The 57,671-nt window shown below is 64.0% G+C and carries 35 protein-coding genes, 1 tRNA gene and 2 pseudogenes (1 of these 38 running past the window's edge); 19 read left to right on the top strand and 19 right to left on the bottom strand.

Annotated elements, in window-relative coordinates:
- Nucleotides 1–99, top strand: a 99-nt coding sequence (locus DSM100685_RS05090) for an IS3 family transposase (RefSeq protein WP_152350281.1), incomplete at its 5' end; no start/stop codon positions are given.
- A 112-nt stretch (nucleotides 100–211) separates the two neighbouring features.
- Here the strand turns inward: DSM100685_RS05090 and DSM100685_RS05095 are convergent.
- Nucleotides 212–3,148, bottom strand: a complete 2,937-nt coding sequence (locus DSM100685_RS05095; protein ID WP_152350282.1) for a cation-translocating P-type ATPase — start codon at nucleotides 3,146–3,148, stop codon at nucleotides 212–214.
- A 305-nt stretch (nucleotides 3,149–3,453) separates the two neighbouring features.
- Between DSM100685_RS05095 and DSM100685_RS05100 the strand changes: the two genes are divergently transcribed.
- Together DSM100685_RS05100 and rlmB are read left to right on the top strand one after the other, a co-directional pair.
- Entirely contained in the window at nucleotides 3,454–6,192 is a 2,739-nt protein-coding gene (locus DSM100685_RS05100) for a transglutaminase domain-containing protein (RefSeq protein WP_152350283.1), read from the top strand.
- A gap of 87 nt (nucleotides 6,193–6,279) precedes the next feature.
- Nucleotides 6,280–7,269 (top strand): 23S rRNA (guanosine(2251)-2'-O)-methyltransferase RlmB, encoded by a 990-nt coding sequence (gene rlmB, locus DSM100685_RS05105; RefSeq protein ID WP_152350284.1) that lies wholly within the window; start codon nucleotides 6,280–6,282, stop codon nucleotides 7,267–7,269.
- 421 nt (nucleotides 7,270–7,690) lie between these two features.
- Here the strand turns inward: rlmB and DSM100685_RS05110 are convergent, their stop codons facing one another.
- From DSM100685_RS05110 to DSM100685_RS05120, 3 genes are all read right to left on the bottom strand, one after another.
- On the bottom strand, nucleotides 7,691–9,100 hold the full coding sequence (locus DSM100685_RS05110; protein WP_152350361.1) for a DUF4032 domain-containing protein: 1,410 nt from the start codon (nucleotides 9,098–9,100) through the stop codon (nucleotides 7,691–7,693).
- 98 nt (nucleotides 9,101–9,198) lie between these two features.
- Nucleotides 9,199–10,326: an ABC transporter ATP-binding protein gene (locus DSM100685_RS05115; protein WP_152350285.1), complete on the bottom strand. Its 1,128-nt coding sequence runs from the start codon at nucleotides 10,324–10,326 to the stop codon at nucleotides 9,199–9,201.
- A gap of 284 nt (nucleotides 10,327–10,610) precedes the next feature.
- Nucleotides 10,611–13,415, bottom strand: coding sequence for a glycoside hydrolase family 3 C-terminal domain-containing protein (locus tag DSM100685_RS05120; protein ID WP_152350286.1), 2,805 nt, complete (start codon nucleotides 13,413–13,415; stop codon nucleotides 10,611–10,613).
- Between the two features lie 72 nt (nucleotides 13,416–13,487).
- Here DSM100685_RS05120 and DSM100685_RS10955 point away from each other — a divergent pair.
- The 7 genes and pseudogenes from DSM100685_RS10955 to DSM100685_RS05155 form a co-directional block, all read left to right on the top strand.
- Nucleotides 13,488–14,777 (top strand): annotated as a pseudogene (locus DSM100685_RS10955) (serine/threonine-protein kinase); the annotation flags it as partial.
- 235 nt (nucleotides 14,778–15,012) lie between these two features.
- Nucleotides 15,013–15,945 (top strand): DsbA family protein, encoded by a 933-nt coding sequence (locus DSM100685_RS05130; RefSeq protein ID WP_152350288.1) that lies wholly within the window; start codon nucleotides 15,013–15,015, stop codon nucleotides 15,943–15,945.
- A 251-nt stretch (nucleotides 15,946–16,196) separates the two neighbouring features.
- A tRNA-Thr gene (locus DSM100685_RS05135) sits at nucleotides 16,197–16,270 on the top strand.
- A 561-nt stretch (nucleotides 16,271–16,831) separates the two neighbouring features.
- Complete coding sequence (locus DSM100685_RS05140; RefSeq protein ID WP_152350289.1) at nucleotides 16,832–18,472, top strand: aggregation-promoting factor C-terminal-like domain-containing protein; 1,641 nt, start codon at nucleotides 16,832–16,834, stop codon at nucleotides 18,470–18,472.
- 172 nt (nucleotides 18,473–18,644) lie between these two features.
- Nucleotides 18,645–19,646, top strand: a complete 1,002-nt coding sequence (gene rsmA, locus DSM100685_RS05145) for a 16S rRNA (adenine(1518)-N(6)/adenine(1519)-N(6))-dimethyltransferase RsmA (RefSeq protein ID WP_152350290.1) — start codon at nucleotides 18,645–18,647, stop codon at nucleotides 19,644–19,646.
- Complete coding sequence (locus DSM100685_RS05150) at nucleotides 19,636–20,622, top strand: 4-(cytidine 5'-diphospho)-2-C-methyl-D-erythritol kinase (RefSeq protein ID WP_152350291.1); 987 nt, start codon at nucleotides 19,636–19,638, stop codon at nucleotides 20,620–20,622. Before rsmA ends, DSM100685_RS05150 begins: the two co-directional genes overlap by 11 nt.
- 31 nt (nucleotides 20,623–20,653) lie before the next feature.
- Nucleotides 20,654–21,280 carry a LytR C-terminal domain-containing protein gene (locus tag DSM100685_RS05155; RefSeq protein WP_152350292.1) on the top strand — a complete coding sequence of 209 codons (627 nt, stop codon included), beginning with the start codon at nucleotides 20,654–20,656 and terminating at the stop codon, nucleotides 21,278–21,280.
- Nucleotides 21,281–21,534: 254 nt separating this feature from the next.
- Here the strand turns inward: DSM100685_RS05155 and DSM100685_RS05160 are convergent, their stop codons facing one another.
- The 7 genes from DSM100685_RS05160 to DSM100685_RS05190 all read right to left on the bottom strand — a co-directional run bounded on the left by DSM100685_RS05160 (nucleotide 21,535) and on the right by DSM100685_RS05190 (nucleotide 37,444).
- Nucleotides 21,535–22,488, bottom strand: a complete 954-nt coding sequence (locus tag DSM100685_RS05160; RefSeq protein WP_420837377.1) for a class C sortase — start codon at nucleotides 22,486–22,488, stop codon at nucleotides 21,535–21,537.
- A 104-nt stretch (nucleotides 22,489–22,592) separates the two neighbouring features.
- A complete protein-coding gene (locus DSM100685_RS05165; protein WP_239512664.1) occupies nucleotides 22,593–23,042 on the bottom strand; it encodes a transposase in 450 nt (149 codons plus the stop codon).
- A 148-nt stretch (nucleotides 23,043–23,190) separates the two neighbouring features.
- Nucleotides 23,191–24,828, bottom strand: a complete 1,638-nt coding sequence (locus tag DSM100685_RS05170) for a SpaH/EbpB family LPXTG-anchored major pilin (protein WP_152350294.1) — start codon at nucleotides 24,826–24,828, stop codon at nucleotides 23,191–23,193.
- 208 nt (nucleotides 24,829–25,036) lie between these two features.
- Nucleotides 25,037–31,549, bottom strand: a complete 6,513-nt coding sequence (locus DSM100685_RS05175) for a SpaA isopeptide-forming pilin-related protein (protein WP_152350295.1) — start codon at nucleotides 31,547–31,549, stop codon at nucleotides 25,037–25,039.
- 48 nt (nucleotides 31,550–31,597) lie between these two features.
- On the bottom strand, nucleotides 31,598–33,076 hold the full coding sequence (locus DSM100685_RS05180) for a hypothetical protein (protein WP_152350296.1): 1,479 nt from the start codon (nucleotides 33,074–33,076) through the stop codon (nucleotides 31,598–31,600).
- Between the two features lie 895 nt (nucleotides 33,077–33,971).
- Entirely contained in the window at nucleotides 33,972–35,285 is a 1,314-nt protein-coding gene (locus DSM100685_RS05185; RefSeq protein ID WP_152350297.1) for an ATP-binding protein, read from the bottom strand.
- A 734-nt stretch (nucleotides 35,286–36,019) separates the two neighbouring features.
- The gene (locus DSM100685_RS05190) at nucleotides 36,020–37,444 is read right to left on the bottom strand and encodes a CCA tRNA nucleotidyltransferase (RefSeq protein WP_152350298.1); all 1,425 of its coding nucleotides are present in this window, start codon (nucleotides 37,442–37,444) and stop codon (nucleotides 36,020–36,022) included.
- A gap of 85 nt (nucleotides 37,445–37,529) precedes the next feature.
- On the opposite strand from DSM100685_RS05190, the gene DSM100685_RS05195 reads away from it, so the two are divergent.
- From DSM100685_RS05195 to DSM100685_RS05215, 5 genes are all read left to right on the top strand, one after another.
- On the top strand, nucleotides 37,530–38,273 hold the full coding sequence (locus DSM100685_RS05195; RefSeq protein ID WP_152350299.1) for an NUDIX hydrolase: 744 nt from the start codon (nucleotides 37,530–37,532) through the stop codon (nucleotides 38,271–38,273).
- Nucleotides 38,270–40,495 (top strand): DUF6049 family protein, encoded by a 2,226-nt coding sequence (locus DSM100685_RS05200; RefSeq protein ID WP_152350300.1) that lies wholly within the window; start codon nucleotides 38,270–38,272, stop codon nucleotides 40,493–40,495. The genes DSM100685_RS05195 and DSM100685_RS05200 overlap by 4 nt, the downstream gene beginning before the upstream one ends.
- On the top strand, nucleotides 40,492–42,390 hold the full coding sequence (murJ, locus tag DSM100685_RS05205) for a murein biosynthesis integral membrane protein MurJ (protein ID WP_152350301.1): 1,899 nt from the start codon (nucleotides 40,492–40,494) through the stop codon (nucleotides 42,388–42,390). Before DSM100685_RS05200 ends, murJ begins: the two co-directional genes overlap by 4 nt.
- Nucleotides 42,387–44,600, top strand: a complete 2,214-nt coding sequence (locus DSM100685_RS05210) for a protein kinase family protein (RefSeq protein ID WP_152350302.1) — start codon at nucleotides 42,387–42,389, stop codon at nucleotides 44,598–44,600. The genes murJ and DSM100685_RS05210 overlap by 4 nt, the downstream gene beginning before the upstream one ends.
- Nucleotides 44,601–44,799: 199 nt before the next feature.
- The gene (locus DSM100685_RS05215) at nucleotides 44,800–46,017 is read left to right on the top strand and encodes an NAD(P)/FAD-dependent oxidoreductase (RefSeq protein WP_152350303.1); all 1,218 of its coding nucleotides are present in this window, start codon (nucleotides 44,800–44,802) and stop codon (nucleotides 46,015–46,017) included.
- Nucleotides 46,018–46,765: 748 nt separating this feature from the next.
- Here the strand turns inward: DSM100685_RS05215 and DSM100685_RS05220 are convergent.
- The gene (locus DSM100685_RS05220) at nucleotides 46,766–47,500 is read right to left on the bottom strand and encodes a nucleotidyl transferase AbiEii/AbiGii toxin family protein (RefSeq protein WP_152350304.1); all 735 of its coding nucleotides are present in this window, start codon (nucleotides 47,498–47,500) and stop codon (nucleotides 46,766–46,768) included.
- Nucleotides 47,501–47,559: 59 nt separating this feature from the next.
- Nucleotides 47,560–48,273 (bottom strand): helix-turn-helix domain-containing protein, encoded by a 714-nt coding sequence (locus tag DSM100685_RS05225; RefSeq protein WP_152350305.1) that lies wholly within the window; start codon nucleotides 48,271–48,273, stop codon nucleotides 47,560–47,562.
- Between the two features lie 247 nt (nucleotides 48,274–48,520).
- Between DSM100685_RS05225 and DSM100685_RS05230 the strand changes: the two genes are divergently transcribed.
- The 4 genes from DSM100685_RS05230 (at nucleotide 48,521) to DSM100685_RS05245 (ending at nucleotide 51,374) form a co-directional block, all read left to right on the top strand.
- The gene (locus DSM100685_RS05230) at nucleotides 48,521–48,979 is read left to right on the top strand and encodes an Hsp20/alpha crystallin family protein (protein ID WP_152350306.1); all 459 of its coding nucleotides are present in this window, start codon (nucleotides 48,521–48,523) and stop codon (nucleotides 48,977–48,979) included.
- 375 nt (nucleotides 48,980–49,354) lie between these two features.
- Nucleotides 49,355–49,960 carry a hypothetical protein gene (locus tag DSM100685_RS05235; protein ID WP_152350307.1) on the top strand — a complete coding sequence of 202 codons (606 nt, stop codon included), beginning with the start codon at nucleotides 49,355–49,357 and terminating at the stop codon, nucleotides 49,958–49,960.
- 101 nt (nucleotides 49,961–50,061) lie between these two features.
- On the top strand, nucleotides 50,062–50,673 hold the full coding sequence (locus DSM100685_RS05240) for a hypothetical protein (RefSeq protein WP_152350308.1): 612 nt from the start codon (nucleotides 50,062–50,064) through the stop codon (nucleotides 50,671–50,673).
- 56 nt (nucleotides 50,674–50,729) lie between these two features.
- Nucleotides 50,730–51,374 carry a hypothetical protein gene (locus DSM100685_RS05245; RefSeq protein WP_152350309.1) on the top strand — a complete coding sequence of 215 codons (645 nt, stop codon included), beginning with the start codon at nucleotides 50,730–50,732 and terminating at the stop codon, nucleotides 51,372–51,374.
- 57 nt (nucleotides 51,375–51,431) lie between these two features.
- Here DSM100685_RS05245 and DSM100685_RS05250 read toward each other — a convergent pair whose 3' ends face one another.
- The 6 genes and pseudogenes from DSM100685_RS05250 to DSM100685_RS05275 all read right to left on the bottom strand — a co-directional run.
- On the bottom strand, nucleotides 51,432–52,190 hold the full coding sequence (locus DSM100685_RS05250) for an ABC transporter permease (protein WP_152350310.1): 759 nt from the start codon (nucleotides 52,188–52,190) through the stop codon (nucleotides 51,432–51,434).
- Between the two features lie 6 nt (nucleotides 52,191–52,196).
- A pseudogene (locus DSM100685_RS05255) lies at nucleotides 52,197–52,883 on the bottom strand (ABC transporter ATP-binding protein); the annotation flags it as partial.
- A gap of 383 nt (nucleotides 52,884–53,266) precedes the next feature.
- Nucleotides 53,267–54,700: a ParB/RepB/Spo0J family partition protein gene (locus DSM100685_RS05260; protein ID WP_152350312.1), complete on the bottom strand. Its 1,434-nt coding sequence runs from the start codon at nucleotides 54,698–54,700 to the stop codon at nucleotides 53,267–53,269.
- Between the two features lie 10 nt (nucleotides 54,701–54,710).
- Nucleotides 54,711–55,751 carry a ParA family protein gene (locus DSM100685_RS05265; RefSeq protein WP_152350313.1) on the bottom strand — a complete coding sequence of 347 codons (1,041 nt, stop codon included), beginning with the start codon at nucleotides 55,749–55,751 and terminating at the stop codon, nucleotides 54,711–54,713.
- 727 nt (nucleotides 55,752–56,478) lie between these two features.
- The gene (locus DSM100685_RS05270; RefSeq protein ID WP_152350314.1) at nucleotides 56,479–57,279 is read right to left on the bottom strand and encodes a 16S rRNA (guanine(527)-N(7))-methyltransferase RsmG; all 801 of its coding nucleotides are present in this window, start codon (nucleotides 57,277–57,279) and stop codon (nucleotides 56,479–56,481) included.
- A gap of 77 nt (nucleotides 57,280–57,356) precedes the next feature.
- Nucleotides 57,357–57,671 carry the 3' portion of a Jag family protein gene (locus tag DSM100685_RS05275; RefSeq protein ID WP_152350315.1) on the bottom strand. 264 nt of this gene lie beyond the right edge of the window, so 315 of the gene's 579 nt are visible here — the last part of the coding sequence; the start codon falls outside the window, past its right edge — the gene reads right to left on this strand; it ends in the stop codon at nucleotides 57,357–57,359.

Here is a 57,671-nt window from a genome sequence, read left to right on the forward strand (position 1 = left end):
GCCGCCTACCTGTCCCATTACAATGGGACCCGTATCAAGAAGTCGCTGGGCTGGATGAGCCCGGTGCAATACCGCAGACACCTTGGGCTGGCGGTGTAGCCGTCCAAGAAAAAGTCCGCACCCCCAACAGGCCAGTCACGCACTGGATCCGCTCAATCCGCGTTAAACGGCGGCGTTAAACGGCCGGCATTAAGCGACGGCGTCACGCGGCTCAGACTGCGAGGCCGCGCTTCTTGTCGATCGCGCGCAGCACGAGCTTGCGCAGCTCGGTGGCGACGAGCACGAAGGCCGCAAGACCAATGCACTCCAGCCACGCCGTGGCGCCGAGCGGGGTGGTGCCGAACGCGGCGTTGAGGAACGGCACGTAGATCACGAGCAGCTGCAGGGCGATGGAGATGCCGATCGCGCCCCACAGGTACTTGTTGGCGAACAGGCCCACGAAGGCGCTCTGCTTGGCGGAACGGGAGGCCAGCGCGTTGAACAGCTGCGCGAACACGAGGATCGTGAAGCCCATGGTGCGGGCCTCGACCATCTGGGCCTCGTGGCCGAGCGCGTCCACCGAACGGTCGGTGAACAGGCCGCCGGCGAGGTGCATGTCCATGCCGATCAGCGTCACGGCCGCCATGATGAGGCCCACGAAGATGATGTCGCCCCACATCTCGCCGTCGATCACGCGGTCGGTGAGCTTGCGCGGACGGCGGTTCATGACGTCCTCGGTCTGCGGATCCACGCCCATGGCGAGCGCAGGGGCGGCGTCGGTGAGCAGGTTGATCCACAGCAGCTGGGTGGCGAGCAGCGGCACGGTCACGCCCTCCACGCCGGGCTGCGTGATGCCCAGGAAGCCGGCGAAGATCACGCCGCCGAACACGGTGAGCACCTCGCCCACGTTGGAGCTGAGCAGGTAGCGCAGGAACTTGCGGATGTTGTCGAAGATGCCGCGGCCCTCGCGCACGGCGGCCACGATGGTGCTGAAGTTGTCGTCCGCCAGGATCATCTTGGCGGATTCCTTGGTGACCTCGGTGCCGGTGATGCCCATGGCCACGCCGATGTCCGCGGTCTTGACGGCCGGGGCGTCGTTCACGCCGTCGCCGGTCATGGCCACGATGTTGCCCTGCCGCTGCAGTGAGGAGACGATCTTGAGCTTGTGCTCGGGCGCCACGCGGGCGTAGACGGACACCTCGGACGTGGCCTTGTCGAACGCGGCGTCGCCCTGCGCGGCGAGTTCGTCGAGCTGGTCGCCGGTGAGGGCCTTGCCGCCCTTGTCGATGATGCCCAGATCGGAGGCGATGCGCGCCGCGGTGAGCGGGTGGTCGCCGGTGATCATGACCGTGCGGATGCCGGCGCGGTGCGCCTCGGCCACGGAGTCGCGGACCTCGGTGCGCGGCGGGTCGATGATGCCGACCATGCCGGCCCAGATGAGGTCGGACTCGACCACGTCGGACTGCTCGGCGATGTCCGTCACCTGACCGGCGGCGTTCACCCGGATGCCCGGCACGTCGGCCAGCGAGTCGGTCTCCAGCGGACGGTACGCCTCGCCGAGCGTGCGGTACGCCTCGCGGGAGAGACGCTCCACGGTGGCGAGGATGGTCTGGCGGTCGCCCTCGGTGAGCGGACGGACCTGACCGCCCACGGCGATGCGCGAGCAGTAGCCCAGCAGCACGTCCGGGGCGCCCTTGGCGAACACGGTCAGGCGGTCGCCGTCGGCGCCGTCCTTCGCGATGACGGACATGCGCTTGCGCTCCGAGGTGAACGGCACCTCGGCCACTCGCTCGAAGCGGGCGTAGTCCTTGAGCGCCTTGATCTTGCGCGCGGCGACCACGAGCGCCACTTCGGTGGGGTCGCCCACGATCTCCCACTTGCCGTTCTCCTCGCGCAGGTCGCCGTCATTCGCGAGCGCGCCCGCGGCGATGGTGGCCACGGCCTCCACGCGCAGCGGCGAATCGGCGGGCAAGTCGTTGCCGTCGAGACCGACCATTTGGCCCTTGGGCGCGTAGCCGGTGCCGGTCACCTGCACCTCGCCGGACGGGGTGACGATGCGCTCCACGGTCATCTCGTTGCGGGTGAGCGTGCCGGTCTTGTCCGAGCAGATCACGGACGCGGAGCCGAGCGTCTCCACGGAATGCAGCTTCTTGACGATCGCGTGGTGCTTGGCCATGCGCTGCACGCCAAGCGCGAGCACCACGGTGAGGATGGCGGCCAGGCCCTCCGGCACGGCGGCCACGGCGAGGGACACGGCGAGCAGCAGGGAGTCGATCACGTCCTGCAGCGAGTGGAAGCCGCTCATCACGGCGAGCGCCACGAGCACGAGCACGGCGATGATGCACACCGCGATGCCGAGGATCTTGGCCACGTGGTCCATTTCCTTCTGCAGCGGGCTGTCGTCGTCCTCGGTCTTGGAGAGCATGTCCGCGATCTTGCCGACCTGCGTGTTCATGCCGGTGCCGGTCACGATCGCGCGGCCGGTGCCCTGCGTGACGGACGTGCCGTTGAAGATCATGTTGGCGCGGTCGCCCAGCGCCTTGGCCTGCTCAAGCGTGTCCGGCTTCTTGCCCACGGGCACGGATTCGCCGGTCAGCGACGCCTCGGCGATGCGCAGGGACGCGGCGGCGAACAGACGGCCGTCGGCGGAGACGCTGTCGCCCTCGGCCAGCACGAGCACGTCGCCCGGCACCACGTCGGCGGTGTTGATGCGCACGATCTTGCCGTCGCGCAGCACGCTCGTCTGCGGCGCGGCCATCTTGCTCAGCGCGTCCACGGCCTGCTCAGCCTTCGCCTCCTGGATGTAGCCGAGCACGGCGTTCAGGATAAGGATGAGCACGATGACGATCGCGTCGAACGGCAGCGCCTCGCCACCTTCGCCATGGGCGCGCTCGATGAACCATGCGACCAGCGAGATGGCGGTCGCGACGAGCAGCAGGTAGACCAGCGGGTCCTGGAACTGCTGCAGGAACTTCTTCCATTTGGGCACGGGCGGCGCGCCGGCCAGCTGATTGGGGCCGAACTCCTCCAGTCGCCGCTTCGCCTCGGCCGCGCTCAGGCCCACGTTCGGGTCGACGTTGAGCGCCTTGGCCACGTCCGCCGCATCGGTCAGCGACGGGTCGGTCGGGGTTGTGGGGATGGATTGCTGATCATTCAAGGCCTGGGCCATGATCTGTATTCATTGCTCCTCGGTACGCCGCGGAGTAGTCAACGTCGTGCGGTGTCATTGCCGCTCGCGTTGCGCGGTTGTGGTTCCCGGAGCGTCTGCGCCGGGACTTTCCTCATTATTGCATACCGGGTTTATCTTTCAGGTGAACGACGGGGCCGCGGCCTGTCGGGCGTCGATCGTTTGCCGTTGCGGGCGGCGAATGCACGGCGGCGCGGTGAACGGCCGAAGCCTTGCGCGGCGTTTCATGCAGGCGATAGGATGACCGCAATAGCCAACGCACAGCGTCGTAGGGAGAGAAAGAACACATGGACCAGCCAAACCCTCACCAGTCCGACTCCGAATCGAACGACCAGACAGGCGGCGCGCCGCAGCAGCCCACGCAGCAGCCGCAGCCGTACGCACCGCCGACGCAGGCGCCGTACGGGCCGTACGGACAACCTCCGCAGACGTACGCGCCACCGCAGTACGCACCGCCGACCTCGCAGCCATACCCGGCACCGGCGTCGGCGCAGCAGCAGACGCAGTGGGCACCGCCGCAGCAGCAACAGCCCGCCTACCCGTCCCAACCCTCCTATCAGCAGCAATATCAGACGCATCCCGCCGCCCCAACCGGTCCGGCATACCCCGGCGCTCCCGGTGCCCCCACCGCGCCCGGCGGCCCCGGCGCCACGGCCGCGCGCCGCCACTCCCCCGCGCGCACCGTGCTCATCACGCTGACCGCCGTCATCGCCGTGTTCGCCATCGTCTTTACCTACTTCTTCTTCGCCGAACGCCCGTCCGGCGGGCGCGTCAGCGACGACATGTCGGTGTACGGCGACAACTTCGACACCTCGAAGTACGACCTGCAGAAGCCGATCCTCGACGTGGATTCCACGTACACGTTCCGCGAGAAGGTCGGCTCCGTGGCAAGCAGGCTCGACAGCTACTGGTCGATGAGCGGCTACGGCGCCACGCAGGACGGCGATCTGGTCGCCGGCGTCTACGCCGACCCCGCGTTCAAGAACCAGATGAACGTCTCCGTCGCGCAGGACGAGAAGGATCCGGACACCATCACGATCACGGCCAACCAGGGCCTCGTGCTGGTGAACTACTTCGACCCGAACACGCAGCAGCTGCACGCCGAATCGTTCGACACCATCAAGGCGAACAAATACTACTTCAACGAGGAACCCGTCGAGGCCGGCGACCTCGACCACTACTTCGACACCAAGCAGCACGCGTACGCCCGGTTCACCGGATTCGGCTCGTACTACCTCGTCGTCTACTACGGCGAGGACGGGCAGAAACTCGCCAAGCCCAAGGTCACGTACTTCACCGTCAAGGACGACAAGCACCAGCTCGCCACGCCCCAGAACCTGCAGGCGCGCGTGGACGATCAGGGCCACGTCAACGTGAGCTGGGACCCGGTGGAGGGCGCCACGCACTACAAGGTGTATCTGCGCGTCGGCGGCGCGGTGCTCGGCGAGAACGCCACCGACGCCGAAAAGCAGAAGGACGATCTGGGCCTACAGAGCACGTACATCCTCGCCGCGCCCACCGGCACGTCCGTGAACCTCAAGGACTGGGACCCGTCCGCAGCGCCCGAGTTCAAGGACTTCCTCAAGGGCATGATCAGCCAGTACACCGCGGACCGCAAGGTCTCCACGTTCGCGAAGACGCCGTACTACCAGAACCTCCAGTTCATCAACCTGTACGATCAGGAGTCCGAGGACGAGCAGTACGACCCGGACACGAACCTCTCGCTGGAGGAAAACCACAACAAGTACCAGCGCAACGCCAGCAACGTCCAGCTGTACGTGATCGCCTACGGCGACAACGAGGTCACGACGAACTCGCCCATCGCGACGATCAACATCAACCCGCTGCTCTCGCAGATCCCGATCGCGCCGGCGTTCAACGCGATCACCGACGGCAACCGCGCCGGCAAGAAGTACGTCAGCTACATCACCGTGGCGGACGGCCTGACGCGCATCGTGCCCAAGGAGTTCGACTGGAGCACCGCGCAGACGGACGGCGGAGGCGTGAAGGTCTCGTACTATCTGGGCGCCACGGCCATGCACTCCACCGAGACGTTCTCGGACAAGGGGACGAACGTCAACGACGTCAAGACGCGCGTCGAGCAGGAATCCTCGGAACTGCAGAAGTCCGACACCCAGGCCGGCCTCGCGGAGCCCGAAGGCCAGGTCGGCACCGTGGAGTGGAACGACTCCACCGGCGACGTCGGAGGGGACGTCGATCTCAACAGCGCCAACGGCTCGGTCGAGTTCGTGAAGTTCGTCGCCGCGAATCTGCTGCAGGAGCGCACGACCATGGAGATCACGAAATACGTCAAGGAGGCGGGAGCGCCCACGGTGAGCGACGTGCTCGACGAGGCGCTGGCGCAGAACCCGCTGATCCTGCACTCGCACGCCTACTCAGGCGTCAAGCAGGAGGGCAGCCGCACATTCCTCAAAGTGGAATACTACGACAACAGCTACGGCGACGACACCGCCAACGTGCGTCAGCAGCTGAGCCAGAAGGCCGACCAGATCGTGTCGCAAATCGTCAAGCCCGGCATGGACGACCGAGCCAAGGCAACCGCCATCAACGACTATCTCGTGCGCACGTTTGCGTACGACTACCCGACGTACGAAAGCGAGCTGAAGGGCGGCAAGAGCGTCGACCAGAGCTTCTACACGCGTCACAAGAGCAACCAGAACGCGTCCGGCCTGCTCGGCAGCTACAACGGCGAGGATCTCACCAAGACCGTGTGCGCCGGTTACGCCCGCTCGTTCAAGCTGCTGGCGGACAAGGCCGGCCTGAACTCGATCTACGTCTCCGGCACCGTGAACGCGTCCACGCAGAACGCGCGCCACGCGTGGAATCAGGTGAAGATCGGCGACCAGTGGCTGACCGAGGACGCGACGTGGAACGACACGGGCGGCGGTTCATCGGACCAATACCTGCTGGTGAGCCCGTCCAGTTCGGCGATCAAAAAGCGCAGCCAGGTCATCGACAACGCGGCGATCGTCGACGCGTACTTGTCGGCCTACGGTCTGGACTGACGCGCGAAGCCCGCGTCAAAGCCGCCCGTTTGCCGTTCGTTCGGCATCCGTTTGGCTTTGGCGCGGGGTGCTGGGACAATGGACCCCATGGCATTGAAGAAAGGACCGACCAAAGGGTCGGGTGGCAAGCATCGCAACAAACTCAAGGGATACGGCCCCACCCCCAAGGCGGAGGACCGCGTCTACCACAAGGCGTTCAAGGCGAAGAAGATCGCCGACCGCCGCAAGGCCGCTGATCCGCGTCTGGCCGCGCGCCGCAGGGCGGCCAAGTTCACCTCGGACTCCGACGAGCTGGTGTACGGCCGCAACGCCGTGCTCGAGGCGCTGCGCGTGGGCGTGCCCAGCCTGCAGCTGTACCTCGCCGCGCGCATCGAGCACGACGACCGCACGCGCGAGATCGTGAAGATCGCCGGCGCGAACGGCCTGCACATCCTCGAGGCCGACCGTCTGGAGATGGACCGCATCGCGCGCTCGGGCAACCATCAGGGCGTGGTGCTCAAGGTGCGTCCGTACGAGTACACGCCGCTGAGCCAGCTCGTCGATCAGGCCGACCGCAAGGCCAAGGCCATGGACGGCGTGGGCGGCCTCGCGCGCATGCAGGCGCGCCCGCTGTTCATCGCGCTGGACGGCGTGACCGATCCGCAGAACCTCGGCGCGGTGATCCGCTCCGCGGCGGCATTCGGCGCGAACGGCGTGATTCTGCCGGAGCGCAGGTCCGCCTCCGTGACCGCGGCCGCGTGGAAGGTCTCCGCCGGCGCCGCGGCGCATCTGCCCGTCTCCCGCGTGGTGAACCTCACCAAGGCGATCCAGTCGCTGCACGAGCGCGGCTACTACGCGGTCGGCCTCGACGGCGGCGGCAACTCGCTGGTGGGCGAGACCGGCTTCGAGACCGATCCGCTCGTGGTTGTGCTCGGTTCGGAGGGCAAGGGCCTGAGCCGCTTGGTGCGCGAGGAGTGCGACGCGATCGCCGGCATTCCGATCAGCTCCATGGTCGAATCGCTCAACGCGTCCGTGGCGGCCGGCATCAGCCTGTACGCCGTGGCCAACGCCCGTCGTAAGGCGGCCCAGAAGGGCTGATCGCCGCATAGCGCACATCGCATGGAGGGGCGGCTTCCCGGTATTCGCGGGAAGCCGCCCCTCCATCGTCATAAGGATCCTTCGACTTTCGACTCCGGCCTGACGGCCTGACGGCCTGCGGCGAGGCAACCGGAGAGAGCACTCCCTCCGCCCGACGGCACTGGATTCGCTCAATTCGCGAGGCTTGATATGCGGATTGAGCGAATCCAGTGCGCAACGGGCATATTTGCCCCACTCGCGCATCGGATCCGCTCATTCTGCGGTATACGGATGCCAGATTGAGCGAATCCAGTGTGTAGCGGGCCGTGTTTGCCTGCCGATATGGAAAAGTGCCGCGCAACGCATTGGTATCTGGCAAATTTATCCAGCAAAAATGCGTTGCGCAGCACTTTTCCGTATTGAACGATTGAACGGTCAGCACTCAGTGGGCCCATACCGCCGCGTCGGGATCGTCGTCGGGGTTGTAGCCGTCGTCGGGATCGTCGTAGGTGGACTCGTCGTCGATCACGCCGGCGTCGGCCTCGGCGTTGAGCTGCTCCATGGTCTTGGCGTCGATCTTGTAGTTCGGCAGCACGGTGGCGATGTAGCTCTCCACGGCCTCGGCCATGGGGACGTCGTGGCCGGCCTTCTCCGCGAGGAACCAGCGGTGGTCGAGCACCTCGTGGAAGAACTGCGCGGGCTCGATCTGCGAACGGTACTCCTTGGGGATCATGCGCACGGTGGGCTCGAACACCTCGCGCATCCAGTCGGTGGCCACGATCTCCAGATCCTCGCCCTCGCGCCACGTGGACGCGCGGTAGGCGTCCAGATCGTTGAGCAGGCGGCGGGCCTGGTTCTCCTGCACGTCGAGGCCGGTGAGGCGCAGCAGCTTGCGGGAGGCGTAGCCGGCGTCCACCACGCGCGGGCGCACGAGCACGCGCTTGCCGTCCTCGGCGGTCTTCATCTCGAGCTCGTCCACGTCGAAGCCCAGATCGTTGAGCTTGTTGACGCGCTTCTCGATCTTCCACATCTCGTCGGGGCTGAACTTGTCGGTGTCCGTGAGCGTGCTCCACAGCGAGTGGTAGCGGTCCACGAGGCGGTTGCCCACCTCGACCTCGTCCACTTCGTCCGGCAACAGCTTGCCGGAGCTCAGATCCATGAGTTCGCCGATGATGTTGGTGCGGGCCAGGTCGATGTCGTACTCGCGCTGGCCGTCGGTCAGGGCCGGGTGCAGATCACCGGTCTCGGCGTCCACCAGCCACGCGGAGAACGCGTAGGCGTCGCGCAGGAACAGGACGTTGGACAGCGAAACGTCGCCCCAATAGAAGCCGGCCAGGTGCAGGCGGACCATGAGCACGGCCAGCGCGTCGATGAGTCGTTCGGCAGTGTCGGTGCGCAGGTTGCGGGCGAACAGCGCGCGGTACGGCAGCGAGAACTTCAGGTGCTTGGTCACCAGAATGGCCTCCAGGCGCTCGCCCTCGCGGTTGTGGCGGCCGGTGACGACGGCCACCGGGGAGACGCACGGCAGTTCGAGCTTCTCCAGCCGGCGCAGCAGCTCGTACTCGCGCTCGGCCACCTGACGGGTGATCTCCTTCATGGCGTAGACCTCGTTGCCCACGCGCACGAAACGCACCACGTGTCGGGAGATGCCTCGCGGCAGGTTGGCCAGCAGCTCCTTGGGCCACGTGGCCAGCGGCTGCTCCCACGGCAGGGTGAACATCTTCGGGTTGGACACGGACGCGGTGATGGTCAGCGCCGTGGGCTCGCCCGCGGGGGTCGCGTCCTCGGCTTTGACGGACGTGGCCTTGGCGGCTCGCGGATCGAGTTGGTTCAAATCGATTGCAGGGGTCATCATGCTCCTCATGATAAGAAAACCCCCGCACATCAGTTGTGCGGGGGTCACTTTAACGAGGCGGATAGAGAGGAAGAGAGTCGCCTCGAAAAAGCCTATTAGTTCAGACGCAGCTCGGTCGACGGAGCGAACAGGTGCATCTTGGCCGGGTCGATCTTGATCTTGACGACGTCGCCGACCTTCGGCAGCTGACGCGGAGGAACGCGGACGGTGGTCAGCTTGTTCTGATCAGACATCAGCTGGGATTCCTCGGCGGCGGAGCCGTCGGTGATGATGTTGCCGTAGATGTAGCCGTCGGAGCCCAGATCCTCGACGTTGACGACCTTCAGGGAGAAGGCGTTCGCGTCGGTGGAGGAAGCCAGGGAGGCATCCTCGGGGCGGAAGCCGACGACGATCTCGCCGTTGTCCTCGGCGGTCAGCTTGGAGACGGCCTCGGTCGGCAGCTCGATGGTGTCCTCGCCGATCTTCGCGCGGCCGTTGACCACCGGGTGGGTGTTCAGGTTCATCGACGGGGAGCCGATGAAGCCGGCGACGAAGACGTTGGCCGGGCGATCGTACAGCTCGGTCGGGGCGCCGACCTGCTGCAGGATGCCGAGCTTGATGACGGCGATGCGGTCGCCCATCGTCAGGGCCTCGGTCTGATCGTGGGTCACGTACAGGGTGGTGACGCCGAGCTGACGCTGCAGGGCGGCGATCTGCGTACGGGTCTGCACACGGAGCTTGGCGTCCAGGTTGGACAGCGGCTCATCCATGAGGAAGACCTTCGGCTCACGGACGATTGCACGGCCCATGGCCACGCGCTGACGCTGACCACCGGACAGAGCCTTCGGCTTGCGGTCGAGGTACTCGGTGAGGTCCAGGATCTCGGCGGCCTTCTCGACGCGCTTGCGGATCTCGTCCTTCGGGGTGCCGGCGATCTTCAGGGCGAAGCCCATGTTGTCGGCCACGGTCATGTGCGGGTACAGAGCGTAGTTCTGGAACACCATTGCGATGTCGCGGTCCTTGGGCTGCATGGTGGTGACATCCTTGCCACCGATGAGGATGCGGCCCTTGTTGACCTCTTCGAGGCCGGCGAGCATACGAAGCGTCGTGGACTTGCCGCAGCCAGAGGGGCCAACCAGGACGAGGAACTCGCCGTCCTTGATATCCAGATTCAGATCATCCACCGAGGGCTTGTCGTTGCCCGGGTAGATTCGAGTCACGTGCTCGAATACCACTTCTGCCATAATTCATATCCTTTCATCGGCAGGTACGTGCCGAACGATCCGTAGTGAAGGGGTTTTCACTTGTGGTACCGCCACGAAACTCACTGACAAACCTTCTTGACAACGCCTTCGTAGCAGTCTGTTTTTCGGTGGTTCTCGAAGATAACTCTTCTTTGAGCCACGACTCACTATACACGATCCGATTCATCGCGCAAGGCGTGTTGCCGAAATTTGCCTTTGTTTGTTCGCTGGATGAACAAACGCCGCCGACATGCCCGTCAACGCACTCAGCGCACTCAGCTCATTCAGCGCACGCCGTAGCGGGCCAGCTCGGCGACGGTGGCGCGGTTGGCGGCGCGGTTGCGCAGCACGGCAAGCGCAAACCGCACTCCCCCGCGCAGCGCATGGCCGTTGGGCACGTCGGCGAGCGCGCGGGCCGCGGCCGCGTCGACCGAACCGTCGGAGAGCTTGGCCAGCGCGCGCGGCGGCATGTTGAGCCGGAACAGCGCGTCCAGATCCGGGGCGCCGAGCCGCTCGCCCGCCTCGCGCACCCCGCGCTCCAGACGGGCGGCCCACCAGCGGGCGATCGGGCTGCGTGAGTCGGCCCAGCTGGAGAACGGGTCGTTCGAGGAGAAGCGCACGCCGTGGGGACGGTCGGCGGCGGCCTCGTCGGGCGCGCCCATCATGCGCAATGCGCGGGCCGTCTCCGCACGCACCGCGCCCAGGCGCGCAACCGGACGGGACGCGGGCTCCGCGGCCGGTCGGCCTTCGGAACTCCCGACGCCTGTTTCCGGACCGGGAGCGCCCACTCCCTGTCCCGAGGCGTGCAAATCGTTGGCATGAAGCCCTTTGTGCGCCGCGCGGACGGGGAGTGGGCGCTCCCGGTCCGGAATGACCGGCGCGGAAGAGCCGGCCAGCACGTACGCGCCCTCCAGTTGCGGGGTCATGCAGTCGGAGCCGATCATGATCCGCCATTCGCCCGGCTCGCGCGCCCATGCGTCGGCGGCGAGGTCCCAGTGCCGGAACGTGTACCGGTCGAACGGGATGGTCACGCGCCGCGACTCGCCGGGCTTGAGCCGCACCTTGGCGAACCCCTTGAGCTCGCGCGCCACGTGGGCCACACGCGTCGCGCCCCCGGCCGGCGCGTCCGGCCCGGAAACATACAGCTGGGCCGCCTCCGCGCCTTCCACGGCACTCGTGTTGGTCAGCATGAAGCTCGTGCCGGCGTCGTCGACCGCAAGGTCGGAGTACCGGAACGCGGCGTAGCCCAGCCCGAATCCGAACGGGTAGCGCACGGGCGCGTCGGCGGTGGTGAAGTGGCGGTAGCCCACGAGCGGCCCCTCGCGGTACACGGCGTCGCGCCCGGAAGCCGGGTAGTGGCCGAACGTGGAGACGTCGCGGTCGTGCAGCGGCCATGTTTCGGCGAGCCGGCCGGACGGGTTGACGCGCCCCGAAAGGATGCGCGCCACCGCGGAGGCGCCCGCCTGACCAGCCAGTCCCGTGTACAGGATCGCCGCGCAGCCGGCCTTGACCGCCCACGGCACGAGCACCGGAGAGCCTGCGGCGAGCACCGCGACGAGCGGCTTGCCGGCCCGTTCGCAGGCGTCCGCGAGCGCGTCCATGAGGTCGAGCTGCGGCTGGGGCATGCGCATGGTCGCGCGGTCAAGTCCCTCGGCTTCGCTGCGGTCGTCCAGCCCCACGCACGCCACCACGGCGTCCACGTCCGCGCGCTCGACCAGCGCGCAGGCCCGCTCGATCATGTCCTGCGAGGACTTGCCGTCGTGCCGGTAGCCGGGCGCATAGCCGGCGAGCGCAAGGCCACCCTCGGATGCGGGCTCGAGCACGTCGAACAGGGCGTCGACGCGCGTGGCGTTGACCTTCGACGAACCGGAGCCCTGAAAGCGCGGACGGACGGCCATGTCCCCCACCAGCGCCACGCGGGTGCCTTCGGCGAACGGCAGCGTGCCGCCCTCGTTACGCAACAGCACCATCGACTGCTCGGCCACCTCGCGGGCCACGGCGTGATGCGCGGTGACCGTCGGCTCGGTCAGCGCGTTCCCCGCCGATGCCATTGCCGTCGCCTCGCCGGCCTGGCCGTCTTCAGCCGCATACTTCCCCGCCGCGCGCCCGGTCCGACCGACCTGCCCGGTCCGGCCGATCTGCACGGCCTGCCCGATCCGCTCGGCGCGATCAGCCCGTTCCGTCCGCCACGCGCACCGGGCCACCTCGCGCGCACGATCGTTCAGCGCTCGTTCGCCCAGCCGCCCGGAGCGCACGGCGGCCACCACCTCGCGCACGGAGGCATAGCCCGGGCACGGCATCTCCAGCGAACCGCCCGCCGCCGCGGCCGCCACCGCGCTATTCGAGGCGCCCCAATCGGACACCACCATGCCGTCGAACCCCCACTCGCCGCGCAGCACGTCCGTGAGCAGATGGCGGTTCTCATGCGCGTACACGCCGTTGACGCGGTTGTACGAGCTCATGAGCGCCCACGGCCGGGCCTCGCGCACGGCGATCTCGAAGGCCGTCAGATACAGCTCGCGCAGCGTGCGCCCGTCCACCACCGAGTTGGACGACTGCCGGCGCAGCTCCTGCCCGTTCGCGGCGAAATGCTTGGGGCACGCGGCCACGCCCCTCGACTGCACGCCGCGGATGAATCCCGCGCCCATGCGCCCGGCGAGCAGCGGATCCTCCGCGTAATACTCGAAGTTCCGGCCGCACAGCGGACTGCGCTTGACGTTCATGCCCGGCCCGAGCAGCACGTTGACGCCCTGCGCGCGGGCCTCGTCGCCGATCGCCGCGCCCATGCGCCCCGCGAGGTCCGGGTCCCACGAGCACGCCACCGCGGAGGCCGTGGGAAAGCACGTGGCCGGCAGGGACGCGCCGGGCGCCGTGGGAGCGCCGGGCTCGGCCGCCTCGCGCCGCAAGCCGTGGGGGCCGTCGCTCAGCACCATCGCCGGCACGTCCGCGCGCGGTACGGCATGCGTGGTCCACTGCGAGGCGCCGGCCAGCAGCGCCGCCCGCTCGATCAGGCTCAGCCGCTCGATCGCCCGTTCCGCGCGCCCGTCTGCGCGCCCCGCACGTCCTGCATGTTCGATTGCACGTTCCATGCGTCAATTCTCGTACGTCCCGGATCCCGCAACGCGCACGCGCCGCAAACACGCACGCGGCACAATGGAGACATGAGCGATGTTGGCGTTTTGGACCTTGAACCCGGTGCGATGGTGGGCGGCTACACCCTGATCTCACGCCTCGGAGCCGGGGCCATGGGATCGGTGTGGCGCGTGAGCGACGGCGGCGGGCAGGTGTACGCGATGAAGATTCTGCGCGATTCGCTCAACGACGACGACCTGCGCAGCAACGTGCCGGCCCGCGAGCGACTGCGCCGCGAAGCCATGGCCATGCGCAAGATCCGCCATCAGGGCGTGTGCCAGATCGTGGACATGGAACTGGACGACGCGGTGGCGTTCATCGTCACCGAGCTCATCGACGGGCGCAACCTCAAGGACGACGTGGCCGCGAACGGGCGGTATGTGGGCGACGATCTGGAGCGGTTGGCGTCCAAGCTCATCGACGCGGTGAAGGCCGTGCACGCGGCCGGGATCGTGCACCGGGACATCAAGCCGACCAACGTGATGGTGGCCGCGCGAGGGCCGGTGCTCGTGGACTTCGGCATCGCGATGGGCGAGGGCGAAAGCCACGTGACGCGCACGGGGCTCGTGATGGGCACGCCGGGGTTCATCGCCCCGGAGATCATCGACGGCGCGGAGTCCAACGAGGCGACCGACTGGTGGAGCACCGCGGCCGTGCTGGCGTTCGCGGCCACCGGCAAGCCCGTGTTCGGCACCAAGCCCATGATGACCGTGCTTGAGCGGGCCGCGTCCGGCAACGCGAACCTCACCGGGCTGCCGCCGCGCACGATGGCCGCGTTCCGCGCCGCCCTGAACCCGCATCCTGAGGAGCGCTGCACGCCCGACGAGCTGCTGGACGCGATCCGACGCGACGCCATGGAGCCGGGGACGTGGGAGGCGGCAGCCGTGGAGGAACCGGGGGCTGGGCCGACGAGTGGGACTGGGCCGACGAATGCGGCGCCCGTGCCGTCCGTGCTGCTCACGCCGCCGGAACCGCCCGTGCAGGCCGCCCAGCCCGGTGATGGCCGATCCGGGGACGACCAGCCCGCCGCGCCGATCACGCACAATGCGGAAACGCAGGTGGTGCGCCCTTTTGGCGCAGGCTTTTCGGCAGGTAGCCCGCCGCCGGAACCGCCGATCGCCGCCACGCGGGCCATGCCGGAGGCGCTGCCCGGAACGCTGCCGGGAGCATCGATCGTCCAGCCGGACGTCCAGCCAGACAGGCGGGCGGACGACGACAATCCGCGCACGCTGTGGGAGCGCAACCAGCCGTGGGAGCCGCCGCGGCCGCCGATGATCGTTCCCGCGGCCACGCTGGGGCAATCGGTTCCGTGGGAGCCGCCGGTCCAGCCCGAACCCGAGCCCGCGCCCGAAACCCCGGCGTCCAAGGACTCGCGCTCCGACCTCGTCGTGGGTCTCGCCGTGACCGCCCTGTTCGCCATCGCGATCATCACCGCCCTGATCGGTCTGTGATCGCCGGCAAGCTCACCGCGAACGCCGTCACCGCCATCACATGTTGTTCAGATAGGGCCGATACACTGGGGCGCGGCAAATCGTGAAATGGGGAGGAACATCCATGGCAAAGAACACGAACCGCCAGCGCACCCGCGCCCAGCGCGAGGCCCAGCGAGCGGCGGCGGAGAAGGCGCGCGCCGAGCAGGCGGCCAAGGAGCGCAGGCAGCAGACCATCCTGGGGGCGACCGTGGTGGCCGTGATCGTGGTGATCATCGCGGTGGTCGCGGGCGTGATCTGGTGGAAGAACCGTCCGGTGGACACCACCGCGCTCAAGAGCGAAGTGGACAAGGTGGCCGTCAAGCCGGCCAGCGCCACGGACGACTACGGCTTCCTCATCTCCAAGGACGGCATCAACAAGCCGGTCGAGGGCGTGCCCACCGTGGAGTTCTACATGGACTTCATCTGCCCCGGCTGCGGCAACATGGAACGCAGCACCGGCGAGACGAACATCAAGATGGTCGAGGCCGGCCAGATCAACCTCGAGGTCCATCCCCTCTCGTTCATGGACAGCTACTCGACGGACAACTACTCCACCCGTGCGGCCAACGCCGTGATCAACGTGGCCGAGCAGGATCCGACCCATCTGCTGGCGTTCATCCAGGCCCTGTACTCGCAGGACTTCCAGCCGCAGGAGGGTTCAAACTACGTAGCCACGTCGGACGCGCAGATCCAGCAGCAGGCCGTCAAGGCGGGCGTGAGCGAGGACCTCGCCAAGACGATCAGCGACGGCAAGTACAACGACTGGATCGCCGCGGAGACGCAGGTGACCATCAACCGCAAGGAGCTGGCGAACGTGTCCGGCCGCTACAAGGGCCAGGTCAGCACGCCGATCGTGACGATCAACGGCACGTATTGGGACTGGAACTCGATCGACACCGGCACCACGCTCGCGCAGGGCCTGCTCAAGGCGATCGGCCTCGACGAGGCTCAGGTGGGCACGAGCACGCTGCCGTCGATCGGCGCGGACGGCAAGCCGCTGTATCCCGCGTCCTGACGCCGTTTTGCGGGGGTTGCCGGGCGTGCGGCTCCACCGGTTGCAAGCCGGCCGGACATCCGGTTGTCCACTGGTTGGACGCCGATTGCTCGCCATCGAGACACGCCCGACATCCCCGACGTGCATCGTTTTCAGCAAATGCATGCATAATAGCGGTTGAGTCTTCCGGGACAGGCCGAGAAGCGTTGATTGGCGAATCGCGGGCAATCGGGATATGCTGGTCATTCGTTCGACGCGCAAGCGCCGAATACGCCTCCTTAGCTCAGATGGCCAGAGCGGCCGCCTTGTAAGCGGCAGGTCGTCGGTTCGATCCCGACAGGAGGCTCGCTGATTGTGATTTTCCATCCGGTCGCGTAGAATTACACGTACGGGGAAAACCGCAGACAGGGGATAATTCAATACTTCTCTTGTGTAAGTTACCCCAGGAGCCTTCCCCCAAACACGGCTTCTGGTTATGGGCAGAGCGTTCCCCCAACCAGCTCTGCCCCAGGGGGCGGGACCATCCCCTTCTCTCCCGCCCCCTTTTTCTTTATTTTCTCTTTATCTTCTCTTTATCTTCTCGCGTCCGTGCGCGTGCGGCACCACGGTCACCCGGTGCAAACGGACGAATTCAGGGCGAAAATCGTCCGTTTGCACCGGGTGAGCCTTCCCCCCGGACAGGGAGCGGGCACTCCCGGTCCGGAAGGCCTGAAAACGGCTTTATTCCGGGGATTCCGCGCGTGCCGGACGGGGAGTGCCCGCTCCCTGTCCAAAAGGGCGCGACCGGTCCGGGGAAGAGGGCCGGGGCGTAAATGTGGGGGTTGGTGCAAGGAACCGCCGCGATCATGCGCCACCGTGAGGATTCGCCGCTACAATCGGCGTGGAGTATGGCTTTTTGGGAGGTTGCATGGCACGTCGTTGGACACCTCAGCGTTTTGTGGCGCTGCGCCGCATACGCGTGGCGTCGTGCGTGACGGCGGTCGTCGTCGCCAGCGTGCTGAGCTTCGGCATCGGCGCGCGCAAGTCCGTGGCGTTGGACGTCAACGGGCAGACGCGCACGGTCACCACGTATGCGATGAGCGTCGATCGTCTTCTGCAGGAGCAGGGCGTGGACGTGAAGACCCATGATCTGGTCCAGTCCACTTCCGGCACGGACACGGTGAAGAACCACGACGTGGTCACCGTGCGATCCGCCTTCCAGACCACCATCGTCATCGACGGCACCGAGGTGCCCTTCTGGACCGTGGCCACGAGCGCGGACCAGCTGCTCGGCTTCTTCGCCAGCAACGAGGCGGACGCGGCCAAGGTGACGGTGGACATCAAGAACGTGTACAACCAGCTCACCGGCGGGTTCGTCATCAATCAAAGCGGCCCGGTCACGGTGATCGCGGACGGCAAGACCTCCATCGCGCCGGACGGCAAGCTGCCCGCCGCGTCCATCCTCGATTCCAAGGGCATCACGCTCGGCAAGGAGGACCGCGTCAGCGTCGAGAAGGACGGCGGCACGACCATCCTGCGCGTCCAGCGCGTCACGCACGGGGAGACCACGAAGACGGTGGCGATCCCGCACGGCACGCAGACCGTGATCGACGATTCGCTGGCGCCGGGCACGACCGAGATCCGCCAGCAGGGCCAGGACGGCGAGAAGACCGAGACGTACAGCGTCACGTACGTGGACGGCGTGGCCGAGGAGGAGACGCTGACCGGCAGCACGGTGACCAAACAGGCACTCGACACGATCATCGCCGTCGGACCGGAGAAGGTGGAGACGCCGGAGCCGGAGGCCAGCGCAAGCCCAAGCGAGGGCGCGGGCGCCGGCACGGATGCATCGTCGTCCGCAACGGCCGATCCGACCGAGACGGCCAGCCCGTCGGAATCCGCCGCGCCTTCGCAGACCGCCGCGCCTTCGCAGACCGCCGCGCCGACCGAGACGCCGACGCAGGAACCGTCGAGCACGCCAACGACGAGCACGCCCACCCAGACGCCCGCGGAGACCGCGAAACCGTCCGAGACGCCCGAGCAGACGCCGACGACCAGCGCCCCGACAACCTCTACGCCCACCACCAGCACGCCCACCACGTCCACCCCGACCACGAGCAATCCGCCCGCCGGCGGGAATTCCGGCAATTCGGGCAACTCCGGTTCCACCGACTCGGACACCCCGCCCACCGGCGTCTCGCGCGAGGAGCTGGAGACGTGGTACGAGAACCACAACCGCATCCCGCAGTCCGACGCCCGTCTGTGGCACCCCACCGTGGCGCAGGCCAAGGCGTACGCGCGCGGCGCGGCTGCGCAACGCGGCTGGACCGGCGACGACTGGACCGCGCTGGAGACCCTGTGGACCAAGGAATCCAGCTGGCAGTGGTATTCGGACAATCCGACGTCCACCGCCTACGGCATCCCGCAGGCCCTGCCCGGCTGGAACATGGGCTACGGCTGGCAGGACGACGGCGCCGTGCAGATCGACTGGGGTCTGACGTACATCGCCGGGCGCTACGGCAGCCCGTCCGCGGCGTGGGCCTACTGGCAGCGCAAGGGATGGTACTGATCGGGCACCAACCGCACTAATCGCACTAATGAGGTGTCAGGCAACGGGCCACGTTGTACCCACAATGTGCCCACGCCGTGCCCACAAACGCACCACCCGGCACACAACACACAAGCCCGCCGCACAACGGCACCCAGACCTCATCGGACACAGATACACGGAGAACGAACGCATGGACACGCAGAACGCCCCCATCGCACCCGCAGACGCCGCCCCCGCGGAGAACACGGAAACCACGGAGACCGGCCACCTTCTGGGCGCGGCCGACATCCGCCGCATCGCGCAGGAGGCCGGCGTGAGCCCGACCAAGAAGTTCGGGCAGAACTTCGTCATCGACCCGGGCACCGTACGGCGCATCGTGCGCGAGGCCGGCGTCACGGCCGAAACCGAGGTCATGGAGGTGGGACCGGGACTGGGATCGCTCACGCTGGCGATCCTCGAAACCGGCGCGACCATGACCGCCGTGGAGATCGACCCGCCGCTGGCCGAGCGCCTGCCGGACACGGTGGCCGAGTTCATGCCCGAGGCGTCCGATCGGCTCACGGTGGTGCTGCACGACGCCCTGACCGTGACTCCGGCGGACGTGCCGCAGTTCGCCGGCGGCCGCCCGTTCCGCTTGGTGGCGAACCTGCCGTACAACGTGGCGACGCCGATCGTGCTCACGCTGCTCGAGCGCTTCGGAAACCTCGACTCCTTCCTCGTCATGGTGCAGAAGGAGGTGGCCGACCGTCTGGCCGCCGCGCCCGGATCGAAGATCTACGGCACGCCGAGCGTGAAGCTCGCCTGGTACGGCACCGCCGAGCGTGCGGGCGTGATCGGGCGCAACGTGTTCTGGCCGGCCCCGAACGTGGATTCCGCGCTGGTGCGCTTCCGCCGTCATCCGGCCGGCGAAGGATATGATCCGGCCGAGCGCAAGACCGTGTTCGCGCTGATCGACGCGGCGTTCGGCCAGCGGCGCAAGACCCTGCACGCGGCGCTCAAAAAGACCGTGCCCGCGGGCGCCTTCGAGGCGGCGGGCATCGACCCGACCCGTCGCGGCGAAACGCTGACCATCGACGAGTTCGTGCGGCTCGCGCATGCGGTGCGTACCATGGAAGACGCGGATTCCGGCAACGCGGCGGGTTCCGGCAACGCGATCAACGCCGTCAACGAGGAGGGCACCGATGAGCAGTGAGCACAGCAACGGCAGCGGCCATACCGTCGCCAGCGTCACCGTGGACTGTCCGGCCAAGACGAACCTCGTGCTGCGCGTGGGCGAAACGCACGCCGAATGGGGCGGCCGCCACGCGCTGGACACCATCTACTGCGGCGTGGGCGTGACGGACAGCGTCACCGTGACCCGCAAGCTGCCCGGCAGCGGCTTCTCGCTGGACCTCGCCGGCGCCCACTTGGGCGACTTGGCCCACACCGACTCGGACATGCGCCGCAATCATGCCGTGCTGGCCCTGTACGCGCTGGCCGAGGCGTGCGGCGAGTCCACGGACGTGGCCATCACGCTCGACAAGCGCATTCCCGTGGGCGCGGGGCTGGGCGGCGGCTCGGCGGACGCGGCCGGCACGCTGCTCGCGCTCAACGTGCTGTGGGGCCTCAACTGGCCCGTGGAGCGTCTGGAGCCGATCGCCGCGTCGCTCGGCGCGGACATGCCGTTCTGCCTGCACGGCGGTTTCGCGCACGGCTCCGGCTTCGGCGAGGTCATCGAGCCGCTCGACGACGATCATGAGGACATCGCGCGCCTTCGGGACGCCGGCTTCGGCGGGCGGCTGCTCGTGGGCGCCTACGACGACGAGCTGCGCACGCCGGACGTGTACCGCCGCTTCGACGAGATCGGCGCCGACCCCGATCATATGAACGACTTGCAGCGCGCCGCCGTCGACCTGCATCCGCGCTCGCAGCGGGCCATTGACGTGGCTCTGGCTGCCGGAGCGACCATGGCGTTCGTTTCCGGATCGGGCCCGTCCGTGGTGGCCTGCGTGCCCAGCGAGACGGTCCTGCGCCGCATCGCGGACGACTGGCGGTCCACGCGCGCCGCGGACCGGATCATCGCGGCGGACGCACCCGCACGCCCGCGCGTCACCGCCACCGTGGCCTCCGCTGGCACTTCTGCCGGGGCTTCCGCGGCCACGCCGCTGACGGTCAGCGCGGAACGATAAGGTATTGGGGAAGATCGGCGGAAGGCGAACTATGACGGATTCACAGCATTACGACGAGCGCGAGGCCCGCAAGGCGTTCGTGCGCAACCGGCAGCGTCTGGTGTTCTCGATCGCCTCGGTCGTGCTGGTCGTGGCGATGGTGCTGGCGCTGCTCGTGTTCTACGGCGTGATCGGCAAGTCCAGGAAGGCCGACCAGACCAAGCCGAACTTCGGCGTCACCGCGCCGTGCCTGCCCGACGGCTTCGACGGCAAGCGCATCGACCCGTCGCAGATCCACGTGCGCACGCTCAACGGCACCGACTCCTCCGGACTCGCCCGCGCCGTGCAGGACGAGCTTGAGAACCGCGGTTACGCCACCACCGCCGTGGCCGACTACCCGTCCGACACGGTCGTCAGCCGCACCACCATCTACTTCGGCGCCAACGCCATCCCGGAGGCCTACACGCTCGGCTCGCTGTTCACCGACGCGGCCCTGCAGATGGACGACCGGCAGGACAAGCTCATCGACGTGGTCCTCGGCACCTCGTTCTACGACCTCAAGGACTCCACCGACCCGTCCATCTCCGACGACAGCCCGCTCGGCAACATCTCCGGGTGCGTGGCCGCCGCCAGCATGCAGAACCTCCCCCAGGCCATCCAGCACGACGCGGTGAACTGAGCGCGGCTCGGCGGACGCGGACTGCCGACCACGGAAGCGGGATATTTCCCCGAGGAAGGCCGGAATTCCGCCGGCCATGAAGACAATACCCGCATTCCGTGGTCGACCGCAGGGCACATCCAACCACGGAAGAGGGGAACTTTCACGCCCAGCCCCGGCATTCCGCTGGTCGAATAGAAAATACCGCGCTTCCGTGGTCAAACTGGCAACCGGCCAGCCCAACCCGATCAATCCCCCGCCCAACGGACTTGAAGTCAGGCACGATGACGAGCGGCGCCGGTCAGGCCACTGTAGGACGACCCGCGCGAAAAGACCATCTGCCCCGTCCATACGAGCAGCCACCCCACGCCGAGTACGCCGAGCGCCACGCGCAGTATGGTTTCGCGCGCATCGGGCACGTTGGACGGTTCAGGCGCTGGGTCGGGAATGGTCACGCGCGTACCGGAGATGAGCAGGCGGTGCGTGTTGACACCGTACGGAGTACAGGTCATGAGCGTCATGCGGTCGATCCCCTGCTCGACTTTGAGCTGGCTCACGTCGTCCGGCAGAATCACGGAAATCCGGTCCACCCGGTAGCCCAAGGTCTCCCCCATGACCTCCACGTAGAAGAAATCGCCCTCATGCACCTCGTCCAAACGCGTGAACATGAGCGCGCTCACCAAGCCTCGATGCCCGGTGATGACGCTGTGCGACGACTCCCCGCCCACCGGCAGGCTGGTGCCGTACAGATGCCCGGCGCCTTGGGCCAGCACGGCTTCGGAGGTGCCGTGGTAGATCGGCAGTTCGATGGAGACGCTCGGCACGCGCACGGTCCCCATCACCCCGTCGCCGGCGTCCAACAAACTCTGATATTCCTCGTCCCGCGAGGAGATTGTGTCGTCCGCGCCGGATGCCCCCGAGGCGCCGGACGTGGTGGAGAACGGGTCCGCGACTTCCCCCAGCACGGGTTGCCCGGACTGCGCCAGACGCTCGTTATAGGCGCGTGCGGCGGCCAGAGCCTCCTCGGCCTGCGGATAGGGCCACCCGGCCACATTCTCGCTCACCTGCTGGGATAATGCGGCCAAGGCGATGTCCGACCGCAACTGCATGGCCAGTGGATAGCAGACCACGCACACGGCGACCACACACAGGGTGACGGACACGCTGCGCAGGGCGATCAGGCGGTGGCGCAGACGATGGATCCGGCGCATGAGGTCGGTGGTGTCGATGACGCGCTCGAACGCCGGCGGACCGGCGTAGCGGCGTCGCGCAGGGCGATCAGGCCGGCTAGGCCGCGCAGATGAGGGGAAAACGGGGGCGGAAGAGGAAACCATCAGACGAGTGCGGCCTCGCCGTCAAGTGCTGCGGCGGGCATGGCATGCTGCCGCGCGCTCATGCGCAGCGCGGCTAGTTCGCGTTCAAGCACCATGATGCGCAGGGCCTGACGGCTGATGAGCAGGTCGCGATCGTCCGGCGCTTCCTTGTCGGACTGCGCGATCTGCAGGTTGGATTCGGCCTGTGCCACCGGGTCTTTGTCCTCGGTGAGGGATGGATCGCTCTTCCAGCGCGCGATGCTGCGCTCGATGCGCTTTGCGCCGATGAGCGACGACGGCAATCCCACGCTTTCAAAGATGATCGCCGCCGATTCGCCGGCCCGGTATCTCCGCAGGCACATGCGCTTGAACGAGTCCGTGTACGTGATCCGGTTCGCCGTCGCGTTCTTCACCGCCGACGTGGATTTGAGGTATTCCACTTCCTCCGGCAGAAACAGCACCCTATGCATATGTACGCTCCTGATGTGCCAATTGTTTGATGTACCACGATGTACAACGTGCAAGGAATGGGTGCCTCCCGCCGCAATACGGAAGGCACCCATTCTCGCGCCGACTCGCCGTCCCTCAACAGTGCGGGGACGGCGAATCAGTCAACTGCTACGCGAGCAGCTGGCGCTTGGTGGCGCGAGCGCGAAGCTCCACGGTCACCGCCACGCCGGCGATCAGCAGGCCGATCACGGAGAACATCGCAATGCCGGTGCCGCCGGTGACAGGCAGCTGGGTAATGTTGGTGATGTTCTTCACGACCAAAACAGCCTTGTCATTGCTGATCTGCACCAAGCTGGAGCCAAGACCCGCGGTTTCGTTCGTGAACGTAATCGTGGCCGACTTGTCAGCATTCTGCTTGATCTCAACCTTGAACTTCACACCCAGATCCTGATACCCGGAAAGCACTCCAGTTTCCTTGACGTAGTAAGTTCCTTCGTCGAGACCAGCGAACTTTACAACGGCCTTGCCATCCACCAGCGTAGAGGTAGCGGTAAGGGCCTTGCCGTCACGCTGCACAGGTGTGGTGTACTTGGCATCGGTGTAAATCGTGAAGGTGGCACCCGCAAGCGGGTCGTTATTACCATCAACCTTGGTGAACTCGAAATCATAGGTGTACACCTTGGTCTTATCGTCAACCGTACCGTGATCGGTAATCTTGTTGGGGTTGTTCGAATACTCGAGTTGCACCTTGTTCTGGTTGCCCGTAGATCCAGATGTTGCATCCGCAGTCAGCTTGGCATCATACGTGATGGTGATGATCTCGCCCTGACCGGTATCCTTGCTCTTGCCGGCCGTGTACACGTAGTCGCTCATATCGATTGTGATGGTTTGCTGTGCTTTACCATCCGAGTTGATAGTCGGCGTAGTGGTGTAGTTCGTGCCCTTGGTCAGGGTCTGGGTACCGACCTTCACAGTGAGAGTGCCAGCCTGATATGCCTGGCCCTTGCTCAGGGTATCGGTGAACTTAAACATGTACTTGTTGCCATTCTCATCAGGACTTGTGAACTTGCTGGTGTCCGGGATTTGGCTGGTGATCTTGTAGGACACGGTGTCGCCAACGCCCTTAGTGGCCTCGTCGACATCCTTGTTGTTCTCCACGATCGTCTTCTCCAGCGGAATCGGGGTGTTCTTCACCTCAACCTCACCGGTCGCATGGGTAAGCACATCGGAACCGGTAGTGCCAATCTTCGTGCCAACAAGAATTGGCAGAGACTGCGTCACACCAGCAACGCTACCGTTCGCATCCGTAAGTAGGTACAGGCCTGCTTCTAAACCGGTGAACTGCAACGTAGCTTTCTTATCAGAACGATTGGCGTCAGCTGAGGATTTGTACGCACCCGTCTTAACAGTGGCAGAAGTCGCAACAGTCGTAATGGCCAGACCATCCGCAAATGTACGCCATGCAGCCTCATTCTGCGTTGACAACCAGCGAATCGGATCGCCATATGCGGTCGCAGCGCCAGTATAACTGGTCTTAACCGGTTCCACGCTCTTGACCGTTTCCAAGACGTCATCCACAGTGGTGACAGTCACGGTGCCATCTTCGTTAGCGGTAAAGCTGGCGATCTTGAGTACGCGGAACTTCGTACTATTTGCCAACTGATTATCTGAACCCGTCAGGGTAATAGACGTACCAAGCTGCGGTGCAACCGCGTTAGCGGAGCCGACGCCCAGGGCGAGACCGCCGAGACCGACCGCGAAGGCGGCGAGGGCGGCAAGACCCCTCTTCAATAATGAACCCTTCATCAGAGATCATTCCTTTCTCCGCCCCCGCCGGCCGGTTTTGAGCCGGTAAGCTGGAGGCTGGTTGTGGTTTACCTTCTTTTTGTTGTGTGTTCCGCAGCCAACCGGTCGGCGGCGTTCCTCACGCCAATGACTCACGCCGTCGATCGGTCCTCTGCAAACCCGCTCCGCGCCAAACCGCACACGGGGCGAAAAGCTTGTTCCTGTTCAGTTATTCGGGTTGCGCCCCGGATTGCCCGGGTTGCCCGGCCCTGTGCTGGCCGCCTCCCGGACCATCGTCGGGACCGTCCGGATCAGGCGCCCACGACGTCCAATCCGCGTCCAGCTCCGCGATCGGCACCGGCTTGCGCCTGCGCCACACGTAGTAGGCGGTCACCGCGCCGGCCACGACCACCGCGAACAGCCCGAACAGCACCCAGTCGCGCGCCGACCAGTTGCCCGTCAGCGGCAGGGACGTGATGCCCTCGGGGTCGGTGATGGTCAGGGTGTAGGAGCTGTTGGTCACGACAAGGAGGCCGTCGTCGGTCCAGTGCAGAGAGATGGACCACTCGTTGTTCTCGTTGCTCCAGCTCAATGCGGCTGCCGTATTCATCGGGTTCACGCCTTCCGGCACCGACTCCGACTGCTCGGTCAGCGTATAGGATCGACTCTTCGGATCCCCCTCGCCTGGCAACTTGTCGATGACCATCTCGCCGTTGGCATCGGTCGTAATAGCGTTATCAAGGCAAACTTCGCTGTTTTCCACGCACAGCTTGTACTTGGCGCCGACGACCGGCTGGCCATCTGGTCCGGCTACGCTGACGCGCTTGATTTTGAGGATCTCGGACCCCACCTTGTCACGTGAATCAAGCGCCTCAAGCACCCAGCCGCCCTTGCCGTCCTCGCCGCCGGTGGCCGACCAGTACAGCAGGATGCCGTCGTTGAGCTTCATCATGCCGGTGGGCGCCACAGTCTCGGTGAGCACGTAGGTGCTCTCCTTGGCGGAGAGGCCGTTGCTCGCGATGTTCGGGAACTTCGCAATCTTCAGCGTGCCATCCGAAGCGGTTTCCAGCTCGAGCCTCTTGCCTGCCGAGTCCGTCAGGCATGCGCCCTTGTAGCTCTCCTGCCCGTACAGGCACAGGGTGAACTTGGCGCCGGCGAGCGGCTGGCCATCCTCGCCGATCTTCTTGATCTTCACCTCGGTGGGGTCGGTGGTGGAGATGGTCAGGTGGTGCCCGTTGGTCGTGTCATCCTTGGTTTTATCGTCGATAACCGGCTCGGCGCCTTCCTTGGCCTCGGCGGTGAATGAGAACCGGTTCTGCGCCAATGCATCCTTCACGTCCGGGTCGCCGGACACGGTGAGCAAATACCAGCCGACCGTGGGCAGATACCCGTCCGGCGCGCGGGACTCCTCAATCCGGTAGTACTTCGTCTCGCCGGTGGCCTTGCCGGCCATGTCGGAGATGCCGTCGTTGTCGGAGTCGCCGTCATCCGGGATACCGTCGCCGTTCTCATCCTCGCCGTTGGCTTTGTTGGCGTAACGGGGAATCGGCAGTGTGACGATTGAGGACTTCACTGTGTCGTCGGTTCCCGGCGTGACGATGGTGCCGATGGGATCGCCGGTCGTCGTTGCGCATTCCTCGTCCGAGCACGCCTTCACCGTATACTCGGCTCCGGGTACGAGGTCGTTCGTCGCGTAGTCGAGCTTGTGGATGTCCACCGGGATATCCGCATGGGCGCGCATACCGTCCGTGTCGCTCACCTTGGAGCCGGAGTTCACGCCGACGGCAGATACGGTGATCGTGTCCTCGTGGTATTCGCCGGCCTTGAGCTGAAGCGTACCCACACAAGTAATGTGGTCGCCCACGGCCAAGGTCCTGTTGAAATATGGCGGACAGCTGATGCCTGTGACGTCGGAGCCCGCCACCGTCTTGTCGCCATCGTTGGGATGGGCATCGTTCTTGATGTAGTTGACGTCCTTGAGGTCCTCATCACCGGTATTGGTGATGACGAACGTCACCGTCTGCTGTTCGGGCTTGCCGTTGACGTCCAGTGGCACGGAGACGTTGTTTTCCGCCTCGTATTCGGCCTGGTTGGTGACGTTGCCATCGGTGTCCTGACCGTCATTATCGTTACCATTGAGATCGATGAACTTCTCGACTCGGATGGACGGGCCGTAGAGCACTACACCGGCGTCCACGTAGGTCCAATTCTTCCGCCGACTGGTCAGCGTAATGACATTGGTACGACCGGTCAGTTTGTTGCCCAATGACGTGACGCAGAAATCACTGTTGCCGTCACAAGCATCCGAATCAGAGTTGCTGCCGCCATCATTGACATCAACCTTCGCATACCTCATCTTCGTATATTCCACGGTCTTGGCGTTCGTCAACGTCGATTCGTTCTCACCAGGCTCGGGGAAGTTGTCCTTTACCTGCTGCAACTCGGGCTTGGAGAACTGCACATAGTACTGCACACCCTCCGCACTCACCGGCAGGTTGGTGAACTTGTAACTCGGATAGCTCTGCCACTGGCCCTTGGTGGTCACGGTCTTGGAAATCTGGTTACCAGCCGCATCGAGCAGGTAGACCTCAATGCCCTCCAGACTCTTGCTCCTGTATTCACCGAGGTCACTGCCATCCTTGTTGACGTCCCACCACACGTAGCCGGCGATGGAACCAAGTTCAGGGGCAGGCGACGAGGATGCCGTTACGGCTACGGCCACCTGATCGCAGGAGTCCTCGCGCATCTCGCTGGGAGGACCGTACGAGCCCGTGTACTTGTTGCCCTGACGCGAACCGAACGTGTGCTCGTCGCCGTCCGCGGCCGCCGCAAGCTGGAGACCCTGCGCGGAACCGCCCTCGGAGACCGGGGTGGCGTCCTCGGTGACGAACGGGGAGGACTGCGATTCCTCAGCAGCGGCGACGCTCGCGAGCGCCGACGCAGACTTCTCCGTGTTGAACAGGCTCTGCGCGCTCGCGTCCGCGCCGGCCAGCACGCCCGTCAGCGCGGACGCCGAGGCGGAGGCAGTTGTCGACGAGGACGCAATGGCCGAGCGGTTCTTGAACGTCGATCCGACCACGCATGACTTATTGCCCACCACGTCACCGGTATCCGCATCCACCTCGGATCCCGAAGACGGCGTTATGACCTTTTCATCGCTGTTGTTCGGGTTGACGCTCTGGGTAAACGCCGGAACGTTCGGTTTGCCGGACTTGGCGTCACCGTACTGGTCGGCTTCACCATACTGAGCCGTCGGCGTGCCGGAACGAGGCATGTCCGGGGCATCGAACCACGCTTGATTGACGGCCCAGGTCTTTGTGCCCTTCGCGCGATACACCGTGCCGTTGATCTGGTACGTCACCGAATCGTTGGGCTTGATGGTCGTGGGCACGTCATAGGTGCGCAGCACATAACCCGCGCTACCTCCGGTTCCATTTTCCGACACGGCCGTCTTCTGCTGCACGTAGTCGTAGATGGGAGGCTCGAAATCCAAGGATTTCCTGTCCCTAAAATTAAACATATTGCTCGAACGTTCCACCGTGTAGTAGGTGCCGTCCTCCAAAGCAAGACCCAGATAGGTGTCATAGGATACGAAGAGTGGCACATCAACGCCGTTGGTTGTCAACGCGTATTGCGTCACCAGCCTTGGCTGATCGGAGGCAGCAGCATCCAAACGGTATACCTGACCATTCTGCGTCGACATGAAAGCATTCACGTCGCGACCAATGTGCTGCAGGGGCAGCATCTTCGTACCGGAGATTTTTTCCGTCAGTTCGATGCCACTGCTGTCACTCTTCGCATAGAACAAAGCGCCATCGGCCGATGTGATGTAGCCGCTGGTGCTAACCGGTATCAGCCGATCGGCGCCAAGATTATACGAGGTATACTGCGACTTCTTCTCAACTGTGCGCTTAGATGCATTAACGACGTATACGGTTCCGCCACCGTCGGTGATCAGAAACATTCCTGCGGGTTCAACGGACGATGTCATTCCGGCGGCAAACGTCGCCGAAGACGGCAATCCCGTCACGGACGAATCGGACGAATCCAAGCTTATCCGGTACAATTTGCCGGAGCGATCGGTGACCAAGGAATAAGTGCTAGGACTATCCGGCACCGAAAAAGCCGTTCCGGGGACCATGCCATTCCCAATGGTCAATATCTTGCCCGTGGCGGTACCGTTGGTCAGCTCCAATCCGCTGCTGTCTTCCATGCCAATGACAACATGGGTCCCTGCTTGGGTCTTTCCAACAACATAAATGAACCCTTCGGGCACCTTCTTTGACGTAGATACCTCAACGGCGGAATTCTCGGACACGAAGAACAGCCTGCCCTGACTCTCGACGTACATCGTCTTATCTTTTGTATAGAGGCCCATAGTGCTCATAAGGGGAACGGCTAACCCGGCCGTCACCTTAACCGTGTTCTTGTTCTTATCGAGTACGGGTTTCTTACTGGCGTTATAACTGTCCAAATAATACAAATTGCCCTTGGCGTCAGCCAGCCACCCGTATTGAGCATTCACCACGGTACCGGGCATGAACTCGCCCTCGACGGCATTGAGCTTGACCGCCTCGTTGTTGATGGTGCTGAGACCGTTGTCCATCTGGTACAAGTATCCTAAGGAACTCACCATGAACTGGCCCGCCATTGTGCCGGCGAATTCCTCACCGTTCTTCACGCGGGTCTTCACGTCGGTGATGGTCACGTTGTCGCTGGTGCGGTCGGAGAACGTGGCCGTGTTGGCGGCGATGGTAGTGTTGCCCTCGTTCCGGATGGTCACGTCCCACTGGATCTCGCACGGCTTCGTCTCGTCCGCCGGGCAGTAGATCTTCTTGTTCTGCTTGTCCAGCGTCACCTTCGGATCCGGTGCGTAGAAGCCGAAGTCCACGTTCGGCTGGGTGCCGTCAACCGCCAAATTGATCTGGTCGGACTCCGGCTTCGCGTTGTCGTACACTTTGTTGAGCCACGAACGGGTCTCGCTCACGAGCTGGTTCTTGGTGGTGTAGTAGCTGGCGATCTCCTCCGGGATCTCGTCGCCCTTGTCCCTAACCACAGTGACCGTGTATGTGCCGGAATGCACGACGCCGAAGGAGTAATTGCCCTTCGGGTCTGTCGTGGTGGTGCGATCCACCGTGATGGTGTATGCGCCGCTTTGATCCGCACGGCCGCCGCCGATCTCCGGCGTCTCCTCACCCGTCAGATGCAGCGTCACACCGCCGATGCCGGGCTCCTCCTCGCCGTCCGCATCCTTGCCCTTGTACGTGTTGTTGTTGGCGTCCCACCACACAACGCCGGAGATCTCGCCCTGCACCACGCCGATCACGTCCGGCCACGGGGTGTTGGTCGTCACGTCCCCTTCGCCGGTGTCATGCGTGTGCGTGCCGCCGATCCACATGGCGTACTTGTCGTCTTCGCGGCTGCTCGTGGCGGACTGCTTCAGTGAGATCGTACCGCGCGCGGCCGCAAGTCCGGACAGCGCCCGATCATACGGGATCCTGACCTTGATGGCCTTGACGTTGGCCGAGGACTGCGTGCTCCACGAGTACGCGTTCGGGTCGAGAGCGCTGGCGTTGGTGATGTCCTGCGTCGAGTAGAAGATCTGGACGCCGGACGAACTGTTCTCGTTATCCAGCTCGACGTCGTTGAACGCGAACGTGTCCTTGTTCGAATGCCCCTTGGTGTACTCGTTCAGGTTGAGCGCGTTCTCCAACTGACCGTCGTTCGCGGACGGCATCTTGATGACCGTCTCCGTGTAACCCTGCGTGTGCGTGCCGGCCGTCAGGTTGAACGTCCACTTGAGGTCGTCCTTGATTTCCGTGGTCGGGAAGTCGGCGGCGATGTAGCCGCTCACCGTCTCGACTTTGACCACGTTGAATTGCGCGTTCTTGCGGTCGGAGGACGTGTAGCCGAGCTCCTCCACGGCGGCGGAGTTGTCGACCGTGCCGCCGCTCGCCGCGTTCTTCACCGTCGTGTCGTACGTGATGGCGGGCAGCTCGCGGTCGCCGGAGAAACCATAATTGTCGAACGAACGCGCGCCGCCCTTGAGCGTGAACGTGAGCGTGGCGACCTTCTGACCGCTGGCATTGGTGGTCGTGCCTTCCTTCATGTCCCAGTCATTGTTGGACGTGTTGACCGGCTGGTACACACGCGGGTCCAGCGTTATGGTCACGGTCGGATTGAGCTTCTCCGCGGAGTCCGCCACATAGTTCACCTTCGGCACCACGGTGTATTTGGCCGTGTCACCCACCTGGCCGGTGTCGCCTTGACGCTTGTTGCCGGCGCTGTCGTACAGCTCGACCTTGTTCGTAATCGACCATTCGCGCGGCTGCAGGTCAACGACCTTGACGTACTGCGTACGCCCCCATTTCTCGGTCTGCACCGTATTGGGCCCCCAGCCAATACCCGTGTCGATCACATTCTTGCTCGTCGCATTGTTCTTGTACACGCGCATCGGGATGACGATCTTGTAGATACCGTCCGCCGGCGACGGCAGAGTGTTGAAGACCACACGCACCGCCTGCGCCGACGCATCGGGCTGACCGTTGATCCAGCCGCTGTTATCGTCGGTGTTCTTGATCGTCTCCGGGCTCTTCTGCTCCCTCGACCATTGCATCACCCATCCGCCCTGGATGTCATAACCGATGTCATAACCGGAATACCGGTTGTAGCTGGTGACGTCAACGGAGCATGTCTTCTCCGTATTCGCACCGTCGCAGGAGTAGGTCTCATCGCCCCTCATCACGCGGACGAGGCCCTGCGACGCATCATAGCGCTGCTCGGAGGAATTCTAGGAATCGCCGATCACCATCTTTTGCGTGCTGTTGGGATTTTCACCGATATTCGAACGCAATACGCCCACTATCGCGGCGATCTGCGTGCCCGGGGCGACCGCGCCGAAGGCATCCTGCCCGTTCTCGTATCCAACCGTCAGTTCCCGCTGTGCCTTGGAAAACAGCTTGTTCGACGGATCGAACATCGACTTGCCCAGCGTAAAGGGGCGCTTGAGCCACTTCATGTCGACCGCGCCATGATAATCGGGCGGCCTCGTGACGATGATGTGCGCCCAATCGTTGTTCGCGTACGCCCAGCCCTTGGCGGCTCCCGTGGCCGCATCCTCGGTGGTGTCGTCGCGTCCCTTGCCATCGCCCGGCTGCGTGCCGTCACCGTTGTTGGGCAGGGAATCCGGTTCCGGCGCGACCGTCACATTGCGCAGATGCAGGTCATACGTGTTCGACGTGCCGATCGGGGCGTCGTTCCACTTCATGGCCGGGAACTTGAAGGTGAGTTTCATGTCGCCGCCGGTGCCGTTGAGCGTCACGGTACGGCCGTCCGCCGAAGCCTGGATCGTGCCGCCACTCTTCACGCCCCACACCACGCCGGACGGCAGACTGGACGCATCCAGCGTGGCCGACCACGGCACGTTCGTGGACGCGCCCTTGGTGCCCGAATACCCGGGGTGCGCAAGCGTCTTCGCCTTGATCGTCAGCGTTCGCTCCGAAGACTCCTGCCCCTCCGCAAGCGACATGTCCAGCTGGTCCTTGTCCGGTTCCAGCACCGTGCCCGGATCGCCCAGCACCAGATCCACGCGTGGGGCGGACACCACCGTGACCGGATCGACCGTCCTCTGCCAGTATGGGTCTGCCGTGGCGCTCCCCTTGCGTACCGAAACGGTGAATCCCTGATCCTCCTGCACGCTGCCGGAAGTGTCCTGGGCGCGAAGCACCAGCACCTGGCGGATGGTCTCGGTGGCGCCCGCACGGATGCTGTATGTGCAGGTGTTGGTCTTGCCGTCCCAGCTCGTCGTCACAATGTTGCCGGCCACGCACACGCTGCCAGATTCAAACGCGAGGTATTTGCCCAGATCCGAATACGTCACGTATACGTCGCGCTTGCCGGCTGCAGAGAATGCGATGGTCTGTTCGTAGGTGACGGTGTCGTTGGAGCTCACCACGCCGTCGGTGGGGGTGTCGTCACCGGGAGCGAAGCCGTTTTTGGAGTTGACGAAGGAGGCGTTGTTGGTGCCGTGACCGGTGCCGTCTGCGAGTTTGGTGATGGAGAGATCCGCATAGGGGTTAACGGGGGCGGCCTCGGCCACCGACGCGGTGCCGGCGACGACGACGGATGCGATCATGGCGGTGGACAGCATGGCGCCGAGCATTCGGGAAATCAGGCTTTTAGCGGGTGTACCCCCCCCAATTTTCCATACCTTTCGGTCATCGCAGCCTCCTCGCCGTTCAGCTCTCTTCCATGGATGCTTACGGGTCATTCCGTCGGAGCATCCGGTTACTACGATAACCCCCGACTTCCCTTTATGGAATCCCCGTCGTTGCCCCCTTTAAGGGTGGATTGCTGACAGCTCACGGGAAGCTTACGGGGGAACTTGCCGAACATTTCGTTGATATTTCGCCGATGTTTGATGGTTCGGATCAATGCTGACCGATACTTAGTGGAACGGCATCAGGATGGCCTTGGTTACGGATGGCCGATCAGCATATGGACAGCGCGGGCCGTCGAGGGAGCTTCGCATTCCCGGATTTTATGGCTTCGGCAAGAGCGCCTTCATCTTCTCCCCTCCACAATGCTGCGCGGCACGGAACGCCAAGGATCCTTCGGCAGCAGCTCGACGGTTTCCACCCAAGATAACGGGAAGAATTGGACCGCCTTCGACCAAAGTGGCCAACAAGCTGACCGGCGAGATGACTAATGAGGGGCGCATTGCCCTCCGCTCTCCCGTCCGGTCTCCCTTCCGATTGACAAACTTCGGGGCATACTTCCGGGCATATTCCCGGGCGGATTGGCGGAATGACGGCGGCGGGAGACCGCATTCCCGCGAAAATTTGCCGGCGGACGCGGACTGCCGACCACGGAAGAGGGACATTCCCCAGAGGAAGGCTGGAATTCCGCCGGCCATGCAGACAATACCCGCATTCCGTGGTCGACCGCAGGGCACACCTGGCCACGGAAGAGGGGAATTTCCACGCCCAGCCCCGGCATTCCGCCGCTCAAGTGGGGAATACCCGCTTCCGTGACCGATCACGGGCCGCGACCAATCACGGCCAGCCCCGACAACGGAAGCAGGAATTACCAACCGCGAGAGCTGGAATCCCGCCCATCGGCCGGGAAAAATCACGCTTCCGTTGTCACGACACCAGAGACGTCGACTATTCGTTGCTCAACAGTCCAGCCATGTAAATCGGCAGATATGTCACCTTGTCCTCCACCGACACATTGCACGGCCCGAACACATAGCCGCCGTCGAGGTGATAATCGACCTGCGCAAGCACATTGTCCATCGCACGATGCCGCTTATACGACTTGCCCGACTTCACCTCGATCGGCACGACCACGTCATTGCGGTCCTGCACCAAAAAGTCCAGCTCGCCCCATTTCTTGCTGTTGAAATAGTACAGGCCGAATCCGTGCGCACTTAGCTCCTGCGCCATAGCGTTCTCATAGATGGCACCATAATTGACGTCGGGATTGCCATCCAACACATCCAAGGAAGTCTTCTTCAGAAATGAGCTTGTCAGCAGTCCCACATCGTTGTAGAACAATTTGAACAGATTGCGTTCCTTGCTCATCTCCAGCGGTACGCACGGCTCATTCACGTTGTATGCGGCGATCGTGACCCCGGCCGCGACAAGCCAATCGAAGTCCGCCGCCACAGCTTTGAACCTCAGCCCTTTATCGATCTTGGAGAACGTGAACCGCTTATTGGCGTTGTTCAGCTCGCTGGGCACCAGATCGTAAATGCTGCGGATATGCAGCCTGTCTTCCTTGCGCGCATACTTGCTGATGTCCCGTCGATATTCGCGCTTGATGTTCTCCTGAATAGTCCGCACATCCGAGACGCTGCCATTGGCGGCAAACGAAGCGACGGCGGCCGGCATGCCACCGATCACCAGATAGTTGGCATACAGATCCATCAGCCGATCATGGATAAACGAGTCCACAGGTTCACGTCTGACGAAATGGTCATGAAGCATGGCAAAGACGTCGGCGCCTACGCCACGCGACCAACAGAATTCCTCAAAATCCAGCGGATACATGTCCACTTCGGTCACATAGCCAACCGGCACGGAGCGAACATCCTCAAGCTCCACGCCAAGCAGCGATCCGGACAGGGCGTAATCAAACCGTCCGTCGTCCACAAGAAACTTGATCGCCGTGACCAATTCCTTGCACTCCTGTACCTCGTCGAAGAAAATCAGGGTCTTGCCGGGCACCAGTGGTGTGTTCACGGCCAATTCAAGACGCATAAGCAGATTCTTCGCATCACGGGGAGTGCTGAACAGCGAGACCAATCGCGGGTTTTCAATGAAGTTCAGCTCGGCCACATGATCGTAATGGCTTGCGGCGAAATGACGGATGATGTACGTTTTGCCAATCTGCCTGACTCCCGTGACCAACAGCGCCGTGCGTTGGGGAGCCGCATGCCACGCCTCGAGCTCGCGTTCAACCTTCCTGTTCAGCATAAGCACCTCCTGTTGCATTTTCTAACCGGATTTGGACAAATGAATTGCATTTTCCAACCGAATTTGGTTGTAGGTGATTGCATTTTCCAACCATCTGAGAGAGAGTTTCGTTGCATTTGTCGGCTGAGAGGGCGTCGTTATTCTAGGCGAGCGCCGCTACTCCATTCAGGACGACGAAGTGGGCCAAGTTACACCCGGACGCCAATCGGCAAACTTTCGGGCATATTACCGGGCTGATTGACGGAATGACGGCGGCGGGAAACCGAATTCCCCCGGAAATTTTGTCGACAGATGCGGACCGCCGACCATGGAAGAGAGACATTCCCACAAGAAGGATTGAAATTCCGCCGGTCATGAAGACAATGCACGCATTCCGTGGTCGATCGCAGGGCACATCCGACCACGGAAGAGGGGAATTTCCACGCCCAGCCCCGGCATTCCACCGCTCGAGTGGGGAATACCCCGCTTCCGTGGCCGATCACGGGCCGCGGCCAATCACGGGCAGCCCCGACAACGGAAGCGGGAATTTTCGCCCACGAAGGTCGGAATCCCGCCAGCCGGCCGGGAAAAATCACGCTTCCGTTGCCCGCGCACGAGTGCACGCCCGATTTCTGACCTCATACACGGGATAGCAAGCCCACCGAGCCGTCCGAGAATGGCGGAATGCCGGCACTCGAACGGCAATTTTCGGCGTTCTTTGCCGACGCGCTAGGTCAGAAATCGAAAGCCACCGCCTAGGCCTGCGGCGAGACCTCCGCGTACCAGCGGCGCAGCTCGGCGACGGCCACGTCGTGGTCCACCGGGCCGTTATCGAGGCGGTACTCGAGCATGTGCTTGTACGCGCGGCCAACCATCGGGCCGGGCTTCAGGTCCAGCAGGGCCATGATCTCGTTGCCGTCCACATCGGGGCGGATCGCATCGAAGTCCTCCTTCTCCTTGAGGTCCTTGACGCGCTGCTCCATCTCGTCCATCGCGGAGGCGAAGATCTGCGCCTTGCGCTTGTTCTGCGTGGTGGCGTCGGCGCGGGTGAGGCGGTTGAGACGCTCGTACAGATGACCGGCGTCCTTGACGTAGCGGCGCACGGCAGAATCGGTCCAGGGCTCGTCCACATAGCCGTGGAAGCGCAGGTGGAGCTCCACCAGATCGCTCACGTCGTCGATGATGTGATGGTCGAAGCGCAGGGCCTTGAGCCGCTTGCGCGTGAGCTTGGCGCCCACCGCGTCGTGATGGTGGAAGCTCACCTTGCCGCCGGGCTCGAACCGGCGGGTCTTGGGCTTGCCGATGTCGTGCATCAGGGCCGCGAGGCGCAGCGTGAGGTCGGGCGCGGGCACGGGGCCGTCGGGGCCGGTTTCCAAGGCGACGGCGCGGTCGAGCACGATCATGGTGTGCTCGAAGACGTCCTTGTGGCGGTGGTGCTCGTCGAGTTCGAGCTGCAGGGCGGGGATCTCCGGGAACACGCGGTCGGCGAGGCCGGATTCCACGAGGGCCTCGACGCCGGCGCGCGGACGGTCGGACAGCAGCAGCTTGACCAGTTCGTCACGCACGCGCTCGGCGGACACGATGTCGATGCGGTCGGCCATGCGGCAGATCGCCTCCGCGGTGTCCGGCGCGATGCGGAAGCCGAGCTGGGCCACGAAACGCACGGCGCGCATCATGCGCAGCGGGTCGTCGTCGAACGACTGCGACGGGTCGACCGGAGTGCGCAGCACGCCCTTGGCGAGGTCGTTGGCGCCGCCGAACGGATCCACGAATTCGAGCTCGGGCACGCGCAGGGCCATCGCGTTGACCGTGAAGTCGCGGCGGGACAGGTCGCCTTCGAGCGAGTCGCCGTAGTTGACCTCCGGCTTGCGGGAGTCGGGCTCATAGGTGTCGGAGCGGTACGTGGTCACCTCGACCTTGACCTCGGTGCCGTCCGGGCGGCGGCGCATGGCGCCCAGCGTGCCGAACTTGCGGCCCATGTCCCAGAAGCCGTCGTGGCCCCAGCGGCGCAGGATCGGCTCGAACTGTTCGGGCCGCGCGGATGAGCAGAAATCCAGATCGTGGGACCGCCGGTGCAGCAGCAGGTCACGCACGGGCCCGCCCACCAAGGCGAGCTCATACCCGTGTTCGGCGAACATTCGTCCCAATTCGATGGCCTCAGGCCAGACTTCGAAATCCACTCGATCCCTTTCACAGCCGTTTTTCTGTGCGCATACCAGCATACCGTTACCCCACCTGCACACAGAATTGAGTAAGGTGGGAGGCATGATTACGCCCGCAGACCTTGCACGCATGCTTTCGCGTGCCGCCGATGATGCGGACGACCATACCCAAATGCCGTCGCACGGCCCCGAGGAGCCGAGCAAGCTGATGTACAGCACGGCCACGCCGAACGCCGGATTGTCCGCCTCGATCGGATCGATCGTGCTGGGCGAGGACGAGACCGAGGAAGCCCCGGACTCGGACGCCGTGACCATGGCCATGCGTTCCTCGAACGCGCCCACCCCGCGCATGATGCCGCAGCGCCGCTCGCAGGACACGCCCGCCACGTTCGCCTCGCTGGACGCGCAGGAGCTGCCGGTGGTCCGCGAGTATTCCGCCGGCGGCCTGATCTTCGACGAGCGCGGCCGCGTGGCGATCATCGCCCGGCATTCGCGCTCCGGCCACCTTGAGTGGTGCCTGCCCAAGGGGCACATCGAGAAGGGCGAGACCCCGGAGCAGACGGCCGTGCGCGAGGTGCACGAGGAGACCGGCATTCTGGGCGAGGTGATCGAATCGATCGCCACCATCGACTACTGGTTCACGGGCACCAGCCAGCGCGTGCACAAGCTGGTCCACCACTACGCCCTGAAGCGCATCGGCGGCGAGCTCACCGTCGAAGGCGACCCCGACCACGAGGCGGAGGACGCCATCTGGGTCGACTTCCGCGATCTGGACGACGTGCTGAGCTACCCCAACGAGCGAAAAATCGCTTGGCTGTATGCAAGGAAAACCAAGAAACAAGCATGAGAAGACGACCATCCCACGCCCCTAGCCGCGGCCTTGCCGGTCGCGTGTGCGCCATGCTCGCGGCTCTGATCCTCGTCGTCGTGCCGACGCCCGCGCTGGCCGACGACGGAGCAACCGGCACCGGCACGTCAGGCACCGGCACCACCGGCGCAACCACCACGACCACCGCGCCCTGCGAAAACGCCGTGTGCATCACCGCCACCGCGCTCACCCCCGTGGTGACCGCCACGTCCGGGTATCAGGCCACCGTGACCGTGACCAACGCCACCGCGCAGGACATCGCGCAGGCGACGCTCAGCGTGGCCACCAACGCGCTGTACACGTTCAGCTCCCGCGTGGACATGCAGGCGTGGGCCGAGGGCGAAACCAACATCCCCACGCGCAACGTGCTCGGCACCGCGGCCATCGCGAACCTCGCGGCCGGTTCCAGCGCGCAGGCGCAGGTGACGGTCCCCGCGGACAGCGACCAGCTCAAGGCGATCACCACATGGGGCCCCAAGCCGCTGCGCATCAGCCTCGACTCGGGCGCCAAGGCCACCAACGCCTCGCTGTGCAGCTTCCTCACGCGCTCCACGGACGGCCTGCGCAGCGCGGACACCCCGCCGCTCAAGATCGTCATGGCCATGCCGCTGACCGCCGGCTCGTGGAACATCGACCCCACCGCGTTCAAGGCGCTCGTCTCCGGCGACGAGTCCGCCAAGATCCAGGCCGATTCGATCGCCGCCTCCGACGCCGACCAGCGCGCCGCGCAAACGCAGCTCATCGCGCAGCACCCGGATTTGCAGGTGGTGGCGGATCCCTCGTATCTGGCCACGTTCGGCTCGTCGGTGCCCTCCGTGGCCGCGACCATGCAGAACGGGTTCTTCGACATCACCGCGGCCGGCACGCAGACGGATGCGGACTACGACGCCGCCGGCATCACCGACGACGATTGGAAGGCCGAGGCGGACGACGCCGTCGCCTGGCAGGGTCAGGGCGCGTGGACGCTCGAGGCCCTCACCCGCGCCGCGCGTCAGGGCTACACCACCGTGATCGCCAACGCGGACTTCGAATCGTCGTCCACCGCGGCGGCCCACACCGGCGTGTACGACGTGCCGACCGAGGCGGGCGACGTGACCGTGCTGGCCTCGCAGACCACGCTCACCCGCCTCGCGCAAAATCAGGCGTCGTCGCAGAACGCGGCGGCGGAGACCACGGAGGCCGGGCAGATGGCCCGCTTCGTGGCGCAGAGCGCGTTCTACCAAATGGAGCAGCCGTACGCCGACCGCATTCTGCTCGTCACCTTCGCGCCCGGCATGAGCGCCGATCATGTGTCGCGCATGATGAGCGCGATGGAGGAGGCGTCCTGGGTGTCGCTCACCGACCTGAGCGAACTCACCACCGCCGACGCGTACCGCAGCGGCAACCGGGCCGTGCAGGCGCTGCCGCAGGAGTCCGGCGTGAACGAGCAGACGACGGCCGCCATGCGCGACGCCCTGTCCGCGCTGGCCACCGCACGCTCGGAGATCAACCGCTTCGCCACCAAGGTGCTCGTGGCCAATTCGGTGGCCGCGGACGATTCGACGGCCACGCCCAGCGGCTCGGCCTCCGCCTCGGCCAGCGCATCGGGCACCCCGTCCTCCGCCGCCACGTCGGACACGCAGGCGCTGGCCCGTCAGGACGCGGCCGCCACCGCGCATCGCGGCGACGACGCGAGCAGCTGGATCTCCCAGCTCAACGCGGCCCAGCACCGCCTCGCCACGCTCGCGCTCGACGGCGCCGCGCTCAACCACGATCTGGCCACGCAGTCCAAGGGCCTGAGCGACGAGTTGTTCCAGGGCATCTCCATCTCGCCGTCCGATTCGATCAACGTGGTGAGCGAAACCGCGCAGATGCCGGTCACGGTGAGCAACAGCCATGATTTCCCGGTGCGCGTGACCGTGTCCTCCAAAACCGACTCCATGCAGATCGTCACCTCGCGCGAGGTGGACACCGTGGTGCCGGCGCACGGCGAGGTGCAGGTCACGTTCGCGATCCGCGTGCTCACGTCCGGACGCGCCACGGCGCATCTGGCCCTGCAGGACACCGACGGCGACGAGTTCGGCGCCGCGCACGAGACGCACATCTCCAGCCGTCTGCAAATGAGCGACATGAGCGGCATGGCGATCGTCGTGCTGGCCGTGATTCTGGGCCTGTGGGGCCTGTGGCGGCAGTTCCACCGAAAGAAGGACCCCGACGAATGAGTTCCGTAGGCCGTAATTCGATGATCATGGCGGTGGGCACGTTCGCCTCCCGCATCACAGGCCAGATCCGCCAGATCCTCCTCGCCGCCGCGGTGGGCACCACCGGCATCGCCGCCATGGCGTACCAGACCGGCTCGCAGATTCCGCAGGTGGTGTTCAACCTCATCTCCGGCGGCATCTTCAACGCCGTGCTCGTGCCGCAGATCGTGCGCGCGCTCAAGCAGGAGGACGCGGAGGACCGCCTCAACAAGCTCATCACCGCCGCGATCACGCTGCTCATCGTGGTGACGGGCGTGATGATGGCGGCCACGCCGTTCGTCACGCAGCTGTACGTGAATTCGAGCTGGGACGGCGAGCAGCGCGCGCTGGCCAACGCGTTCACGCTGTGGTGCATGCCGCAGATCTTCTTCTACGGTCTGTACACGGTGCTCGGGCAGATCCTCGCGGCCAAGGAGCGCTTCGGCCTGTACGCGTGGAGCTCGGTGGGCGCGAACGTGATCAGCTGCGCCGGCTTCGGCGTGTTCATCTGGATGTTCGGCAACGCGGCCCGCCAGCCCGTCTCGTGGTGGACGAGCGACAAGATCGCGTTCACGGCCGGCACGTGGACGCTGGGCGTGGCGTTCCAGGCGGTCATCCTGTTCGTGCCGCTTATTCGTCTTGGTTTTCATTATCGACCGAGCTGGGGGCTGCGCGGCATCGGCCTGCGCTCCATGGGACGCGTGGCCGTGTGGAGCATGGCCCTTGTGGTGCTCAACCTGCTCATGGGCATGGTCAACTCGCAGGTTCTGACCGGCGCGCCCACCATGGCCGGAGACCCGCACGGCGTGGCCGGCAACGCCTCCTACCAGTACGCGTATTCGCTGCAGATCCTGCCGTATTCGCTCATCGCGGTCTCCATCGCCACGGCCATCTTCCCCAAGCTGTCCAAGTCGATCAGCGAGGGCGACTACGACACGGCCCGCAACGACCTGAGCTCCTCCCTGCGCTCGATGAGCCTGGTGATGATGTACTTCACCGTGGTGCTCGTGCTCATCCCGGCGCCCATCACCATCGCGCTCGTGCCGTCGATCAGCTACGACGAGGTGCTGCTCATCGCCGCGCCGCTCATCGCACTGTCGCTCAATCTGGTGCCGGTGAGCTGCCTGCTGCTCATCCAGCGCACGTTCTACGCGTTCGAGGACGGCAAGCGGCCGTTCCTGTTCGCGCTGCTGCAGAACGGCGTGCAGATCGCGCTGCTGCTCGCCGCCATCGCCGTCTTCCCGCCCAAGCACTGGGCCACCATGGTCGCGCTGGCCGTGTCGCTGTCGTACGTGCCCACGCTGCCGGCCATCTACGTGATGCTGCGCAAGCGCTTCGGCGGCCACCTGGACGGGCACCGCATCGCCAACACGCTCGTCAAGTCGCTGGTGGCGGGCGCGGCGTCGTTCGCGGCGGGATGGGTGTGCCAGTGGGCGCTGCAGCTCGCGATGCCGTTGGACGCCCCCGACATGCACGCCGCAAGCCGGTGGGTGCTGGCCGTGGTGGTGTGCGCGGTGGTGTCGATCGTGGCGGCGGCCGTGTACTTCGCCGTGCTGAAGCTGCTGCGCGTGGAGGAGCTCACGGCGCTGGGGGCGATCGTGGCGAAGTTCCGCAGGCGGCTGCCGGGCGGGGGCCGACGCAGCGGACATGACGGGCAGACCGGACGCGACGGGCAGACCGCCGAACGCACCGGAAACGGCGAAGGCAGCCGAAAGGCCCGCACGGTTTCCAGCAGGATCGATGACCGGACGACCGGCGGAACGGCCGCCGAAACAGTCGGCAAAACAAGCCGGGGGACGGACACCCCCAACAGTAGAATGAGCCAAGTGCATGAACAGTCTTCAACGGCTGTCGGGGACAAGGAAGAATGGGTATGATGACGCCGCAACCGGGTGATGTGCTGATCGACCGATACGAGCTCGTGAGGGCCTTGCGCCGCGAGCCCGGCATCGAGGCGTGGCGGGCCAACGACCATGTGCTCGCGCGCGACTGCCAGCTGTTCATCGTCACCGACCCGGCGTCCGCGTCGCGGGTCAGTGCGCTGGCCTCCGCGCTGGCGCTGTCCAAGAGCCCCCGCTTCACGCCGGTGTTCCAGATGCACTCCATCGACGACGTGGCCCTGCTCATCACCGATCTGGACGCGGGCATCTGCCTGACCGACTACCTCAACGGCCCCCACCGCGATACGCTGAGCCTCGACGCCATGCGCGTGATCCTCGGTGAAAGCGCGCTGGCCCTCCAAATGCTCATCTCGCAGCGTCTGGCCGACCGCGCGGTCACCACCGACGTGATCCGTCTGGACCGCAAGGGCATCAGCATCGCCGACGCCCCGGTCAGCCCCGCCATGATCGGGCCGCTCGTCCATCCCGACGACCCGCAGGACACCGCCGAAGCGCTGGCCGTCCGCCAGCTCGCCGCCGTACTGTACGCCATGCTCACGCGCGAACCGTACGAGCCCGATCAGACGTATCCGGCGGACAAGCTCATCGCCGTGCAGGACAAGCCGCACGACTTCTGGATCATCTGCCAGCGCGGTCTGGGCCTGCCGAACCCGGACGGCTCCACGCCCACGCCGATCTACACGCTCAACGAGCTCATCGCCCTGCTGGGCTATTGGAAGCCGCTCAACGAACTGACCGAGCGGGACATCGTCTGGTCCACCATTCCGGACGAGGCGTCCATTATCATCGGGCAGATCCGGCCTGTGGACCCCGAGGCCCTGCTCACCCTGCCGGACGGCGTGATCAAGCGTCCGGAGGATCCGTCGACGCGCGCCAAGAAGCCCGTGTGGGACGCCAACCAGCTGCTCTTCCCGGAGCGCGGCGAAGTCGAGATGATCAAGCCGCAGCATCACGGCGACGGCGACTTCCTTTCGGTGCTCGGCGATTCGGCGGCGTCCGTCATGCCCGTTTCGCGCCCCACGCAGGCCGTGGACGTGTCCGCGATCCGGCCGATCCAGATCAAGGACATCTCCGTGTCCCCGCTGCCGCCCGTGGAGCTGACGGGCTACAGCCACAGCCGCCACGACGATGCGACGCCGATCAAGCCGACGATATCGGATTCAGCGGCGGCAAGCACGGAGGACGCCGGTACCGCCGCGAACGCCGACGAGCATCGCTCCGAGGGACTGTCCCATTTGGTTGGCACTGGCTCGGCGGCTTCGGCCGCTTCCGAACCGAATCATCTGGCATATCTCGCCTCGTCCGGCAAGTCCGTAGCGAGCGAGGAGACGCGCATTCAGGAGCCCGTGGCCGTGGATCCGCCCGTGCAGCCGCTGCACGTTGAGAGCGCGCCGCCCAGTTTCACGCCCGGCGAATACGGCAATCACGGCGGCGGGACCGCGGCGGCCGGCGGGACCGCCGGCGCGTCCGCCGACGACATCAGCAACGATTCCAATTCGTACGTGTTCGGCCGCATCCGCACCCGTTCCTTCGCCATCGCGCTCGGTTCGATCGTGCTCATCATCGCGCTGGTGCTGTCCATGAACTATCTGGTCAACACCTCGTTCGGATCCTTCGGTTTCAGCGACCCACAGCCCGGGCAGTGGCCCACCGACCTTGCCAGCGCCCGATTCGACGGACGCGTGAGCCCGGAGGCCTCGTCGTCCACGTCGGCCGGGGCGTCGGCCAGCGCATCCGATTCCGCCTCCACGAACGATTCGGCAAGTGGCTCGACCGAAACGGCGGTGGACCATGAGGACCGCAACGTCTCCTCTGTGCCGACGCCCGCCCCCGTGCCCACGCCGACCAACACCACCGCCTACCCGATCACCACGCAGAGCTTCCTCAGCCGCCCGACCGGCCTCAACGGCTACGGACGCTACATTCAGCTGGACGCCCCGCATGACGTATACCGCGTGGACTTCCAGATCCGCCAGACCAGCGGCAGCGGTCAGGTGTTCGTGAACTCGAACGCGCAGAACCCGAACAACGGCACCGCGGTGGGCAGCTTCACCGTTGACGAGCAGGGCAACGCCTCCGTGACGTTCGACCAGCCGGTGAACACGCAGGAGATCGTGATCTGGTTCCCCACCCAGACGCTTCCCTCCGGCGGACGACTCACCTTCAAGAGCGTCTCCGTGTTCTAGCGGATTTGCGCCGCTTGCGGCTGACGGTCGATTGCATAAAGGCCCTGCATCAATGCACGATGCGGGGCCTTTAGTGTTGGCCGGCGCCATATCGTCGTTCGGGGGTGATCGTCGTTCTACGCGAAGCGCGTCCCTCCAGCCATCACCCCTCCGTGAAATCATCCGCCCCTCTAACCATTCACCTCGGTATGCTGGGTACATGACTGACTTGCATGACCAGACCAGCACCACCGAAACCGTCCGCGACGTCGTGATCATCGGCTCCGGACCCGCCGGCTACACCGCCGCCATCTACTTGGGCCGCGCGGGCTACAAGCCGCTCATCATCACCGGCGCCCTCATGCCCGGCGGACAGCTCACCAACACCTCCGAGGTGGAGAACTTCCCCGGCTTCCCGGACGGCGTGCTGGGCCCCGAGCTCATGGACCGCATGCGCGAGCAGTCCGAAAAGTTCGGCGCCGAGCTGCTGCACGACGACGTGGTGGCCACCGATCTGGCCGGCGACGTCAAGACCATCACCTGCGACGGCGGCGACGTGATCAAGGCGCGCGCGGTGATCGTGGCGACCGGCTCGAAGTACCGCAAGCTCGGCGTGCCCGGCGAGGAGGAATTCTCCGGTCGCGGCGTCTCGTATTGCGCCACCTGCGACGGATTCTTCTTCAAGGACCAGCCGATCGTGGTGGTCGGCGGCGGCGACTCTGCCATGGAGGAGGCGCTGTTCCTCACGCGCTACGGTTCGTCCGTCACGCTGGTGCACCGCCGCGACCAGTTCCGCGCCTCGCAGATCATGGTCGACCGCGTGATGGCCGATCCGAAGATCACCGTGCTCACCAACAGCGTGGTCAACCGCGTGCTGCCCGCCGACAATGCCAAGGACGAACAAGCCGGCACCGCGCAGGATGGCGCCGCCGGCTCCGTGAACATCGCCCCGGCTAAGAACATGCTTTCCATTCCGGGACTGAGCGCCCCTTCCACCTCCGCTCCCGCCGCCGAATCCGGCAATGGCAACGGCAATGGCTCCGGACTCAAGCTGAACATTCCCGGCTTGAGCAACGCGCTGGCCAACGGTCCCAGCCTCGGGATCGGCATCAACCCCAACACGGAGGCCGCCGGCTCGGACACGCACGCCGGCTCCGTGGAGCTGCGCAACACCGTGACCGGCGAGCTCACCACGATTCCCGCCCGCGGCATCTTCGTGGCGATCGGACACACCCCGTCCACTGAGTTCCTCAAGGGGCAGGTTGATCTGGATGCCGACGGCTACATCGTCGTCGACGGAGCCTCCACCCGCACGTCCACCGCCGGTGTTTTCGCCGCCGGCGACGCCGTGGATCGCGTCTACCGTCAGGCCATCTCCGCCGCCGGCATGGGTTGCCGCGCCGCGCTTGATGCGCAGGCCTATCTCGGCGAGGCCTGATCTCCGACATTCCCTATCGACTCCGCATCTCTGTCATCCTGAGCACCTACGAAGCGAAGGTTCCTCGCTTCCCCCCACTTCATTCGGAAGACCAAGGATCCTTCGGCTACGCCCCAACGGGCTCAGCTCAGGATGACGAAACGCGGGGGAACGGCGAGCCCTCCCCCTATACCTTTGCTACGCCGAGGCGGCAATTTCCCTCATAATGTTTCACGTGAAACACGCTCGATTGCATCACCTGATTGTTTCACGTGAAACATCAGTACTATCTACAACCGCATCATCACAACACAGACTTCCGAAAACGAGGCCGCACAATCAGCGCCCCGGTATAACACATCGGATTCACGATCCCTATAGAACAAATAGAACAGCCAAAAATCCCCCTAATCTATCCCCTTCAATAGACGACCAGCAGACTAGCGTACGGATAAACGGCATTGCTCCCGTGGAACTCGCGACACTCCTTCAAATTCTTCCGCGCATGTTTCACGTGAAACATATCCAAGAGCGGTCGCGAGGGTCATGGATTGACGAACCGCTCAGGTGAAGCGTGGCGCAAACACCCCACCGCGAAAACCGCCCGTAAAAACGTTGAAGGCCCGACCGATGGGGGGGTCGAGCCTTCAACGCGAAGAGAGGAAAGAAGGAAGAAAGGAAAGGGATTCAGTTATGTAGCAACCTTCCGGCTGCTGATACACAGTTAACCGCCCCAACCTCCACGTCTCCCCCGCGTTTCCCTGTGAGATCACTGAACGCCAAGCACATACTCCTCAACGCTGCCATATTTGCGCGGCATATCCAGCAAACGAGCCAAAATTCCCAATGTACGTTCCGCGCGCATGCGATGCCGCGGATCCAAAGTCCGGAAAAATTCAGGATGTCCCATAAGACCATCCCGCAAAGTTCGCACATTCTTTCGATCACTTCTGCTTCGGTTATTCAGTCGCAGCAATTCGCGTACTGGGTCATCAACCAAAGATGCCAAGACTGCGCAATCCTGTAAGTGACGCCCGACGTCATCTTGGCGCGCCTCTCTCCACGAAGCCGCCTTCATGAGCAACGCGCCCAGCAGATCCGGCATGCAGATTCGCGCTATCTCACCCTTCCACTCCAAATCCACAAACATGCTCCGAGCGACCGCCTTGCGGGACCCAGGCATACCGAGCATCTTGTATCCATTGAGCTCCGCACGCCGGCGCAGAAACGGCGACAAATGATTGTCAACCAGCAAGTCAACATTGCATGGTCCTCGGCGCATGCGCGTGGTGTACCCAGTCAACGTACCTTCGACGACCGCGAACCCCAATGATTGCAAATTATCGCGCACTTCCCTCACCGCATTGTGATGTACCAGCACATCAATCAGCAGATCAGCATCCTCCGTGGAACGACTTTCCAAGCCATGCATCATGGCATGCGCTTGTACCATCAGACCGCCCGTCAATCGCCATGATGTAGGATCATCCGTAACTTCGGCCAAATGGAAAACGGTTCCCTAAGGATGCGCATCGGATGGAATGCCAAGAATCGGAATGTCATTCATAGTTCCCCTCCTTTGAACTTATCCAACAATTCCCGTAAACAATTCCGCCCCGCCGAACGCTCTCGAAAATCATCGGACTGCGCAAGATCCACAGCACACACCGCAATGGGCATTGCCCCGATGCGTCGGCAATCACGGACCACATGCAACACCACATTACTGTCCGACATCGCCGCATCATCATGCGACAGCATATAGCGCTGTTCCAGAGACGCCAGCCGACCGACATCTGCATACGCTTCCACTCTGTCGGGGGAAACCAGTCCAAAATAATCGGCATTCGGACCGCACGCCGCAGACAGATGAATATCAGCATCCGCCTTCAGGCGCTGCGCGATGGACGGGCTGGCCCAATATCGACGAACCTCTGCACGCTTACGAGTGAGTCGGACAAGCGCATCCACATCGCACTCTCGTAGCACCTTCCCTATTGCGTAACGACGCTTGGCAGTCAGACCATCAGTATGTTCCCCTGAAAGCATCCACAGCGCAGCCATGGCACCATCCGACGTGAATAGGCGCCCTCGGTGTCCACGGTTGGGTTGAACGCTCAGCAATGAATCTTCGGTGATCAACAACGCGCGGCCTCCCCCATTCACCGCATGCAGATCATTGGCACGCGCCAGTGCACGCACACGCTGCACCGATATGCCAAGTTTCTGTGCGGCTTCCGCAGTGGTGTAAAGACGTTGCTCGCTATAAATCACCATACTCCAACTATACTTTTAAATATTTCCCAATCGCTATATTTGAAAGTATATAGTCATCAAATCATCTGTTCACCGTGGGTAAACTCCGGGAATGCCCGACGCCGGGAAGGGTTGGGAATGGTGCAAGGCAAAAGGCAGGAGCTCCGCGAGGGGTTCCGGAAACGGCCACGATAGATCGCCGCCCGCGAGGGTCGCGACCAAGCCAAACCGCTTCACTCCATGCATGCAGATGTGAGGAGTACCGATTATGGCAATGCTTCCGGCTTTGATGAACGATACGATGTTTTCCGACCTGTTCGATGATCCGTTCTTCGAGGGTTGGCGTACGGCCGCCAACAACGGCTCGATCGCCGCTTCCCCGATGAACATGATGAGCACCGACGTCCGCGAGACCGACAAGGGTTACGACGTGAACATCGATATGCCGGGCTTCAACAAGAACGACATCAACATCGAACTCAACAACGGTTATCTGACCGTGTCCGCCCGCAAGGACGAGCACAACGACGACAAGGCCTCGGATGGCAAGTGGATTCGCCGTGAGCGCTACGTGGGCACCTGCTCTCGCAGCTTCTACGTGGGCGATCAGGTGAAGGAATCCGATATTCACGCCTCGTATCAGAACGGCACGCTGTGCCTTGCGCTGCCGAAGATCGAGGCCCAGCCGCAGGTTGAGTCCAAGCATCAGATTGCCATTGAGGGCTGATTCTTCCCCATCAATCATCCATAGCGGAATTGCATAATCCACCATGCCGGCTGACCGCCGAGTGCCTCACGCTCCCCGGTCAGCCGGCATGTTGTGTTTTCGGGGGTCTTTCTCGGGCCTTTCCTGATGATGGCTTGCGATGGTATCCTTGAGGGACTACAGGTCTTTCACCATTGACGATTCGACGATGAATCGGTCATGACTCGGCTTCCGCTTCCCGGCCCAATCCACACCTACCGTATTTGCAAAGGCATCATCATGAACGGCAACACAGTTTCCCGATTGATTGTCCGGGCAGGTCGCGTGCTGTCGATCCTGCCCCCGCTACTGTTTTTGATCTCAGGCTGTTCGCCTAGTTCGTCGGGTAATGCGGAGGTGTTCGAGGAGGGCACGCAGATCGACCACTGGTCCTCCTACGAGGACCTCGTCGCGCAGATCCTCGCGGACGGCAAGGTCAGCCACGCCGAAACCGAACAGGCCATCAACGCCTTGGGGCAATGCCTCAACGAAACCGGCCTCAGCGGCACGCTCACCTACAACCTCGACACCTACCCGTGGTCCGAGCAGGACCTGTACGTGCCCGAGTCGATAGTCCCGACCCTCAGCGACGAGGACTTCAACGACCCGGCCAAGCGTGAATCCTACGAGACGAAGAACGCGGGACAGTACGAGGAGCGCATGGCGCGGTGCAACGTGTTCAATCCGGTGCGGGAGTGGGTGCTGTCGCATGCGGACTTCGCCTCGTACGAGAAGGCGCGCTATGACGCCCGGGTGGAGTGCATTAGGACGAACGCGCCCTCGTACGCCGACCGCATCAGCGATTCGTGGCCCCGCGGGGCCGAGGGGCTGCAGCGGCTGAGCGAGACGTTCACGCCGATCATCACCACGGACAGCGACTCCAGCGAGGACCTCAAAGGACTGACGGCGTGCATGACGTCGGCGGGCGAAAAAGTCATCACAATCGGCCCAGAAGGGCAATGATCATGACGACGAGAAAAGGGCTAAGTTCCCTCCCCTTGATCGGCGCGGCAACGGTGCTGATTCTCGCGGCGTGTGGTGGGCCGTCGCAGCCGGCTGCGGAAGTGTTTCAGGAAGGCAACCGCGTCGAGCAGTGGTCCTCCTACGACGACCTGGCGGACAAGATCCTCGCGGACGACGAGGTCAGCCGGGCGGAAACCGAACAGGCCATACGGGCCAAGGCGCAATGCATGCAGGAGAACGGCCTATCCGGCACCATCTCCTATGACCTCGACGTCTACCCATGGACGCACGGCGGCAGCTACGGCCCATCCGAATCGGTGTACCCGCCCGCCACCGACGAGCAGATGAACGACGACGCGCTGTTCGACGCGTACTTCGCCAAGGGGGAAGCGATCACGAAGGAGCGGCTGGCCAAGTGCGCCGCGTTCGACCGCGTCGAGCAGTGGGTCGTGTCGCACGCCGACTGGGAGGCGTACTCCAGGAAACACTATGAGGCCAGGGTGCAGTGCATCCGCACGAACGCGAAGTCCTATGCCGATCGCATCAATCCGAGCTGGCCGGCGGACTCCGACGGGATGCGCCAGCTCAACGAGACGTTCATGCCGCTGCTCACCCAGGGCGGTTCCGGCGCGGACTTCGAGGGTCTCAAAGGCTGCATGATGAACGCCGGCGGCGTCACCATACCATTCGGAGACGAAGCCACGGCCGATTAATACTCCGATTTCCCATCCGTCGCATCAACGGTATGCTGGGCCATGGGAGGCGGCATATGGAATCAGCAACGGACCGGCGACGCCACATCGGTGCCATTGCCCGTCGCATCGCGCTGTCACTCGCCGTTATATTCACCGCGCTGCTTGTGCTGATTCCTTTGGCGGAGCGCTTGGTGATCGGCGAGCCTGTATGGCCGCCACTGCACTTCCCCATCCCCGTCCTCATCCATGGAACCGTCGTCGACCTGCGTCTGATGCCGATTCCCGCGATCATCGCCTGGCTTGCATGGCTGGTGATCCGAATCAATGCGAAACCCGAGCACCGGGCGGCGAAGCCCGTGCGCGTTCTTGTCGCGTTGTTCGTCACCCTGCTGTTGCTCGTCGAGTCCGTCATCAGTGCACTGCCCTTCTTTGCCGTCGAACGCATGCACGTCCTTGCGCCGACCAGTCCGAACGGCTGCACCATCATCGCCACATACAGCAGCGCCTTGTGGTCATCCAACGGCGATTTCCTGATCGTCCCGCGCGGGCACATGGTGCCGCGGAGCACCGATGCCGGCTGGACGCATCGCGACGGTTCCGCCAACGATCCGTTCGGCGATCCGACATGGACGGTGACATGGAACGGCGACGACGCCACGCTGGTTCCCAACGACACCTATCTGGTGAGCACCTACCGCACACCTGTACATTGCGAATAGCGCCCATCCTACGACACTCCCCCGGCGACGCCGAGCAGAGATGTTTCACGTGAAACATCAATACCGCATGCGGATGCCATGCCTCCGCCCGTGACGCATGATGAGCTGGAACACCACATACCCGCCCAGCACGAAGGCAAGGGATTGTCCGGAGAGCAGCAGCCAATTCAGCACGGTCGGCGATTCGCCGTGGAGCACCGCACGCGACATGGCGATACCCGGTGTGATGGGGAGCAGTCGGCCGGCGGCGGCGAGAGGCATGGGCAGTTGTTCGACAGGCACCGTCACGCCACCCAGAAACATCATCGCGTAGCCAATGAGATCACACCACGACGCCGTTTTGGTGAACAGGATGGTCAACGACGCCATCACCATGGTCAACCCGAACAAGCCGGCGAACGTGATCAGCGCAATGGGAATCACCGGCCACGCGAATCCAACCGGGGCGCCGATGAGCAGAAAGAACGCAACGAGAAAGACCACATCGATGATGATGTTCACCACCGACCACGTCAGGGTTTTCACCGTGATTTGCGTCAGCATGGATGTCGGGCGCAACATGAGCTGAGTGAAGGTGCCGCTCTGCTTGTCGGCCGAAATGGAGACGCATGATTCGCTGATCAGCGTGGCGGCGGCATTCCAAAACAGAAAGCCCACCCAATAGGCGGGATCGCTGCCGAAATCGGTGGAAAACACGAACATGGCCACCACGATTGCGGTGACGATCATCGCGGACACATAACTTGAAAGATACACGCGCGTCTCCGCCAAATAGCGGCGCATTTCCGCGCGGTACAGAATCAGAAAAGCCTTCATCGAATCTCACTCCCCTTTCGCGTCATCGGCGAATATACGCAACAGCACCTGCTCCAGCGACGCATCGCCGCCGGCATTGCCATATGCGTCCATGAACGATGGGAACTCACCGGAAAACAGCACGCGACCATGTTCGATGAGCAGCACATCATCCGCGAACTGCTCCATCACCTCCGACTGATGCGACGTCATCATCACCGCCACACCCCGGCCGAGGGACTCCCGCACCACATCCAGAAAATCATGCTTGGCGACCACATCCAAGCCCAGCGTCGATTCATCCAAGAGCAGCACTTCAGGTTCGGACATGAGCGCGATCACCAGCGCCAATTTTTGCTGGGTGCCGCGTGACCAATCCCCCACGGGCTTGTTCATATGACGCCGCAGATCCAACAGATCCAGCAGACGCGCACAGCGACGTCTGGTCTCGCTCCGCCCAAACCCGTACAGCGCACCCTGATAGTCGAGGTTCTCCCAACCCCGCAAGCTCATATAGGCGAGCGAGCTGTCCTCCAGTACGGCGGACAGATGACGGTACAGCGCGCTGCCGTACCGGTCGATGGGCGCGCCATCGAACGTTACGGCACCGGCATCCGGCTGCAGCAGCCCGCACGCCATGCGCAGCAGCGTCGATTTACCGGCGCCGTTCGGACCGATGACCGCCGTAACACGCCCCGGCCGGAGCGCAAGACTCACATCCTTCACGGCGGGCACGCCGCCAAACGATTTCGACACGTGCGACAATGCCAACATGGGAAGTTCCCCTCTCCTCATCATCCCATCCGAATTCCAAACACTGCCATCATCTTATCCTTCTGGGTGCCGAAGAATAAGCCGCGGAATAATCGCGCACCAGCCATGGGCGCCAGACAGTCAGCTGCCCTCGGCTGGCTGCGGCTGGCCTTAGCTGGCCTTGGCTAGCTGCGGCTGGCCTTAACTGGCTTTGACTGTCCCGCAACCGACCATCCGGCAATCGGCAATCCCGTCCGGCAATCGCAAAAAGGGCGGGTGCCAAGCAAACAACTTGGCACCCGCCCTTCGATATGCGAATCAGCGGAAGTGAAAGAACAGCCTCGTCAGACCCAGCCGTCGGAAGCGGGGGCGTCGGGGTTGAGCAAGGCCATGATGCGGTCCATGTCCTCCGGGGAGGAGAAGGTGATCTCGATGCGACCGTGCTTGCGGGTGCCCTTGATGGCCACCTTGGTCTCGAAGCGGTTTTCGAGGCTCTGCTGCGCGGCGGAACCGGCCCAGATGTTGTTCTTGCGTTGGGCCTTGGGCTTGTCGGATTCCTTCTCGGCCATGGTCATCATGGCGACGATTTCCTCCGTGGAGCGCACGGACAGTCCCTCGCCAATGATGCGAACGGCCAGCTTCTCCATGTCCTCCGCGGACTCCAAACCCAGCAGCGCACGCGCATGACCCGCGGACAGTACGCCCGAGGCGACCTTCTTCTGCACGGCCGGCGGCAGTTGCAGCAGACGCAGCATGTTGGCGATCTGCGGACGGGACTTGGACACGGACTTGGCCAGCTGCTCCTGCGTGAGGCCGAATTCCTTGATCATCTGCTGGTAGGCGGCGGCCTCTTCCAACGGGTTCAGCGCCACGCGATGCAGGTTCTCCAGCAACGCGTCACGCAGCATGTCGTCATCCGCGGTGGTCTTGACGATCGCGGGAATGGTCTTGAGCCCCGCAAGCTGCGACGCACGCCAACGCCGCTCACCCATGATGAGCTCATACGGGCTGTCCATACGATCGGCGAACGCATTCTTGGATGTTTCACGTGAAACATCCTCACCACTCCCCTGCTTGAGGGCGGCCTTGGCGACCTGCGCGGCGGCGATCTGCGACTTGGGACGGCGGCGAACCACGATGGGTTGCAGCACGCCGACTTCCTTGATGGAGTCGGACAGCTCCATCAACTCATCTTCATCGAAGATCGTTCGCGGCTGATGGGTATTGGGGCCGATATCGGCCAGCTTGAGTTCGGCCAGATAGCCGCCCTCGACCGGCTTCAGCGGCTCGGCGGGGGCAACGGACGCGGCGGATGCGGATTCAGGTGCGTCGCCGGTGGCTTGGGACGATGTTTCACGTGAAACATCCGTAGTGGATCCAGCGTTCACGACCGACTGCACCGCAGGCACCGACGTGCGGACGTCATTGGCGCCAGCCCCCGTGGCGATATTGCGATTGTCCACCGTCGCCAGCAATTGGGCCGCAACCGAGGTGGCGGCATCGGAGGAGCTGTCACCGCCGAAGAACATATCCGCCGGATGAGTCAGATCACCCAATGCGGGAACGGCCGAACGCTTGATGCGACCATTGTTCTTCTTGCCGGTTGACGAAGAGGAGGCACTGGTCTTTTCCTTCTTCTTCGGAGTCACCGGAGATGTTTCACGTGAAACATCAGCGGCCGGGGCCTGTTCCCCGGTCTCCTTCCGCTCTTCATCATCACCGGGCAGCGTGGGAAACAGCGCACCGAGACCCTTGCCCAAACGCGAACGCGACGCCATCACTCAGCCCTCATTTCTTTGTATCCTGAATCAGCTGCAAAGCCGCTTCGGACCGCTGGGCGATCTCCAAAGCCGCTTCCCTATACGCCACGGCACCGGCGCCGTGCGGATCATATGCAATGACCGTCTGACCGAAGCTCGGCGCTTCGGAAATCCTCACCGAGCGCGGAATGGTGGTCTCCAGCACGATCGTGGGGTAATGCTCCTTGACCTCGTCGTACACTTCCTTGCTGAGCAGCGTACGGCGGTCGTACATTGTCACCAGAATCGTGGAGATCACCAGATGCTTGTTGAGCGTGGACTGGGCCAGACCGATGGTGTGGATGAGCTGGCCGAGTCCCTCCAGCGCGTAGTACTCCGCCTGAATCGGGATCATCACCTCGTGCGCCGCGCATAGGGCGTTGAGCACCAGCAGACCCAGACTCGGGGCGCAGTCGAAGAAGACATAATCGTAATGATCGCCGGTGCCGTTCAGAAAGACCGTGAGGGCGTCCTTGAGCAGGGTGTTGCGATGCGGCAGATCGGCCAGCTCCAGCTCGGCGCCGCTCAGATCAATGGAGGACGGCACGACTTCCAGCGTCGGAAAATCGGGGCACGGCAGCTTGATGTCCGCAATCCCCTTGCGCCCTTCGATCACGTCATACACGGACGGCTGGCCGGAGCCGTGCGGCACGCCCAGCGCCGTGGAGGCGTTGCCCTGCGGATCCATGTCGATGACCAGCACGCGCGCACCGGCCTTGGCCAGAGCCGCCGCCACGTTCACCGTGGACGTGGTCTTGCCCACGCCGCCCTTCTGATTGGCCACGGCGATGAAACGCGTCTTGGACGGGCGCGGATAACGGGTGGCGTCCAGCGTCTTGCTGCGGTCGTTCATCGACGACATTTGAAGCCCCAACGAAGACGCTCCATCGGAAAAAATACGCTTGATCACATCATCCGCGGACTCGAATTCGTCATCCGCATTCGACGATGTCACCTCGTTGTTCGCCTTCGTCACAAGACCTCCTCGCTTACACACAATACGCTCAAGTCTTGTGGAGTCACTGGACATTTATGGGGATAATCACCACTTCACACCGTTGTGCACATTGCGGTGGATATCTGTGGATAAGTGTGGACAGTTTTGCGACAGGAGCTGGGAACGATGCCAAAATGACGTCAGAAAAGCCTTGCAATTTCAAGGTTTTTCATCGATTCACCATCGCGGCCGAATTGCTTGTGGATAAGTGGGAGGACTCTCCACAATTGTGGATAACTTTTGGGGATCGGGTTATGCAGGACGGTGGCAGTTGGGTGGGAATTTCGAAGTCCTTGCGGCGGTCTGCGCGTCTGGATTGCATGCGAATTGAGGATCCTTCGACTTGCCGTGCTTGCTCAGGACGGCGGATGGTGCTCGATTGGGAATGCAGGGCGGTGTTGAGCACGATTAAGGGAAGGCCCCGGCTTCCCCGTCACCCAGAGGGAGTGGAGCGAGTGACGGTCCTTCGGCCACGCGCGGGTCGCGAAACGCTACGCTTAGGATGACGGAGAAGGGACAATTCAAAACGCCCCTGTGAAGCGCACCCATCCAAGATGTCATAACCGGGCTCTAACCAATGAAGCCTGATCAATAGACCTTGATCACTCAGCCGATGGAATCCCCCCCATAAAACCGGCCCCAAACCAGTCTGAAGATGAGATGACGGAATCGTTGTTTCACGTGAAACACATCAGGCGCTGTTTCACGTGAAACAACCGGCCCTTAAGGCCAATGCTAAAAAGAACAACCCGTCAATCAGTCAGCGCTTGTCCACCAGCACGACGTGCGTAGGTTCCAGCCCAGGCCCCACAGGAGCCTCCACCACGCGGGGATTGAGGCCGTGCGCCTTGGAAATCTCCTTGGCGGCCTTCTCGATCTCGGCCTGCGCACTACGCCCCTTCAGGGCCACCAGACGCCCGCCGGGGGTCAACAGAGGCAGCGTCCAGCCGGACAGCTTGGTCATCGGCGCAACAGCTCGGCACGTCACCGCCGCAAAACGGTCGGGCGCACCATCACCTGTCAATTGAGAATTATTCTCAACAACCTGCTGTGCATCACGCCCATCGCGTCGTCCGCCGCGTCCCCCGCGGCCACCGCGCTGGCGTCGAGAACCACCGCGCCTGCCGCCGGCACCGGCACCGGAAGCGGCGGTCATCTGCGCAATGAGCTCCTCGGAACGGGCGCGGCGAATGGTCACATTCTCCAGCCCCATGAGCTCCACGCACTCCCCCAGCCATTCCACGCGGCGCTCCATCGGCTCGACCAGCGTCACCGAAACATCGGGCAAGCATGCGGCCACGATCAGGCCCGGGAAGCCGCCGCCGGAACCAATGTCCGCGACGTTCTTGCGGGAAAATCCACTAACGGCATCGCGCACGAACGGCACGATGGCGGCGGAATTGAGGATGTGGCGCTCCCACACGATCGGCACGTCGCGCGGACCGATCAGGCCACGCGGCTCGCCTTCGGCCATGAGCTTGGCGTGGAACCGGGCCAGCGGCTCGTAGGCGTCGCCCAGAACCTCGCGAACGACCGGGGAACCTTCAAGCTCGTCGGTCACCGGCCCGTTATCGACCGGTTTACCGGCCGCAAGCCCCTCAGCCGTGGAATCCGCAGTCACGTCGTGCCCCGCCGCGGTCACTCGGCAGCAACCTCGTCGGCGGCCACCGGAGCGTCAGCAACCTCGTCGGCAGCGTCATCGTCCACGTCGTCGTCAGCGGCGGCGGAGTTCTTGAGGTAGATGGTCACGTAGCGGTGCGGCTCCTCGCCGTGGGAGCGGGACTTGAAGCCCTCCTCGCGGACCACGTCGTGCACGATCTTGCGCTCGAAGGAGTTCATGGGCTTGAGGTCGACGGGCTCGCCGGTCTCGCGCACCTCGTCGATGGCGTCCAGGGCCACGTCGCGCAGGCGCTGGCGCTTGTGCTTGAGGAAGCCGTCCACGTCCACGATGAG

Origin of the sequence: Bifidobacterium avesanii, from assembly GCF_009299475.1 — a bacterium.
Taxonomy (GTDB): Bacteria; Actinomycetota; Actinomycetes; order Actinomycetales; family Bifidobacteriaceae; genus Bifidobacterium; species Bifidobacterium avesanii.

Bases quoted from the DNA above. Each gene is read 5' to 3' on its own strand.
- DSM100685_RS05095 (WP_152350282.1), bottom strand. From the start codon at position 3,148: ATGGCCCAGGCCTTGAATGATCAGCAATCCATCCCCACAACCCCGACC.
- DSM100685_RS05100 (WP_152350283.1), top strand. From the start codon at position 3,454: ATGGACCAGCCAAACCCTCACCAGTCCGACTCCGAATCGAACGACCAG.
- rlmB (WP_152350284.1), top strand. From the start codon at position 6,280: ATGGCATTGAAGAAAGGACCGACCAAAGGGTCGGGTGGCAAGCATCGC.
- DSM100685_RS05110 (WP_152350361.1), bottom strand. From the start codon at position 9,100: ATGACCCCTGCAATCGATTTGAACCAACTCGATCCGCGAGCCGCCAAG.
- DSM100685_RS05115 (WP_152350285.1), bottom strand. From the start codon at position 10,326: ATGGCAGAAGTGGTATTCGAGCACGTGACTCGAATCTACCCGGGCAAC.
- DSM100685_RS05120 (WP_152350286.1), bottom strand. From the start codon at position 13,415: ATGGAACGTGCAATCGAACATGCAGGACGTGCGGGGCGCGCAGACGGG.
- DSM100685_RS05130 (WP_152350288.1), top strand. From the start codon at position 15,013: ATGGCAAAGAACACGAACCGCCAGCGCACCCGCGCCCAGCGCGAGGCC.
- DSM100685_RS05140 (WP_152350289.1), top strand. From the start codon at position 16,832: ATGGCACGTCGTTGGACACCTCAGCGTTTTGTGGCGCTGCGCCGCATA.
- rsmA (WP_152350290.1), top strand. From the start codon at position 18,645: ATGGACACGCAGAACGCCCCCATCGCACCCGCAGACGCCGCCCCCGCG.
- DSM100685_RS05150 (WP_152350291.1), top strand. From the start codon at position 19,636: ATGAGCAGTGAGCACAGCAACGGCAGCGGCCATACCGTCGCCAGCGTC.
- DSM100685_RS05155 (WP_152350292.1), top strand. From the start codon at position 20,654: ATGACGGATTCACAGCATTACGACGAGCGCGAGGCCCGCAAGGCGTTC.
- DSM100685_RS05165 (WP_239512664.1), bottom strand. From the start codon at position 23,042: ATGCATAGGGTGCTGTTTCTGCCGGAGGAAGTGGAATACCTCAAATCC.
- DSM100685_RS05170 (WP_152350294.1), bottom strand. From the start codon at position 24,828: ATGAAGGGTTCATTATTGAAGAGGGGTCTTGCCGCCCTCGCCGCCTTC.
- DSM100685_RS05175 (WP_152350295.1), bottom strand. From the start codon at position 31,549: ATGAGGGGCGATGAGACCTACTCCTGCGACGGTGCGAATACGGAGAAG.
- DSM100685_RS05180 (WP_152350296.1), bottom strand. From the start codon at position 33,076: ATGACCCGTAAGCATCCATGGAAGAGAGCTGAACGGCGAGGAGGCTGC.
- DSM100685_RS05185 (WP_152350297.1), bottom strand. From the start codon at position 35,285: ATGCTGAACAGGAAGGTTGAACGCGAGCTCGAGGCGTGGCATGCGGCT.
- DSM100685_RS05195 (WP_152350299.1), top strand. From the start codon at position 37,530: ATGATTACGCCCGCAGACCTTGCACGCATGCTTTCGCGTGCCGCCGAT.
- DSM100685_RS05200 (WP_152350300.1), top strand. From the start codon at position 38,270: ATGAGAAGACGACCATCCCACGCCCCTAGCCGCGGCCTTGCCGGTCGC.
- murJ (WP_152350301.1), top strand. From the start codon at position 40,492: ATGAGTTCCGTAGGCCGTAATTCGATGATCATGGCGGTGGGCACGTTC.
- DSM100685_RS05210 (WP_152350302.1), top strand. From the start codon at position 42,387: ATGATGACGCCGCAACCGGGTGATGTGCTGATCGACCGATACGAGCTC.
- DSM100685_RS05215 (WP_152350303.1), top strand. From the start codon at position 44,800: ATGACTGACTTGCATGACCAGACCAGCACCACCGAAACCGTCCGCGAC.
- DSM100685_RS05225 (WP_152350305.1), bottom strand. From the start codon at position 48,273: ATGGTGATTTATAGCGAGCAACGTCTTTACACCACTGCGGAAGCCGCA.
- DSM100685_RS05230 (WP_152350306.1), top strand. From the start codon at position 48,521: ATGGCAATGCTTCCGGCTTTGATGAACGATACGATGTTTTCCGACCTG.
- DSM100685_RS05245 (WP_152350309.1), top strand. From the start codon at position 50,730: ATGGAATCAGCAACGGACCGGCGACGCCACATCGGTGCCATTGCCCGT.
- DSM100685_RS05250 (WP_152350310.1), bottom strand. From the start codon at position 52,190: ATGAAGGCTTTTCTGATTCTGTACCGCGCGGAAATGCGCCGCTATTTG.
- DSM100685_RS05260 (WP_152350312.1), bottom strand. From the start codon at position 54,700: ATGGCGTCGCGTTCGCGTTTGGGCAAGGGTCTCGGTGCGCTGTTTCCC.
- DSM100685_RS05265 (WP_152350313.1), bottom strand. From the start codon at position 55,751: ATGTCCAGTGACTCCACAAGACTTGAGCGTATTGTGTGTAAGCGAGGA.